Annotated in this window: 53 protein-coding genes (2 of these 53 cut by a window edge); 35 read left to right on the top strand and 18 right to left on the bottom strand. The window is 72.7% G+C overall.

What is annotated here, in order from left to right; translation table 11 throughout:
- Positions 1-614: the 5' portion of an SCO7613 C-terminal domain-containing membrane protein gene (locus tag SM452_RS20285; RefSeq protein WP_463840489.1), read on the bottom strand. The gene continues 4,291 nt to the left of window position 1, outside the view; the window shows 614 of its 4,905 coding nt (coding positions 1-614); the start codon lies at positions 612-614; its stop codon lies off the left edge, out of view.
- A gap of 161 nt (positions 615-775) precedes the next feature.
- Entirely contained in the window at positions 776-2,203 is a 1,428-nt protein-coding gene (locus SM452_RS20280) for a UDP-glucose dehydrogenase family protein (RefSeq protein ID WP_013284143.1), read from the bottom strand.
- Positions 2,204-2,450: 247 nt separating this feature from the next.
- On the opposite strand from SM452_RS20280, the gene SM452_RS20275 reads away from it, so the two are divergent.
- Positions 2,451-3,614, top strand: a complete 1,164-nt coding sequence (locus SM452_RS20275) for an acyl-CoA dehydrogenase family protein (RefSeq protein ID WP_463840488.1) — start codon at positions 2,451-2,453, stop codon at positions 3,612-3,614.
- A 53-nt stretch (positions 3,615-3,667) separates the two neighbouring features.
- Here SM452_RS20275 and SM452_RS20270 read toward each other — a convergent pair whose 3' ends face one another.
- Positions 3,668-4,321 carry a hypothetical protein gene (locus SM452_RS20270; protein ID WP_262012481.1) on the bottom strand — a complete coding sequence of 218 codons (654 nt, stop codon included), beginning with the start codon at positions 4,319-4,321 and terminating at the stop codon, positions 3,668-3,670.
- A gap of 23 nt (positions 4,322-4,344) precedes the next feature.
- On the opposite strand from SM452_RS20270, the gene SM452_RS20265 reads away from it, so the two are divergent.
- Together SM452_RS20265 and SM452_RS20260 are read left to right on the top strand one after the other, a co-directional pair.
- Positions 4,345-4,860 carry an acyl-CoA thioesterase gene (locus tag SM452_RS20265; protein WP_262012480.1) on the top strand — a complete coding sequence of 172 codons (516 nt, stop codon included), beginning with the start codon at positions 4,345-4,347 and terminating at the stop codon, positions 4,858-4,860.
- Positions 4,861-5,013: 153 nt separating this feature from the next.
- On the top strand, positions 5,014-7,005 hold the full coding sequence (locus SM452_RS20260) for an acetoacetate--CoA ligase (protein WP_355506575.1): 1,992 nt from the start codon (positions 5,014-5,016) through the stop codon (positions 7,003-7,005).
- 10 nt (positions 7,006-7,015) lie between these two features.
- On the opposite strand, the gene SM452_RS20255 is transcribed toward SM452_RS20260, so the two are convergent.
- A complete protein-coding gene (locus SM452_RS20255) occupies positions 7,016-7,705 on the bottom strand; it encodes a TIGR03089 family protein (RefSeq protein ID WP_355506573.1) in 690 nt (229 codons plus the stop codon).
- Between the two features lie 150 nt (positions 7,706-7,855).
- Between SM452_RS20255 and SM452_RS20250 the strand changes: the two genes are divergently transcribed.
- Positions 7,856-9,001 (top strand): glycosyltransferase family 4 protein, encoded by a 1,146-nt coding sequence (locus SM452_RS20250; RefSeq protein ID WP_194798512.1) that lies wholly within the window; start codon positions 7,856-7,858, stop codon positions 8,999-9,001.
- Positions 9,002-9,065: 64 nt separating this feature from the next.
- Entirely contained in the window at positions 9,066-10,157 is a 1,092-nt protein-coding gene (locus SM452_RS20245) for a mannose-1-phosphate guanylyltransferase (protein ID WP_262012477.1), read from the top strand.
- 55 nt (positions 10,158-10,212) lie between these two features.
- Here SM452_RS20245 and SM452_RS20240 read toward each other — a convergent pair whose 3' ends face one another.
- On the bottom strand, positions 10,213-10,782 hold the full coding sequence (locus SM452_RS20240; protein ID WP_463840487.1) for an NUDIX hydrolase: 570 nt from the start codon (positions 10,780-10,782) through the stop codon (positions 10,213-10,215).
- A gap of 39 nt (positions 10,783-10,821) precedes the next feature.
- Between SM452_RS20240 and SM452_RS20235 the strand changes: the two genes are divergently transcribed.
- Entirely contained in the window at positions 10,822-11,865 is a 1,044-nt protein-coding gene (locus tag SM452_RS20235; RefSeq protein WP_463840486.1) for a hypothetical protein, read from the top strand.
- Between the two features lie 242 nt (positions 11,866-12,107).
- Positions 12,108-13,097 (top strand): ArsR/SmtB family transcription factor, encoded by a 990-nt coding sequence (locus SM452_RS20230; RefSeq protein ID WP_463840485.1) that lies wholly within the window; start codon positions 12,108-12,110, stop codon positions 13,095-13,097.
- Between the two features lie 15 nt (positions 13,098-13,112).
- Here SM452_RS20230 and SM452_RS20225 read toward each other — a convergent pair whose 3' ends face one another.
- Together SM452_RS20225 and cofD are read right to left on the bottom strand one after the other, a co-directional pair.
- A complete protein-coding gene (locus SM452_RS20225; RefSeq protein ID WP_262012473.1) occupies positions 13,113-14,198 on the bottom strand; it encodes a coenzyme F420-0:L-glutamate ligase in 1,086 nt (361 codons plus the stop codon).
- Positions 14,195-15,142: a 2-phospho-L-lactate transferase gene (cofD, locus tag SM452_RS20220; protein WP_262012472.1), complete on the bottom strand. Its 948-nt coding sequence runs from the start codon at positions 15,140-15,142 to the stop codon at positions 14,195-14,197. The genes SM452_RS20225 and cofD overlap by 4 nt, the downstream gene beginning before the upstream one ends.
- 99 nt (positions 15,143-15,241) lie before the next feature.
- On the opposite strand from cofD, the gene SM452_RS20215 reads away from it, so the two are divergent.
- From SM452_RS20215 to SM452_RS20190, 6 genes are all read left to right on the top strand, one after another.
- Positions 15,242-16,177 (top strand): hypothetical protein, encoded by a 936-nt coding sequence (locus tag SM452_RS20215; protein WP_463840484.1) that lies wholly within the window; start codon positions 15,242-15,244, stop codon positions 16,175-16,177.
- Between the two features lie 169 nt (positions 16,178-16,346).
- Positions 16,347-18,872 carry a bifunctional FO biosynthesis protein CofGH gene (locus tag SM452_RS20210; protein ID WP_463840483.1) on the top strand — a complete coding sequence of 842 codons (2,526 nt, stop codon included), beginning with the start codon at positions 16,347-16,349 and terminating at the stop codon, positions 18,870-18,872.
- Positions 18,873-19,022: 150 nt separating this feature from the next.
- A complete protein-coding gene (locus SM452_RS20205) occupies positions 19,023-19,316 on the top strand; it encodes a hypothetical protein (protein ID WP_262012469.1) in 294 nt (97 codons plus the stop codon).
- Between the two features lie 72 nt (positions 19,317-19,388).
- Entirely contained in the window at positions 19,389-20,786 is a 1,398-nt protein-coding gene (locus SM452_RS20200; protein WP_262012468.1) for a DUF4331 domain-containing protein, read from the top strand.
- Positions 20,787-20,799: 13 nt separating this feature from the next.
- Positions 20,800-21,138 (top strand): hypothetical protein, encoded by a 339-nt coding sequence (locus SM452_RS20195; protein ID WP_013284160.1) that lies wholly within the window; start codon positions 20,800-20,802, stop codon positions 21,136-21,138.
- 460 nt (positions 21,139-21,598) lie between these two features.
- A complete protein-coding gene (locus SM452_RS20190) occupies positions 21,599-21,859 on the top strand; it encodes a WhiB family transcriptional regulator (protein WP_013284161.1) in 261 nt (86 codons plus the stop codon).
- Between the two features lie 99 nt (positions 21,860-21,958).
- On the opposite strand, the gene SM452_RS20185 is transcribed toward SM452_RS20190, so the two are convergent.
- Positions 21,959-22,408 (bottom strand): metallopeptidase family protein, encoded by a 450-nt coding sequence (locus SM452_RS20185; RefSeq protein WP_018787548.1) that lies wholly within the window; start codon positions 22,406-22,408, stop codon positions 21,959-21,961.
- A 153-nt stretch (positions 22,409-22,561) separates the two neighbouring features.
- Here SM452_RS20185 and SM452_RS20180 point away from each other — a divergent pair, with 153 nt between their 5' ends.
- Positions 22,562-22,930: a DUF3499 domain-containing protein gene (locus SM452_RS20180; RefSeq protein WP_013284163.1), complete on the top strand. Its 369-nt coding sequence runs from the start codon at positions 22,562-22,564 to the stop codon at positions 22,928-22,930.
- 298 nt (positions 22,931-23,228) lie between these two features.
- Here SM452_RS20180 and SM452_RS20175 read toward each other — a convergent pair whose 3' ends face one another.
- The 3 genes from SM452_RS20175 to SM452_RS20165 form a co-directional block, all read right to left on the bottom strand.
- Entirely contained in the window at positions 23,229-24,608 is a 1,380-nt protein-coding gene (locus tag SM452_RS20175) for an NAD(P)/FAD-dependent oxidoreductase (RefSeq protein WP_463840482.1), read from the bottom strand.
- 5 nt (positions 24,609-24,613) lie between these two features.
- The gene (locus SM452_RS20170) at positions 24,614-25,960 is read right to left on the bottom strand and encodes an aspartate aminotransferase family protein (RefSeq protein ID WP_194798500.1); all 1,347 of its coding nucleotides are present in this window, start codon (positions 25,958-25,960) and stop codon (positions 24,614-24,616) included.
- Positions 25,961-26,108: 148 nt separating this feature from the next.
- On the bottom strand, positions 26,109-26,621 hold the full coding sequence (locus SM452_RS20165; protein WP_262012466.1) for an Lrp/AsnC family transcriptional regulator: 513 nt from the start codon (positions 26,619-26,621) through the stop codon (positions 26,109-26,111).
- A gap of 205 nt (positions 26,622-26,826) precedes the next feature.
- Between SM452_RS20165 and SM452_RS20160 the strand changes: the two genes are divergently transcribed.
- From SM452_RS20160 to SM452_RS20120, 9 genes are all read left to right on the top strand, one after another.
- Positions 26,827-28,011, top strand: coding sequence for a polyamine ABC transporter substrate-binding protein (locus SM452_RS20160; RefSeq protein ID WP_262012465.1), 1,185 nt, complete (start codon positions 26,827-26,829; stop codon positions 28,009-28,011).
- Positions 28,008-29,165, top strand: a complete 1,158-nt coding sequence (locus SM452_RS20155; protein WP_463840481.1) for an ABC transporter ATP-binding protein — start codon at positions 28,008-28,010, stop codon at positions 29,163-29,165. The genes SM452_RS20160 and SM452_RS20155 overlap by 4 nt, the downstream gene beginning before the upstream one ends.
- A 156-nt stretch (positions 29,166-29,321) precedes the next feature.
- A complete protein-coding gene (locus SM452_RS20150) occupies positions 29,322-30,230 on the top strand; it encodes an ABC transporter permease (protein ID WP_135243417.1) in 909 nt (302 codons plus the stop codon).
- Positions 30,227-31,060, top strand: a complete 834-nt coding sequence (locus tag SM452_RS20145; protein ID WP_463840480.1) for an ABC transporter permease — start codon at positions 30,227-30,229, stop codon at positions 31,058-31,060. Before SM452_RS20150 ends, SM452_RS20145 begins: the two co-directional genes overlap by 4 nt.
- On the top strand, positions 31,057-32,478 hold the full coding sequence (locus SM452_RS20140) for an NAD(P)/FAD-dependent oxidoreductase (protein ID WP_463840479.1): 1,422 nt from the start codon (positions 31,057-31,059) through the stop codon (positions 32,476-32,478). Before SM452_RS20145 ends, SM452_RS20140 begins: the two co-directional genes overlap by 4 nt.
- Complete coding sequence (locus tag SM452_RS20135; RefSeq protein WP_463840478.1) at positions 32,478-33,680, top strand: saccharopine dehydrogenase family protein; 1,203 nt, start codon at positions 32,478-32,480, stop codon at positions 33,678-33,680. Before SM452_RS20140 ends, SM452_RS20135 begins: the two co-directional genes overlap by 1 nt.
- Complete coding sequence (gene speB / locus SM452_RS20130; RefSeq protein WP_357207995.1) at positions 33,677-34,690, top strand: agmatinase; 1,014 nt, start codon at positions 33,677-33,679, stop codon at positions 34,688-34,690. Before SM452_RS20135 ends, speB begins: the two co-directional genes overlap by 4 nt.
- 40 nt (positions 34,691-34,730) lie before the next feature.
- On the top strand, positions 34,731-35,123 hold the full coding sequence (locus SM452_RS20125) for a type II toxin-antitoxin system RelE/ParE family toxin (protein WP_186461666.1): 393 nt from the start codon (positions 34,731-34,733) through the stop codon (positions 35,121-35,123).
- The gene (locus SM452_RS20120) at positions 35,120-35,431 is read left to right on the top strand and encodes a helix-turn-helix domain-containing protein (RefSeq protein ID WP_013284175.1); all 312 of its coding nucleotides are present in this window, start codon (positions 35,120-35,122) and stop codon (positions 35,429-35,431) included. Before SM452_RS20125 ends, SM452_RS20120 begins: the two co-directional genes overlap by 4 nt.
- A gap of 19 nt (positions 35,432-35,450) precedes the next feature.
- Here SM452_RS20120 and SM452_RS20115 read toward each other — a convergent pair whose 3' ends face one another.
- From SM452_RS20115 to SM452_RS20100, 4 genes are all read right to left on the bottom strand, one after another.
- Positions 35,451-35,900, bottom strand: a complete 450-nt coding sequence (locus SM452_RS20115) for a hypothetical protein (protein WP_194798492.1) — start codon at positions 35,898-35,900, stop codon at positions 35,451-35,453.
- A 133-nt stretch (positions 35,901-36,033) separates the two neighbouring features.
- Positions 36,034-36,381 (bottom strand): DUF779 domain-containing protein, encoded by a 348-nt coding sequence (locus tag SM452_RS20110; RefSeq protein ID WP_262012457.1) that lies wholly within the window; start codon positions 36,379-36,381, stop codon positions 36,034-36,036.
- The gene (adh, locus tag SM452_RS20105; RefSeq protein ID WP_463840477.1) at positions 36,381-37,886 is read right to left on the bottom strand and encodes an aldehyde dehydrogenase; all 1,506 of its coding nucleotides are present in this window, start codon (positions 37,884-37,886) and stop codon (positions 36,381-36,383) included. The genes SM452_RS20110 and adh overlap by 1 nt, the downstream gene beginning before the upstream one ends.
- A 40-nt stretch (positions 37,887-37,926) precedes the next feature.
- Positions 37,927-39,207: a sigma-54-dependent transcriptional regulator family protein gene (locus SM452_RS20100; protein ID WP_355506534.1), complete on the bottom strand. Its 1,281-nt coding sequence runs from the start codon at positions 39,205-39,207 to the stop codon at positions 37,927-37,929.
- 236 nt (positions 39,208-39,443) lie between these two features.
- Here SM452_RS20100 and SM452_RS20095 point away from each other — a divergent pair, with 236 nt between their 5' ends.
- The 6 genes from SM452_RS20095 to SM452_RS20070 all read left to right on the top strand — a co-directional run bounded on the left by SM452_RS20095 (position 39,444) and on the right by SM452_RS20070 (position 45,906).
- Positions 39,444-40,109 carry a response regulator transcription factor gene (locus SM452_RS20095; protein ID WP_091418650.1) on the top strand — a complete coding sequence of 222 codons (666 nt, stop codon included), beginning with the start codon at positions 39,444-39,446 and terminating at the stop codon, positions 40,107-40,109.
- Positions 40,106-41,158 (top strand): sensor histidine kinase, encoded by a 1,053-nt coding sequence (locus tag SM452_RS20090; RefSeq protein ID WP_355506528.1) that lies wholly within the window; start codon positions 40,106-40,108, stop codon positions 41,156-41,158. The genes SM452_RS20095 and SM452_RS20090 overlap by 4 nt, the downstream gene beginning before the upstream one ends.
- A 115-nt stretch (positions 41,159-41,273) precedes the next feature.
- Positions 41,274-43,409 carry a pyridoxal-phosphate dependent enzyme gene (locus SM452_RS20085; protein WP_463840476.1) on the top strand — a complete coding sequence of 712 codons (2,136 nt, stop codon included), beginning with the start codon at positions 41,274-41,276 and terminating at the stop codon, positions 43,407-43,409.
- Positions 43,406-44,539: a D-alanine--D-alanine ligase family protein gene (locus SM452_RS20080; RefSeq protein ID WP_463840475.1), complete on the top strand. Its 1,134-nt coding sequence runs from the start codon at positions 43,406-43,408 to the stop codon at positions 44,537-44,539. The genes SM452_RS20085 and SM452_RS20080 overlap by 4 nt, the downstream gene beginning before the upstream one ends.
- A complete protein-coding gene (locus tag SM452_RS20075; RefSeq protein WP_355506519.1) occupies positions 44,536-45,171 on the top strand; it encodes a M15 family metallopeptidase in 636 nt (211 codons plus the stop codon). Before SM452_RS20080 ends, SM452_RS20075 begins: the two co-directional genes overlap by 4 nt.
- Before the next feature lie 75 nt (positions 45,172-45,246).
- A complete protein-coding gene (locus SM452_RS20070) occupies positions 45,247-45,906 on the top strand; it encodes a septal ring lytic transglycosylase RlpA family protein (RefSeq protein WP_262012450.1) in 660 nt (219 codons plus the stop codon).
- A gap of 67 nt (positions 45,907-45,973) precedes the next feature.
- Here the strand turns inward: SM452_RS20070 and gabT are convergent, their stop codons facing one another.
- Positions 45,974-47,245 (bottom strand): 4-aminobutyrate--2-oxoglutarate transaminase, encoded by a 1,272-nt coding sequence (gabT, locus tag SM452_RS20065; protein WP_463840474.1) that lies wholly within the window; start codon positions 47,243-47,245, stop codon positions 45,974-45,976.
- Positions 47,246-47,250: 5 nt separating this feature from the next.
- Positions 47,251-48,687, bottom strand: a complete 1,437-nt coding sequence (locus tag SM452_RS20060; RefSeq protein WP_262012448.1) for a gamma-aminobutyraldehyde dehydrogenase — start codon at positions 48,685-48,687, stop codon at positions 47,251-47,253.
- A 142-nt stretch (positions 48,688-48,829) separates the two neighbouring features.
- On the opposite strand from SM452_RS20060, the gene SM452_RS20055 reads away from it, so the two are divergent.
- Entirely contained in the window at positions 48,830-50,269 is a 1,440-nt protein-coding gene (locus SM452_RS20055; protein WP_463840473.1) for an aldehyde dehydrogenase family protein, read from the top strand.
- Positions 50,270-50,281: 12 nt separating this feature from the next.
- Here SM452_RS20055 and SM452_RS20050 read toward each other — a convergent pair whose 3' ends face one another.
- Positions 50,282-51,517, bottom strand: coding sequence for an SUKH-3 domain-containing protein (locus SM452_RS20050; RefSeq protein ID WP_436798864.1), 1,236 nt, complete (start codon positions 51,515-51,517; stop codon positions 50,282-50,284).
- 78 nt (positions 51,518-51,595) lie between these two features.
- On the opposite strand from SM452_RS20050, the gene SM452_RS20045 reads away from it, so the two are divergent.
- The 5 genes in view from SM452_RS20045 to nfi are tightly spaced (at most 24 nt apart) and all read left to right on the top strand, a layout consistent with a single transcriptional unit that may run on beyond the window.
- Positions 51,596-52,009, top strand: coding sequence for a YbaB/EbfC family nucleoid-associated protein (locus SM452_RS20045; RefSeq protein WP_135243436.1), 414 nt, complete (start codon positions 51,596-51,598; stop codon positions 52,007-52,009).
- 3 nt (positions 52,010-52,012) lie between these two features.
- The gene (locus tag SM452_RS20040; RefSeq protein WP_135243437.1) at positions 52,013-52,369 is read left to right on the top strand and encodes a hypothetical protein; all 357 of its coding nucleotides are present in this window, start codon (positions 52,013-52,015) and stop codon (positions 52,367-52,369) included.
- Between the two features lie 24 nt (positions 52,370-52,393).
- Positions 52,394-56,605: a toxin glutamine deamidase domain-containing protein gene (locus SM452_RS20035; protein WP_463840501.1), complete on the top strand. Its 4,212-nt coding sequence runs from the start codon at positions 52,394-52,396 to the stop codon at positions 56,603-56,605.
- Entirely contained in the window at positions 56,602-57,048 is a 447-nt protein-coding gene (locus tag SM452_RS20030; protein WP_463840472.1) for a hypothetical protein, read from the top strand. The genes SM452_RS20035 and SM452_RS20030 overlap by 4 nt, the downstream gene beginning before the upstream one ends.
- A gap of 17 nt (positions 57,049-57,065) precedes the next feature.
- Positions 57,066-57,496, top strand: the 5' portion of a protein-coding gene (gene nfi, locus SM452_RS20025; RefSeq protein ID WP_355506503.1) for a deoxyribonuclease V. It continues 289 nt past the right edge of the window; 431 of the gene's 720 nt are visible here — the first part of the coding sequence; its start codon is at positions 57,066-57,068; its stop codon lies beyond the right edge, outside the window.

Here is a 57,496-nt window from a genome sequence, read left to right as displayed (position 1 = left end):
GTGAGCCCGCGGCGGGCCAGCACCGGCGGGGCGAGCAGCATCAGCGCCGTCGCCACCAGCAGCACGCCGAGGCGGGCCAGGGCGTCCATCGAGCTGGTGGCGACCGCGGCGAAGACCACGGCGGCGACGCCGAGCAGGAGCGCGCCCAGTCCGAGCGGGATGTTCTGCACCTCGCGCGAGGACGCCTCGGGCGGGTGCTCCGGGTCGTCCGCGTCGAGCCAGCGCGGGCGGCCGCGCGGCGGCGACGGGGGCAGGTCCTCCGGCGGGCCGGGCGGCGTGCCCTGGCGGGGCACCCGGGGCGGCGCGCCGGTGGCCGCGGTGGGCGGGCGGCGGCCGGGCCGGCGGCGCAGCACCCGGCGCGGTCGGGTGGCCTGCCGGATCCGTTCCTCACCGGCGTGCGCCAGTATGTCCCGCTGGAAGAGGGCGGCCTGCATCTTGGCGGCGATCTGCCGCTGTTCCCGGGCGATCTCGGCGTCGCGGGCCTTCATCTCGGCGATCGAGCGCTCGATGTCGGCCAGGTGCTCGGCCCACTGCGGCTGGTGCGCGCCGCAGTGCGGGCAGACGACGGCGGGCTTGATGTCCTGCCCGCACGAGGCGCACCTGAAGCTCTCCACGACAGTCTCCCGTCCGCCCGTGCCCCCGCACTGTGGACCTCCCAGAGGCAGCATGCCTTGAGTGGGCCGGGATTTCGACAGTTGCCGCCGCGTTCCGGACAACAAAAACGGACCGGCCGCCGGGAGACGTTCCCCGGCGGCCGGTCCGCGCGCTCAGCGGATCAGGGGCGGCCCATGCCGCGGTACTCCCAGCCGGCCTGCGTCCACAGTGTGGAGTCGAGGCAGTTGCGCCCGTCGACCACCTTGCGGCCGTTCGCCAGCTCGCCCAGGGCCACCGGGTCGGCGTTGCGGAACTCGGCCCACTCGGTGAGCACGCAGACCAGGTCGGCGCCGCGGACGGCATCGTTCATCGTCTCCTCGTACGTCAGCTCGGGCACCGCCCGGCGCGCGTTCTCGACCCCCTGCGGATCGAACACGTGCACGTCGGCGCCGGCCTTGCCGAGCAGCGAGGCGACCGCGAGTGCCGGCGCGTCGCGTACGTCATCGGTGTTGGGTTTGAACGTGGCGCCGAGCACCGCGACCCGCGTGCCGGACAGGTCCGGGCCGGCCGGCCCGGAGCGGCGGCCGAGCAGCTCGGCGGCGAGCTGCACGACGCGGCTGCGGCGGCGCTGGTTGATCAGGTCGACCTCGTGCAGGAAGCGCAGCGCCTCACCGGCGCCCAGCTCCTGCGCGCGGGCCTGGAACGCGCGGATGTCCTTGGGCAGGCAGGCACCGCCGAAACCGAGCCCGGCCTGGAGGAACCGGTTGCCGATGCGCGGGTCGTAGCCGATCGAGCGGGCGAGCTGGGTGACGTCGCCGCCGGCCGCCTCGCAGACCTCGGCCATCGCGTTGATGAAGGAGATCTTGGTGGCGAGGAACGCGTTCGCGGCGACCTTGACCAGCTCGGCGGTCGCGAAGTCGGTGACCACCAGCGGCACCTCGCGGTCCTCGGTGGCGGCCAGGTCGAAGACGCCCTTGTGGGCGGCGAACAGCATGCCGTTGGCCCACTCGCTCTTGACGCCGACCACGATCCGGTTCGGACGCAGCACGTCGTCGACGGCGAAGCCCTCCTGGAGGAACTCGGGGCTCCACGCCACCTCGACGCCGAGGTCGGCCGGGGTGTGCTTGCCGACGAGCTGCTCCACCCACTCGGCGGTGCCCACCGGCACGGTGGACTTGCCGACGATCAGCGCCTTGCGGGTCAGGTGCTGGGCGAGGCTGGTCACGGACGCCTCGACGTACGACAGGTCGGCGCCCATCCCGTCGGCCCGCTGCGGGGTGCCGACGCAGATGAAGTGGACGTCGCCGAAGTCGGCGGTCTCCTGGATGTCGGTGCTGAACCGCAGCCGGCCGGCGGCGAGGTTGCGCCGCAGCAGCTCGTCGAGGCCCGGCTCGTGGATCGGCACCTCGCCGGCGTTCAGCTTGGCGATCTTGTCGGCGTCCACGTCGAAGCCGAGCACCTCGTAGCCCAGCTCCGCATAGCAGATGGCGTAGGTCGCACCGAGGTAGCCGGTGCCGAGGAAGGTCACCCGCGGGCGGGCGGCGCCGGACGGCGGGGTCACCGCGGCGATGGCGGGCATCGGCTGGGTGTTCGGGTACGGAATCGTCACGCCTGTCTTCTCCGCTCGCACTGGCGGCGCTTCCACGCGTCGCATTCTGCTGGGGCGCCGAGGCCGGGCACCGAGGGAACTGGATGTCTGCTGTGAGGGTAATGGGGTCGGGCGGGCGAGGCTCGGGCGCGAGCCTACCCGCCGGTAAGGTTCGGCCGGGGCCGGTGGCTATCCTTCAGTTTGCGGCAGTCGTCGGCCCCCGGGCGGCACAGACTGCGCATGATAGCGGTGAAAGGGGAGGGCCGACATGGCCGCAGAGCAGTCGTTCGACGTCTACCGGTTGCCGGAGGAGCACGAGGCGATCCGGGAGGCGGTCCGTGAGGTCTGTGCGGCCAAGGTGGCTCCGCACGCCGCCGAGGCGGATGAGACAGGTGAGTTCCCCAAGGCGTCCTACGAGGCCCTGCGCGCCGCCGACTTCCACGCCCCGCACATCCCGGTCGAGTACGGCGGCGCCGGCGCTGATGCCCTGGCCACGGCCATCGTGATCGAGGAGGTGGCCCGGGCCTGCGCGTCGTCCTCGCTGATCCCGGCGGTGAACAAGCTGGGCACCATGCCGCTGCTGCTGGCCGGCTCCGAGGAGCTGAAGCGCAAGTACCTCACCCTGGTCGCGGCCGGGGAGGGCATGTTCTCCTACTGCCTCTCCGAGCCCGAGGCGGGCAGCGACGCCGCCTCGATGACGACGAAGGCGGTACGTGACGGAGACCACTGGGTGCTGAACGGCGTGAAGCGGTGGATCACCAACGCGGGCGTGTCCGAGTACTACACCGTGTTCGCCGTGACCGATCCCACAGCCCGGTCCCGGGGCATCTCCGCGTTCGTGGTGGAGAAGTCCGACCCGGGCGTCAGCTTCGGCGCCCCGGAGAAGAAGCTCGGCATCAAGGGCTCGCCCACCCGCGAGGTCTACTTCGACAACGTCCGGATCCCCGCCGACCGCATGATCGGCGCCGAGGGCACCGGCTTCGCCACCGCGATGAAGACGCTGGACCACACCCGGGTCACCATCGCCGCCCAGGCGGTCGGCATCGCGCAGGGCGCGCTGGACTACGCCAAGGGCTACGTCCAGGAGCGCAAGCAGTTCGGCAAGCCGGTCGCCGACTTCCAGGGCATCCAGTTCATGCTCGCCGACATGGGCATGAAGCTGGAGGCGGCGCGGCAGCTCACGTACGCCGCCGCCGGCAAGTCCGAGCGCGGCGACGCGGACCTGACCTACTTCGGCGCGGCCGCCAAGTGCTTCGCGTCCGACGCCGCCATGGAGATCACCACCGACGCGGTCCAGCTGCTCGGCGGCTACGGGTACACCCGCGACTACCCGGTCGAGCGGATGATGCGGGACGCCAAGATCACCCAGATCTACGAGGGCACCAACCAGGTGCAGCGCATCGTCATGGCGCGTCAGCTGCTCAAGGGCTGACGAGCGACGTTGGGGCGGGCGGGCCGGTCACGTACCGGCCCGCCCGCACTCGTTCAGCGGCTCTCGGTGCCCTCCGGCCGGCCCGCGCCGCGCGGGGGCGCGGACCACGGCGACTCGCCGCCGGTGCGGCGGGGCAGCGGTTCGGTGGGGGACTCGGGGTACGCCAGCGTGAGCGGCGGCGTGTCCGGGTCCTTCGCCGGCGCCGGCGGCCAGTCGGTGAGCGTCGGCTTGTGCTCCACCGGTGTGACGGCCGGGGTCAGCTCCGCCTCGGCCGTCGCGGGTGTGGCGGGACGCCGCCAGCGGCTCGTGCTGAACACGGCCATCAGCAGCAGCACCCCGATGAGGAACAGCGTGCCGTTGTCCAGCGGGTCGCGCAGCGGCAGCGGGTCACCGAGCAGCTTCAGGTCGTCCGGCACCCGGTCCCGCACGCTGAACGGCGCGACGAACAGCCCGACGTACGGGACCGCGAGCAGCAGGCCGGCCGCCAGCGGGCCGAACGGCGAGAAGCGCAACGTGCCGAGCAGGCCGAGCAGGATGCCGGCGACGCCCAGATAGACGGCCGGCTCGATCAGGTTCGGCGTGCTGTACGTCCCGATCTCCACCCAGCGGTCGACGGTCCGCTCAGATCCGTCCTGACCGAGCGTGACGAGCACCCAGGTGACGGGCGCCACCGCCAACCCGGCGAGGAAGCTCCAGAGATGTCGCATCCGCGCACCGTACCGTTTTCGGCATGACAGATCATCCCGCGGTCCCGCCGGGTAAGCCGACCTCGTACTCCCGCGTCACGCTCAGTCGCATCATGACCGCGGTCGATGTCAATCTGTACGGGACCGTGCACGGTGGGGTACTGATGAAATTCGTGGACGACGTTGCCGGAGCGGCCGCGGCGCGGCACAGCGGCGGCACCGCGGTGACCGCGTCCATCGACGAGATCGTCTTCTCCGAGCCGGTCCGGGTGGGCGATCTGGTGCACGCCCACGCCCAGATCAACTGGACCGGCCAGACCTCGATGGAGGTCGGGGTGAAGGTGGTCGCCGAGCGCTGGGACTCGGCCGAGGAGGAGCCGGTCCGGGTCGCCACCGCGTACCTGGTGTTCGTGGGCGTCGACGTGGGTGGCACGCCCCGGCCGGTCCGCCCGGTGCTGCCCGAGACGCCGGACGACGAGCGCCGCTTCCGGGAGGCCGAGATCCGGCGCGCGCACCGGCTCGCCCGGCGCCGCGCGATCCAGGCCCACCGCGCCGGCTGACGGGTGCCCGCCCACACCGGTGCGGGGTGCGGGGTGTGGGCGGGGCACGCCCCGTACGGCGCCCCCGGCGCGGACAATGGCGGCACGAGGTAGGGCAAGATGGCGCCACGGCTCCGGCACACCGTCGTGGCGGGCCCAGGGGAGGGTGGAACAGTGGCTGACGTGCTGTGGACGCCGCCGGCGGACGTGCGGGAGCGGTCCCGGATCGGTGACTACCTGCGCTGGCTGGCCGAGCACCGCGGGCTGGAGTTCGCCGACTACGACGCGCTGTGGCAGTGGTCGGTGACCGACCTGGACGCGTTCTGGCGCTCGATCTGGGACTACTTCGACGTGGTCGCGCACACCCCGCCGACCGCCACCTTCACCGACCGGGCCATGCCGGGCACCCGCTGGTTCCCCGGCGCGAGGCTCAACTACGCCGAGAACGTGCTGCGCATGCCGGGTCTGGGCGACGACGACCCGGCGGTGATCGCGCACGGTCAGACGCGCGCGCCGGAGACGCTCACCGCCGCCGAGCTGCGCGAGCGGGTCCGCCGGGTGGCCGCCGGGCTGCGCCGCCTCGGCGTCGGTCCGGGCGACCGGGTGGCCGCGTACGCGCCGAACATCCCGGAGACGTACGTCCTGCTGCTCGCCACGGCCAGCCTGGGCGCGATCTTCTCCTCCTGCGCGCCCGAGTTCGGCACCCGCAGCGTCACCGACCGGTGGCAGCAGATCGAACCGACGGTCCTGGTCGCCGTGGACGGCTACCGGTACGGCGACAAGCCTGTCGACAGGCGCGCCGAGGTGGCCGCGATCCGGGCCGCGCTGCCGTCGCTGCGGCACACGGTCGCCATCGCGTACCTCGATCCGGACGGCCCGGCCCCCGACGGCGCGCTGCCGTGGGCGGAGCTGGCGGCGCCGACGGACGAGCCGTTGACGTTCACGCCGGTGGCGTTCGACCACCCGCTCTACGTGCTCTACTCCTCCGGCACCACGGGCCTGCCCAAGCCGATCGTGCACGGCCACGGCGGCATCCTGCTGGAACACCTCAAGATGCTGGCGCTGCACCACGACCTGGGTCCGTCCGACCGGTTCCTGTGGTTCACCACGACCGGCTGGATGATGTGGAACTTCCTGGTCTCGGGCCCGGCGGTGGGCGCGGCGATCGTGCTGTTCGACGGCAACCCGGGCCACCCCGACCTGGGCGCGCTGTGGCGGCTGGCCGCCGACACCGGCACCACGTACTTCGGCACGTCCGCGCCGTTCCTGCTGGCCTGCCGCAAGGCCGGCCTGGTGCCGCGCGAGGTCGCCGACCTGTCCGCGGTGCGCGGCCTCGGCTCGACCGGCGCGCCGCTGCCGGCCGAGGGCTTCACCTGGGTGTACGAGAACGTGAGCGACCGCCTCCAGCTCCAGTCGCTGTCCGGCGGCACCGATGTGTGCACCGGGTTCGTCGGCGGCGTGCCGCTGCTGCCGGTGTACGCGGGGGAGATCGCCTGCCGGGCGCTGGGCGCGAAGGTGGAGGCCCGCTCGGCCGACGGCAGCGCGGTGATCGGGCAGCTCGGCGAGCTGGTGATCACCGAGCCGATGCCGAGCATGCCGGTCGGGTTCTGGAACGACCCGGACGGCGCGCGCTACCGGGAGGCGTACTTCGAGGTCTATCCCGGGGTGTGGCGGCACGGCGACTGGATCACGGTGAACGAGCGCGGCGGGTGCGTGATCACCGGCCGGTCCGACGCCACGCTCAACCGGGGCGGCGTACGCCTCGGCACCGCCGAGTTCTACTCCGTGGTCGAGGGGCTGGACGAGGTGGTCGACTCGGTGGTCGTGCACCTGGAGGACGACGAGGGCGGCGCGGGTGAGCTGCTGCTGTTCGTGGTGCTGGCCGAGGGCCTGGAACTCGACGACGACATGCGCAGGAAGATCTGCCGGGAGCTGCGTACGGCGCTGTCGCCGCGGCACGTGCCGGACGAGATCCACCAGGTCCGGGCCGTGCCCCGCACGCTGAGCGCGAAGAAGCTGGAGGTGCCGGTCAAGAAGATCCTGACGGGTACCCCGGTGGACAGCGCCGCGGCCAAGGGCGCCCTGGCCAACCCCGAGTCCCTGACGGCGTTCGCCGCCCTGGCCCAGCGCCGAGCCACCACCGACAGCCCTGTCTCCCCTCGCTGACGCTGGAGGGTCAGCGCAGGGTGTGGGTGGTCTTCTCGGTTTCGGCGCGGGAAGGCAGGCGGGCCGGGTCGGGGTGGGCGCACGCGACCACGCTCGCGCCTGCCGTGAGCGGGGTGAGCAGCCAGTCGACCGGGTCGGGGTGGGTGGTCACGTCTACCAGGAGGCGGTCGCCCTGGGTCAGGCCCAGCTCGATCCCGCGCGCCCGCGCGCGGGCCAGCAGCGCCGCGTCCCCGTCCCCGTCGGCCGGGTACGGCGTGAAGTGGTCACCGTGCCCGCGTACCGCCCCGACGAAGTCGGTGCAGCCCGCCGGCACCTGCCGCATCGGCAGCGCGAACGGGTCGAGCGCCAGCGCGTACCGCTCGCCGGCCGGCCACCCGGCCGCCTCGTCGACCCGGTCGACGGCCACGAACAGCGCCTCCACCGGCCCCGGCGTGCCGGTCACCGTCAGCTTCGCCGACCAGCAGCCGAGCAGCACTGCGGCGGTCTGCCAGTGCGGCGGCAGCAGCACCCCGGCCGTGTCGCCGGGCGCGGCGCCCACCTCGTCGGTGAGCAGGTTCGCGGTCTTCGCCACCCAGTTCGCGAGCGTCGCCCCGGAGAGTTCGGTGCGCTCGCCGGTGGCGTCGTCGTACCAGGTCAGCAGCGGTCGGGTGGGGTCGGTCGCGATCGCGTCGGCGAACACCCGGGCAATGTTGTCGGCCATCGGCGCGAACGATACGCGCCCCGCGTGCGTACTCGATGACAACGACAAGTCGGCGTACCGTCGGGTCGCGGTCAGCGCCTTCCGCCGGGCCCGGCGTAGGCTTGCCGAGAGTGTTCTTCCCCACAACTGCGCCACCTGAGGAGTCGCCCCGTGACCGCCGGTCGCCCGCCCCGCGTTCTCATCGACGCCACGAGTGTCCCCGCCGACCGTGGCGGCGTCGGTAGATACGTCGACGGACTGCTCGGCGCGCTGGGCCGGGTCTGCGGCACCAGCGTCGACCTGGCCGTGGTCAGCCTCCGCACCGACCTGGAGCGCTACACCCGGATGCTGCCCGGCGCGGAGGTGATCCCCGCCCCGGCGGCGGTCGCGCACCGGCCGGCGCGCCTGGCCTGGGAGCAGACCGGCCTGCCGCTGCTGGCCCAGCAGGTCGGCGCCGAGGTGCTGCACTCGCCGTTCTACACCTGCCCGCTGCGCGCCGGCTGCCCGGTGACTGTGACCGTGCACGACGCGACCTTCTTCACCGAGCCGGAGCACTACGACAAGTCGCGCCGGACGTTCTTCCGCAGCGCGATCAAGACGTCGCTGCGCCGGGCCGGCCGGGTGATCGTGCCGAGCAAGGCGACCCGCGACGAGCTGATCCGGCTGCTGGACGCCGACCCGACCCGGATCGACGTCGCCTACCACGGCGTCGACCAGGACGCGTTCCACGCGCCCGGTGACGAGGAGAAGGCACGTGTCCGGGCCCGCCTGGGCCTCGGCGACAGCAGCTACATCGCGTTCCTCGGGGCGAAGGAGCCGCGCAAGAACGTACCCAACCTGATCCGCGGCTGGGCCCGGGCGGTGGCCGACCGGCCGAACCCGCCCGCGCTGGTGGTGGCCGGCGGCCAGGGCCACGACGACGACATCGACCGCGCGGTGGCCGAGGTCCCGTCGCACCTGCGGCTGCTGCGCCCGGGTTACCTGCGCTACGCCGACCTGCCCGGCTTCCTCGGCGGCGCGCTGGTGGCGGCCTACCCCTCGTACGGCGAGGGCTTCGGCCTGCCGATCCTGGAGGCGATGGCGTGCGCCGCCCCGGTGCTCACCACGCCGCGCCTGTCCCTGCCCGAGGTGGGCGGCGACGCGGTGGCCTACACCAGCGAGGACCCGGACCAGATCGCCACCGACCTGGCCGCCCTGCTGGACGACGAGCAGCGGCGGCTGTCCCTGGCCAAGGCCGGTTTCGACAGGGCCAAGGAGTTCACCTGGGAGTCCAGTGCCGAGGTCCACATCGCGGCGTGGCGACGGGCCCGGTCCTGAGCGCCGGCTGCCGGTTCCGGGCGACCGACCGTGACGGCTCGCCCGCTTCGGGCATGATGTGCTGATGTTCTACGCCGTCATCCCGGCGGGCGGCAGCGGCACGAGGTTGTGGCCGTTGTCCCGTGCCGGCCATCCCAAATTCCTCCACCCGCTGACCGGCACCGCCGCCTCGCTGTTGCAGGCCACCGTCGACCGGTTGTCGCCGTTGACCACTCCGGAGCGCACGCTCGTGGTCACCGGTGCCGCGCACGCCGCGGCGGTGGCTCGGCAACTGGCTGGCCTGCCGGAGGAGAACATCCTGGTCGAGCCGTCGCCGCGGGACTCCTGCGCCGCGATCGCGCTGGCCGCGGCGGTGATCGCCACCCGGACCCCGGACGCGGTGATGGGCTCGTTCGCCGCCGACCACCTGATCGGCGACCCGGCCCGGCTGGCCGAGGTGGTACGGCAGGCCATCCGGGGCGCGGAGCAGGGGCTGCTGATGACTGTGGGCATCACCCCGACGCGTCCGGAGACCGGCTACGGCTACCTGGAGACCGGTGAGCCGGTGGGTGACGGCACGCTGCGCCCGGTACGCGAGTTCAAGGAGAAGCCGGCCGCCGAGGTGGCCGAGGTGTACGTCCGTTCCGGGCGGCACCTCTGGAACGCCAGCATGTTCGTCTGGCGGGTGGACGTCTTCCTGTCCGAGTTGGCCCGCCAGCAGCCGGAGCTGCACGCCGGGATCACCGCCATCGCGGCGGCCTGGGGCACCCCGGAGCAGGACGACGTGCTCGGCCGGATCTGGCCGACGCTGCCCCGGATCTCGGTCGACTACGCGGTGATGGAGGGCGCGGCGACTGCGGGCCGGGTGGGTACGGTGCCCGGCGACTTCGGCTGGAACGACGTGGGTGACTTCCACACGCTCGGCGAGGTGCTGCCCGCCGACGGCGCCGGCAACGTGGTGCTGGGCGGGGACGCCAAGCCGGGCGTGCTGCTGCACGACACCACAGGCACCGTGGTGGTGCCGCACTCCGGCCGGCTTGTGGCGACCGTCGGGGTGCACGACCTGATCGTCGTGGACACCCCGGACGCGCTGCTGGTCTGCCCGCGCGACCGCGCGCAGGACGTGAAGAAGATCGTGGACGAGCTGAAGGAACGCGGCGAGGAGGGCCTGGTCTGATCCGCCGGGCCGCCGGAGGAGGCACGCGTCCGGCGGCGCGGCGCGGTACCGGCGCTCAGCCGCCGGCGCGGCGGGCCAGCACCGCGAGCGCCGGCGGCACGAGCTGGGCGGTGGCGTGGGCGAGCGGCTCGGGCAGCCGGTCCGGCGGGAACCAGCCGAGCGCCTCGGATTCCGCGCTGACCCGCTCGACCGCGCCCGCCGGGGCCAGGGCGGCGTACCGGACGTCGTAGTGGAACGACCCGCCCTGGCAGGTGACCTCGTGGATGTCCACGTCGATGGGCTCCGGCTCGACGGTCAGGCCGGTGATGCCGGACTCCTCGGTGGCCTCGCGCAGAGCGGCGGCCGCGAGCGTCCGGTCGCCGGGCTCGCAGTGCCCGCCGAGCTGCATCCACCTGCGGATCTTGCCGTGCAGGCAGAGCAGCACCCGGCCGTCCGGGTCGAGCACCAGCGCGCTCGCCGTGACGTGCCCGGCGCGGTGCGTCCGGCTCATCGCGACCGGCCCGTCGGCCAGCAGCGCCAGCGTGCGGTCCCGGGCGGCGCCCGCGGCGGGGCTGGTCGCCGTCCAGCGGCTCAGCGTCGCGACGGCGTCGGCGTGCAGTTCGGTGTACGAGGTGAGGTCGGGCACCCGGACACTCTACGAGCGCCGCCTCCGTACCCTGGCGCGGTGACCCTGCGACTCGTCGAGTTCCTGGTGGCCGGCAACGAGGCAAGCGACCTCCTGCCGGTGCGGTCGGCCGCGCTGCTGCGGGCGCACGGCGCGCGCCGCGGCTTCTGGACCGTGCTGGACGAGGGGCCGGTCGAGCAGTGCCTGGCGCTGCTGCTGGAACGCGACGACGGCCACTGGGAGGCGCACCACGTGGCCGCCGACGCGGGCCCGGAGAACGGCCGCACCGAGGACGGCGAGGCGCTGGCCCACCACGACGGCTGGGTGTACGTCTTCGGCTCGCACTTCGGGTCCAAGCGCGGCCCGCTGCGGCCCCGGCGCGCGTTCGTGGCCCGGTTCCGGGAGGACGACGCGGTGGCCGGGCCGCTGCCGGTGCACGTGGTGCGCAACCGCTTCCGGCTGCACCGGGCGGTGAACGACGCGCTCGCCGCGGCCCCGCTGACGCTGCTGCCGGCCGGTGACCGGGTCCGGGAGCGGTTCATCGTGGAGACGCTGGCCCGGGGTACCGCCCGCGCCAAGAGCTGGGTGACCCGGCTGGCCGCCGACGACCTGCCGGTCAACGTGGAGGCGGCGGCGTTCACCCCGGCCGGTACGGCGCTGCTGGGCCTGCGGTTCCCGGTGACCGCCGCGGGGGAGCCGGTCTACGTCGAGCTGGCCGGCGTACCGGAGATGTTCGACGACTCGGAGCACTCGGGTGACCTGCGGGCGCTCGGGGCGTACGCGCTGACCGGGGTGACGCCGCCCGGCGCGCTCGCCGGCTTCCGTGCGATCACGCCGACCGGCGACGGCGGATATGCGGCGGTGACCGGGTCGATCGACGCGCTGGGCAAGGGTTCGGTGCTGCTTGACGACCACCCGCACGGCGGTGAGGTGACCTCCCGGCACGTGCGGTTCCGGCACGACGCGGGCGGGGACGCGCTGGTGGCGGGGGAGGTGGTCGCGGAGCTGGCGCCGTTCCACCACGTGGAGGGGCTGGCCGAGCTGGCGGGACGCTGCTATTACGTCACCGACGAGGACCATCGGGTGGCGCTCTGGATCGGATGAGCGAGGGCCGGGCGGCACCCCTGCGACTGAAGTCGCAGACCCTCGTGGTGCCACCCGGCCACGCCCGTCAGCCGGCGTCCGGGTCGATGTTGCGCCCCGGCGTCGGCAGGCAACAGAGAGTTTGCCCAACCCGCCCACCCGCCGTCGAGGTTTTTCACCTGACGCTTAAAGATGGAGATTAGTGCCGGCGGGTACAGTGCGAAGTGTGGCTGGCACCCCCGCCGTCCGCACGGGAGCAATCCATGTTGAAGATCATTTTCTCGGGCGAGGACGTCCTGCGGACCCGGGTCGCACCGGCCGCGGACCCGCTCTGGGAGCTGGTCCTCAGCCTGCACCTGCTCCAGGGGCGCAGCCGGGACCCGATGATGACCACGTGGCGGCGCACCGTGGCGCACGGACTGCGGACCGACACCGACGCCGAGCAGTACCGGCTGCTGCTCGCGCTCAACCCGCCGCGCGGCTACTTCCCCGACTTCCTCACCCCGTCCGCCAGCCGGGAGGGCATCGAGGCCGGGCTGGACGCCGTCCGGGGCACCCCTGTGGACATGCTGCGCCGCGACCTGACGCGGCTGGCCGGGGAGACAGCGCTGCCGTCGTCGGCCACCGCGCTCGCCCGCGGCGAACCGGAGACGCTGCACCACCTCACCGACGCCATGGCCCGCTACCAGTCGCTGGCGGTCACGCCCTACTGGGCCCGGGTGCAGGCGGCGGTCGAGGCGGACCGGGCCCGCCGTGCGCGCGCCATGCTCGACGGCGGCGCCGAAGGGCTGCTGGCCAGCCTGCGGCCGAACATGCGCTGGGTCTCGGGCGTGCTGGAGGTGCTCGACTACCCGGACACGCGGGAACTGCACCTGGACGGCCGGGGGCTGCTGCTCGTGCCGTCGTTCTTCTGCTCGCGTACGCCGGTGGCGCTCGTCGACCCGACGCTGCCGCCGGTGCTGGTCTACCCGGTCGACCGGCTCGCCGGCCTGACGCCCGCGTCCGGCCCGGCCGCGTCACCGCAGGGCGAGGCGCTCGCCGCCCTGCTCGGCCGTACCCGCTCCCGGGTGCTCCAGGCCGCCGACGAGGGCTGCACCACCGGCGAGATGGCCCGCCGGCTGCGCATCTCCGCCGCCGCGGCCAGCCAGCACACCACGGTGCTGCGCAACGCGGGACTGCTGGTCAGCCAGCGTGACCGCAACACCGTCCTGCACACGCTCACCCCGCTGGGCCGGGCCGTCCTCGACGCCTGAGCACGCCCGCCGGGGTCAGAGCGCCAGCGTGGCGCTCGCGGCGCTGCCGGACGGGGGCGGGAGCAACGTCGAGTCGATCCCCTCCGCGGCCAGCGCGGCGCGCAGGCGTTGCAAATCCGCGCCGAACCGGACCAGGTCCGCCCGGTCGACAGGGGTGGGCGCCGCGCCGAGCAGCAGGCCGGTGGCCGAGGCGGGCCAGCCGGGCACCGTCGCGGCCAGTCCGTCGCGTACCTCGTCGTCGGTGACGTGGGTGAAGACGGTGCCCGGCGCGACCACGTCGGCCACCGCCTCGATCGCCCGCCGCACCGCGTCCGCATCGGCGGGCTCGGGGCCGACCCGGTCCGCGAGCGTCGCCGCCGCCCGCAGACCGGCGGCGCGCGCCTCGGCCGTGCCGAGCGAGAACAGGTCCATCGAGGCGTCGCGCACCAGCGTGCGGGCGCCCTCGTCGTCGTCCCGGGTCGCGGCGAGGTAACCCCGCACCACGGCGACCGGCACCTGGTCGCACTTGCCCTTGATCAGCTCACCGGCCGCTGCCAGCTCGTCGACCACCGCCATCTGGGTGACGAACAGCTCGTTGCCGTACGGGTCGACCTCGCCCCGGTGGTCGCGGATCGCCGGCATGCCGGCGACCCCGAGCGCCACGTCGGTCAGTCCGTTGCGCCACGGCCGGCCCATCGTGTCGCTGACGATCACCGCCACGTCGAGGCCGTACCTGTCGCGCAGCGCGGCGCGCAGCGCCCGGGCGGACGCGTCCGGGTCGACGGGCAGCAGGACCAGCCGGGTCTTGTCCACGTTCGAGGCGTCGATGCCGGCGGTAGCCATCACGAACCCGTGGTGGGTCTGCACGATCCGGGTCGCGCCCCGCGTCGCCACCACCCGGGCGGTCTCCCCGGCCAGGATGCGGTCCCGCTCGGCGAGCCGTTCCGGGCCGTCGGCCGGCACGTCGACCAGCCGGCCCTCCGCCTTCGACACGATCTTGCTGGTGACCACCAGGACGTCGTGGTCGCGCAGCCAGGGCGCCGCACCGGTGATCAGCGCCGCCAGGTCGTCGCCCTCGGTCACGTCGCCGATGCCCTGCACCGGCAGGATCTCCAGCCTCACATCAACTCCAGCGCGGCGCGCACCATCGCGGCGGTCGCCGCCTCGTCGGTCATCCGCAGCGGCGCGGCGCGGACGGTCACGTCCGGCACCACGGTGCCCTCGTCCTCCGGCGCGACCAGCCAGCCGTCGAGCAGGCCGCCCGCCGGCCGGGCGCCGTAGAGGCCGCCCACGCCGGCCGCGCTGCACTCCACGCCGAGCACGGCGAGGCAGCGGTCGGCCATGCCGCGTACCGGCGCGCCGCCGATGATCGGCGACACCCCGATCACCGGGGCCGGCCCGCCGGTCACCGCGTCGCGCAGACCGGGCACCGCCAGCACCGGCGCGATGCTCACCACCGGGTTGCTCGGCGCGATCAGCACCACGTCCGCGGCGGCGATCGCCTCGACCACGCCGGGCGCGGGCTTCGCCGCGTCGGCACCGACGAAGACGAACCGGTCGGTGGGTACGCCTGCTCGATGGCGAACCCACCACTCCTGGAAGTGGATCGCCCGGCGGCCCTGCTCGTCGGTGACGACGGCGTGCGTCTCCAGGCGGTCGTCGGTGGCGGGCAGCAGCCGTACGCCCGGCTGCCAGCGGGCCGCCAGCGCCTCGGTCACCTGGGACAGCGGGTAGCCGGCGTTGATCATCTGGGTGCGCACCAGGTGGGTGGCGACGTCCTTGTCGCCGAGGCCGAACCAGCTCGGCTCCGCGCCGTACGCGGCCAGCTCGTTCTTCACCGTCCAGGTCTCGCCCGCCCGGCCCCAGCCGCGCTCCGGGTCGGCGCCGCCGCCGAGCGTGTAGAGCACGCTGTCCAGGTCGGGGCAGACCTTCAGCCCGTGCAGCAGCAGATCGTCGCCGACGTTCACCACGGCGGTCACCTCGGCGCCCACCTCGCGGGCGTACGCCCGCACGCCGAGCAGGAAACGGGCGCCCCCGATGCCGCCGGTCAGTACCACGATGCGCATGGCGTCCATCCTTCCGCACGCGCCGCCATCGATCGTCCGGTGGCGGGAGAGACTACGCTCACTTCGGCAACTGTCCGCTTTCGTCCCCTGGGGGAGTCCGTGACCAGCCCCGCCGAGCCCGCGTCCGGCGACGCCGCGCAGGCCAGCCAGTTGATCAAGCCGTTGCGCGAACTCGCAGCGCTCGTCCTTCTCGGCGCCAACGCCGTGCTTCTCTTCGTCGGCCTGGTGCGCCTGCTGCCGATCGACGACTACAGCACGGCCAGCGGCCGGGCCGGGAGCACGTATTTCACCTTCGTCGGCCTGGAGTCGACGGTCCTGCCGCTGCTCGCCGTCCTGATCGCCACCGCGATCCTCCCGGTCGTACCAAAGGCCAAGCTGATCACGCAGGTGGCGCTCGTCGAGTACGCCGTGTCCGTCGTGTTCGGCGCGCTGACGTTCCTGATCTGGCTGGTCGGCCGGCTCGCCGACGGTGAGGTGCTGGACGCGTTCCTCGGTCTGCTCACCCGCGTGGCGTGGCTGGCGATCTTCGGGGTCGCCGCGTTCGTGGTGTTCAAGATCTGGCGCACGCTCTACTACGTGCCGAAGCCCAAGCCGCAGCCGGGCGTGTACGGCCAGGCCCAGCCCGGCTGGCCGCAGCAGCCGGGTCAGCCCGGCGGCTACCCCGGTCCGGGCGGCTACCCGCAGCAGCCCGGCCCGGGCTTCCCGCAGGCCGGCTCGCCGCCGCCCGGCTGGCCGCAGCAGCCCGGTCCGTACGGCCAGCCGCAGTCGGCGCCGCCGTTCAACACCGCCCCGCCGCATGCGCCGCAGTCCGGCCCGCCGTCCGCCGACCCGCAGGCCGGTGTCCCGTACGGCGGTCCGCAGCAGGCGCCGCAGTACGGCTCGTCGCAGTCGGCGCCGCCGTTCGGCCAGCCGCCGTCGGCCGACCCGACGCAGGCGATCCCGCGCCAGTCCGCCGAGCCGGGCACGCCGTCGGCCGCCGCCGACGACGAGCGCACCCAGCGGTTCGACCGCGAGGACCCGAACCAGCCCCGCTGAGGTCCGGGCGGCGGGCGACGGAGCATCCTCGCCCGCCGCCACCTCGGGCCCGCCACCAGCCCGCACCGTCCCGCCCGCCGCTGTGCGGGGGACCACCCGGTTCGTCCCGCTGCCCGGATCGCGACCGGGGGCGGGCATCCGGCCGTGCGGCAGCGCCTAGGCTGGGCGGATGGTTGATCGCAGCGACCCCGAACCGACCGAGGCCAGCATCCGGCGGGCACTGGGGCGGGCCGCCACCGGCTGGGCGCTCGACGCCGGCGAGGCGAGCGCGCTGCTGGCCGCTCGCGGGCCGATGCTCGACGACCTGCTCCGGATCGCCGGCGACATCCGCGACGCCGGGCTGCGCGACGCCGGGCGGCCGGGCGTGGTCACGTACTCGAAGAAGGTCTTCATCCCGCTGACCCGGCTCTGCCGGGACCGCTGCCACTACTGCACGTTCGCCACCGTGCCGCACCGGCTGCCCGCCGCCTACCTGGAACGCGACGAGGTGCTGGCGATCGCCCGCGAGGGCGCCGCGCAGGGCTGCAAGGAGGCGCTGTTCACGCTCGGCGACCGGCCCGAGGAGCGGTGGCCGGCGGCCCGCCGTTGGCTGGACGAGCGGGGGTACGACTCGACGCTGGACTACCTGCGCGCCTGCGCGGTGGCGGTGCTGGAGGAGACCGGCCTGCTGCCGCACCTGAACCCGGGCGTGCTCACCTGGTCGGAGCTGCAGCGACTCAAGCCGGTCGCGCCGAGCATGGGCATGATGCTGGAGACCACGGCCACCCGGCTCTGGTCCGAGCCCGGCGGCCCGCACTACGGCTCGCCGGACAAGGAACCCGCGGTACGCCTGCGGGTGCTCGACGACGCCGGCCGGGTCGGAGTGCCGTTCACCACGGGCATCCTGATCGGCATCGGCGAGGACCGCGCCGAGCGGGTCGACGCGATCTTCGCGATCCGCCGGGCGATGCGGGAGTACGGCCACCTCCAGGAGGTGATCGTGCAGAACTTCCGCGCCAAGCCGGACACCGCGATGCGCGGCATGCCCGACGCGGAGCTGCACGACCTGGCCGCCACGGTGGCGGTGGCCCGGGTGCTGCTCGGCCCGAAGGCCCGCATCCAGGCCCCGCCGAACCTCATCGCGGGCGAGTACGACCTGCTGCTGCGCGCCGGCATCGACGATTGGGGTGGCGTCTCCCCGGTCACGCCCGACCACGTCAACCCGGAGCGGCCCTGGCCGCACCTGGACGAGCTGGCGGCGCGTACCGCGAGTGCCGGGTTCACGCTGCGCGAGCGGCTGACCGTCTACCCGGAGTACGTCCGGGCGGGCGAGCCGTGGCTCGATCCGCGCCTGCTGCCGCACGTGAGCGCGCTCGCCGACCCGGCCACCGGGCTCGCGGTCGAGGCGGCCCGCCCGGAGGGACGGCCCTGGCAGGAGCCGGAGGAGGTGTACGGCGGCCGCACCGACCTGCACGTCACCATCGACGTCACCGGCCGTACCGACGACCGGCGGGGCGACTTCGACAGCGTGTACGGCGACTGGGCCGAGGTGGCCGGCAAGGTGGCGCCGGAGGCGCGCGCCGGCGTACCAGTGGGTGGTGGCGCGGACGCCGACCTGCGCGCGGGCCTGCGGCTGGCGGCTGACGACCCGGCGGCGCTGCTGACGCCGGCGCACGAGGCCGAGGCGCTGGCGCTGTTCGGCGCGGACGGCCCGGCGCTGGACGAGCTGTGCCGGCTCGCAGACGACGCGCGCCGGGACGCGGTCGGCGACGACGTGACCTACGTGGTCAACCGCAACATCAATTTCACGAACGTCTGCTACGTGGGCTGCCGGTTCTGCGCGTTCGCCCAGCGGGAGAGCGACGCCGACGCGTTCCGGCTCTCGCTGGAGCAGGTCGCCGACCGGGCCGAGGAGGCGTGGACGGCCGGCGCGACCGAGGTCTGCCTCCAGGGCGGCATCGACCCGAAGATGCCGGTCACCGGTTACGCCGACATCGTCCGCGCGATCAAGGCGCGGGTGCCGGACATGCACGTGCACGCGTTCTCCCCGATGGAGATCGTCACCGCCGCCGCGAAGGCCGGCGTGCCGGTGCGGGAGTGGCTGCTCCAGCTCCGCGAGGCCGGGCTGGACACCATCCCGGGCACCGCCGCCGAGATCCTCGACGACGACGTGCGCTGGGTGCTCACCAAGGGCAAACTGCCGGCCTCCGCCTGGGTCGAGGTGGTGAGCACGGCCCACGAGCTGGGCATCCGGTCCAGCTCCACGATGATGTACGGCCACGTGGACCACCCGGGCCAGTGGCTGGCCCACTTCCGGGTGCTGGCCGGCGTGCAGGACCGTACCGGCGGGTTCACCGAGTTCGTGGCCCTGCCGTTCGTGCACACGAACGCGCCGATCTACCTGGCCGGCATCGCCCGCCCGGGCCCGACCTGGCGGGAGAACCGGGTGGTGCACGCGATGGCCCGGCTGCTGCTGCACGGCCGGATCGACAACATCCAGTGCTCCTGGGTGAAGCTCGGCGACGCGGGCACCGTGGAGATGCTGCGCGGCGGCTGCAACGACCTGGGCGGCACGTTGATGGAGGAGACGATCTCCCGGATGGCCGGCTCGGGCAACGGGTCGGCCCGTACCGAGGAGCAGTTGCGCGCCATCGCGACCGCCGCGGGGCGGCCGTTCCGCAAGCGGACGACCGCGTACGGTCACGCCCGCGCCTGAGGTCGAACCTTTCCCCGCCGCGGCCCGTACCTGTGGATGCCGGCGGCGGTTTCGGCGAGGACCGCCGCCGGTGACCCCGAACCGGGGCCCGGCGGTGTCCGGGCGCCCGGCCCGCTGCGGCGCTGCGGCGCCGGTCCGGAAAGGTTGCCGATGAGCACTGACGAGACCACCGAGGCGCCGAAACGGCGGACCTGGCCGCGGTTGACCCGCAGGCAGACGCTCACCGCCGCGGCGAGCGCGACACTGGGCGCCGCCGCCCTCACCGTGCCGGGCCTGTCCGCCGCGCAGAACGCCCCCACGGCGAGCCGGCGCGACGAGCCGATCGTGGTCCATCTCCGCGACGCCGCGGCCGGCGTCATGGACGTCTTCGTCGGCGCCAACCGGGTCGAGGTACGCGACCGCGGCCTGGCCGACCGCCTGGTGCGCGCCGCCGGCCGGCGCTGATCCCACCCTCCGCCGGCGCGGGCTCCCGGCGCCGGTTCCGACTTCCGTTCCCCCGACGAAGGTGCGTCCGCCATGTCCTCTCACCGCGAGGCCCCGGAGATCGCCAAGGATCCGGTCGCCGACAGTTCCGACCTGTACGCGTTCGTCACGCCGAGCCAGCCGGACACGGTCACGTTGATCGCCAACTACGTGCCGGTGCAGCTTCCCTCCGGCGGCCCGAACTTCTTCGAGTTCGGTGACGACGTCCGGTACGAGATTCACATCGACAACGACGGGGACGGTTATCCGGACGTCACCTATCGTTTCGAATTCACTACCGAGATCACGAACCAGAACAGTTTTCTCTACAACACCGGGCCGATCGAGTCGCTGGAGAGCAAGAACTGGAACCGGCGCCAGTTCTACCGGCTGACCCGGATCGCGGACGGCCGTGCCCGTGTGCTGGCGCACAAACTGCCCTGCCCGCCGTGCAACGTCGGCCCGCTGTCCACGCCGAACTACCAGAACCTGGTCCGGCAGGCGACGTTCAAGCTGTCCACCGGCGAGAAGGTGTTCGCCGGGCAACGCGCCGACGGTTTCTTCGTCGACCTGGGCGCGGTGTTCGACCTGGGCACGCTGCGGCCGTTCCAGCAGTTGCACGTCGCCGGCAAGAAGCTGTTCCGGACCGAGGGCGAGCCGGTGAACGCGCTGGACCGGCTCAACGTGCACAGCCTCGCCGTGCAGGTGCCGCTGCGCCAGGTACGCCGCAAGGCGTCCCGCTACGGCTACGCCGACCGTGCCTCGACGATCGGGGTCTGGACCAGCGCGTCCCGCCAACAGGTGCGGGTGCTGGGGGACCGGGTCGCCGCCGACACCGCCGCCGGGCCCTTCACGCAGGTGTCGCGACTCGGTAACCCGTTGTTCAACGAGGTCATCGTGCCGATGTCCAGGAAGGACGTCTGGAACACGCTGCCGCCGTCGGAGGACAAGCGGTTCGCCGGGTTCGTGGAGCGGCCCGAGCTGGCCGGGCTGCTGCCGGCGCTCTACCCGGGCGTGTTCCCCAATCTGGACGCGCTGAACAAGTCCAAGAAGCCGCGTGCCGACCTGGTGGCGATCCTGCTCACCGGCGTCCCGGCCGGACTGATCGACGGCTTCGCCAACACCACAGGTGACGTGCAGGCGGACATGCTGCGGCTGAACACGGCGATCCGGCCCAGCCGTACCCCGGACCGGTTCGGTGTGCTCGGCGGCGACCTGGCCGGCTTCCCCAACGGCCGCCGTCCCGCCGACGACGTGGTGACGATCGCGCTGCGCGCCATCGCCGGGTTGACCGTGCCGCTGGTCGACAAGACGTTCCGGCCGGACGCCGCCGCGGCGGCGGTGACACCGGGCCTGAGCGCGGCCGACGTGACAGCGCCGTTCCTGGCCGACTTCCCGTTCCTCGGCACGCCGTACGACGGGTTCGGCAACCCGCAGGCGAAGAAGTCCTGACGGGAGCCGGCGAATGTCACACCATCACGATCTCGGCCCGTCGGAGGTCGGCAGCGTCGTGCTCGACCTCGGCGGGGACCGGGGCGCGCTGATCATCCACACCGGGCGGGACCTGCACGGCCGGGAGATCGAGATCAGCCGCGTGGACCTCGACGGCCCGCGGACCCACTCCGCCGTACGCGAGCGGCACGTCCGGGACGGGGTGTTCCACAGTGCGGTCTACCCGGATCTGGAGGCGGGTGTGTATACCGTCTGGTGGGACGAGAGTACGTCCGCCGGCGCGATCTCGGTCACCGGTGGGTCGATCGCCGAATTCGTTTGGCCCACCAGCTCACCAGCCCGCTTGGACTGATCCGTCAGTCGCGCCGGGACCCGCGCCCCGTCCACATGATGGACGGGGCGCGGTCGGCGTTGGACGGCTCGACGGGCGGTACCGCGGGAAGCGGGTTACCCTTTGCCCCACCAATTCTGATCTTGGTACGAGCGGCCGGCGGGGGCGTCCGGCCGGCCTGTCGGCGATGCGCCACGGCAGAAAACTTCCGGCAACTCGCCGGGGAGGGCGTTACTCGTCCGGGGTCTGAATCGATAGGGCAGGTTGCGAGGCTACGGGCGACCGGGGCGGTCGTCACGGACGTGTCGGGAGGGCGACTCCATTATCAAGTTTGGCTTGACGGCGCACGCATTACACGCGTGTAATTTGAATGGGGTTGTTCGCACGGAACGCAACAAATGGTGACCGTACGGACAGGCACGCCTTTCGCGTGGGGGGTTGCAGCGGCGAATGACGCCGGTGCGCGACAAGGAGGCAATCGATGGACGGCCAGCTCGAGGTGGCCGACCTGCTCGGGAACGCGCCGGAGTGGCAGGAGCGAGCGCTCTGCTCGCAGACCGACCCGGAGGCGTTCTTTCCCGAGAAGGGCGGCTCGACCCGCGAGGCGAAGCGCATCTGCTCGCGGTGCGAAGTGAAGACGGAATGCCTGGAGTACGCGCTCGGCCACGACGAGCGGTTCGGAATCTGGGGTGGCCTCTCCGAGCGGGAGCGGCGCAAGCTCAAGCGGCGGGTCGCCGCCTGATCCACGTACGGGTCCACGGGCGGTGGGGGCCGCCCGGACCCGGGTCGTCGTCCGGCCGGCGCGTCCGGCCGGGTGGCGGCGCCTGTCCGGCCGACCCGGTCAGGCCAGCTCGTCCGGATCGACGCCGAGCAGATTCGCCACCTGCTCGATGATCACGTCGTGCACCAGGTCGGCGAGGTCCTCGCGGTCCATCGCGCGGAACTCCAGCGGCCGCCGGTAGAGCACGATCCGCGGCGGCACCTCCTGGCGGCCGGGCCGCCCCGGCAGCAGCCGGGCCAGCGGCACCTCGCCGTCCTCCAGCACGTCCGAGTCGTAGACGTTAAGATCCGGCGGGACGTCCTCGACCGCGAACTCCACCCCGGCCAGCTCCTTGGCGAACCGGCGTTCGAGCGTCTCCACCGTGTCGAGCACCAGATCGTCGAAGACCTCGGCCTTCGTCCGCGCCAGCGGCACCGTGGCCGGCACCAGCCGCCCGCGCAGCCCGCGACCGTGCCGGTCACGGTGGGTGCGCCGGCCGGAGCCGGGGCGGCGGTTCTGGGGGCTCGTCATGACGGACAGGGTAGCCCGGGCCGGCGGTCCACCCGCCGTCGCGCGGCCGACCGGCGCGCCGGTGTGCCGATCGGCGGAATTGTGATCACCATGACGGGCGTGTCGTAACGCGAAGCGGTGCGCCGGACCCGGTAATGGGGATACCCTGCCGCCGTGAGGTCACCACGGCGCTGCTCCCGTAACGGCTGCCCCCGGCAAGCGGTCGCCACATTGACCTATGTCTACAACGAGTCGACGGCGGTGGTGGGCCCGCTCGCGGCGTTCGCCGAACCGCACACGTACGACCTGTGTGAGCCGCACGCCCGCAGCCTGACCGCCCCGCGTGGCTGGGACGTGGTGCGGCACGAGGGCGAGTTCGAGCCGCCGCCGCCCACCACCGACGACCTGGTGGCGCTGGCCGAGGCGGTACGCGAGGCCGCCCGCCCGGCCCCGCCCCGTCCCCCGGAGGACGAGCCAGCCAAGCCCCAGACCCCCCAGCAGGGCCGCCGGGGCCACCTCCGGGTCATCCCGCCCCACCACTGAACGACCCCGCCCCGGACCCTCCATCGGTCGATCATGAAGGTCCCGCTGGTCGGCCAAGTGCACGGACCAACGGGCGCCCGCCGGCCGGTCTCGGCCAGGTCGTCCGGGGTGGCGGGCGGGAGGCCCAGGATCGGGCTGACCGGCCCGGCGACGTCCGCGCCACCCTCGGCCGGCGCGACCGCCGTGGCCCGGCCAGACCAAGGTCAACACCAGTACGGGGAAGTGGCGCCATCCAGGCCACCCGGACCCCACCGCCACCCCGAACTGGTGTCGATCATGAAATCCGGGCGCACCGGGGTCAGTGGCCCAGGAAGCGGGTGAAGAGATCGGCTCGGCGGGACGGGCGGGACGTGCGGTGCTCGCTCTTGTCGGCTGAGGACATGATCTTCAGGCCGGCGTTCACCGCCAGCCAGCGCAGCGGCTCCGGTTCCCAGTGGGGGGAGCGGTGGCCCACCCAGGGCAGCGCCGTGAGGTCGCTGTCCACGCCCCGGATCAGGTCGGCCAGCGTACGGCCGGCGAGGTTGCTGGTGCCGACGCCGTCACCGACGTAGCCGCCGGCCCAGGCCAGACCGGTACGGCGGTCCAGCCCCACCGACGCGGCCCAGTCCCGGGCCACGCCGAGCGGTCCGCCCCAGGCGTGCGTCACCGGCACGTCCGGCCCGAGTACGGGGAACAGTTCCCCGAGCGCCCGGCGCAGCGCCGCGAACACCCGGGGCTCCCGGTCGAAGCCCTGCCGGACCCGGGAGGCGTAGTGGTAGGGCGCGCCCCGCCCGCCGAACGCGAGCCGGCCGTCGGCGGTGCGCTGGCCGTACACGATGACGTGCCGGTAGTCGGAGAACGTCTCCCGCTGCGCCAGCCCGATCCGTGCCCAGGTCTCCTCGGGCAGCGGCGGGGTGGCCACCATCAGCGAGTAGACGGGCGCCACTGTGCGCCGCTGGCCTGGTAGCCCCGGCGTGTAGCCCTCCGTCGCACGCACCACCACGGGCGCCCGGACCACGCCCGCCGCTGTCACCGCCACGCCCGGCCGCAGCGCGGTCACCGTTGTGCGCTCGTGGATGCGTACGCCCCGGCGCTCCACCGCCCGGGCCAGACCCCGGACCAGCTTCGCCGGGTGCACGGCGGCGCAGTGCGGGGTGTACGTGCCGCCGCGTACCCCCTCGGCGTTGCACCGCGCGGCGGCCTCGCCGGCGTCGAGCAGCCTCAGGTCGTCGTCGGTCAGCCCGTGCGCGTGGGCCTGGGCGACCTCGGCGCGGGCCCGCTGGAGCTGGGCCTCGCCGCGGGCGAGCATCACCGTGCCGCCGGCCTGCCAGTCGCAGTCGATGCCCTCGGCGGCGGCGACCCGCCCCACCTCGGCGACCGTGTCGTGCATGGCCCGCTGCATGGCCAGTGCCCGGTCCCGGCCGTGCCGCCGGGCCAGCGCCGGCAGCGACGTGGGGAACAGCGCGGAGCACCAGCCGCCGTTGCGCCCCGACGCGCCGTACCCGGCGATCTCCCGCTCCAGCACGACGACGCGCAACGTGGGATCGGCCTGGGCCAGGTAGTACGCCGTCCACAGCCCGGTGTACCCGGCGCCCACGATCGCCACGTCGGCGTCCGTGTCGCCGGGCAACCCGGGTCGCGGTGTCAGCGGTTCGTCCAGGCCGGACAGCCAGTACGACAGCTGCTGGTATCCCGTCATCGGCGTCAGAGCCGCGACCACGCCTCGGTCAGCACCGCGCGCAGGATCTGCTCGATCTCGTCGAAGTGCTGCTGGTCGGCGATCAGCGGCGGGGCGAGCTGCACCACCGGGTCGCCCCGGTCGTCCGCCCGGCAGTAGAGCCCGGCGTCGAACAGCGCGGTGGACAGGAAGCCGCGCAGCAGCCGCTCGGACTCGGCCTCGTCGAACGTCTCCCGGGTCGTCTTGTCCTTGACCAGTTCGATGCCGTAGAAGTAGCCGTCGCCCCGGACGTCGCCGACGATCGGCAGGTCGTGCAGCTTCTCCAGGGTGGACCGGAAGGCGCCCTCGTTCGCCCGGACGTGCCCGATCAGGTCCTCCCGGGCGAACACCTCCAGGTTGGCCAGCGCGACCGCGCAGGAGACCGGGTGGCCGCCGAACGTCACGCCGTGCGCGAACATGCCGGTCTCGGTGAGGAACGGCTCCATCAGCCGCTCGCTGGCGATCATCGCGCCGAGCGGGGCGTAGCCGGAGGTGATGCCCTTGGCGGTGGTGATGATGTCCGGCTGGTAGCCGTAGCGGACGGCGCCGAAGTACTCGCCGAGCCGGCCCCAGGAGCAGATCACCTCGTCGCTGACGAGCAGCACGTCGTACGCGTCGCAGATCTCACGTACCCGCTCGAAGTAGCCGGGCGGCGGCGGGAAGCAACCGCCGGAGTTCTGCACCGGCTCCAGGAAGACGGCGGCTACCGTCTCCGGCCCCTCCCGCTCGATCGCCCGGCCGATCTCCTCGGCGGCCCAGCGGCCGAACGCCTCGGCGTCGTCGCCGTGCTCGGGGGCCCGGTAGAAGTTGGTGTTCGGCACCTTGATGCCACCCGGCACCAGCGGCTCGAAGTCGGTCTTGATGCCGGGCAGGCCGGTGATCGACAGCGCGCCCATCGAGGTGCCGTGGTAGGCGATGTAGCGGCTGACCACCTTGTGCTTGGTGGGCTTGCCGGTGCGCTTGAAGTAGGCCCGGGCCAGCTTCCACGCCGCCTCGACGGCCTCGGAGCCGCCGGTGGTGAAGAAGACCCGGTTCAGGTCGCCGGGGGTGAGCGTGGCGATCTTCTCGGCCAGCTCGACGGCCTTCGGGTGGGCGTACGACCAGAGCGGGAAGTAGGCCAGCTCGCCGGCCTGCTTGGCGGCGGCCTCGGCCAGCTCGGCGCGGCCGTGACCGGCGTTCACCACGAACAGCCCGGCCAGCCCGTCCAGGTAGCGGCGGCCCTGCGCGTCCCAGACGTACGCGCCCTCGCCCCGGACGATTGTCGGAACCTCGCCGGCGGGGTAGCTCGCCATGCGGGTGAAGTGCATCCAGAGATGGTCGGTGGCGTTGGCCATGTCAGCCCCATCGGGTCTCGGGCCGGTCAGGGGTGACACCGGCCGCTCTGCCCACGGTTATCCCACAGGCGATGCCGATAAGGCAAGCGAACAAGCTTCAGCGCGACGGATTCAGCGCCATATCACTGTGCTGTCAACGGAATCCGCATCAGGCGGTGCCCCAGCTGTAGGTCTGCTTGCGCAGCTTCAGGTAGACGAACGCCTCGGTGGAGAGCACCCCGGGCACGCCGCGCAGCTTCTGCAGGATCTCCAGCAGGTGTGCGTCGTTGCGGCAGACCACCTCGGCCAGCAGGTCGAACGAGCCGGCGGTGATCACCACGTAGTCGATCTCCTCGAACTCGGCCAGCCGGTCGGCGACGGGTTCCAGGTCGCCGTCGGTACGCAGCCCGATCATGGCCTGGCGGGGGAAGCCGAGCTGGAGTGGATCGGTGACCGCGACGATCTGCATGACGCCCGCGTCGAGCAGCCGCTGCACCCGCTGGCGTACCGCCGCCTCGGAGAGGCCGACCGCCTTGCCGATGCTCGCGTACGGGCGGCGTCCGTCCTCCTGGAGCTGCTCGATGATCTGCTTGGCCACGTCGTCGAGCAGAGCGTGGTTGGCGCCGTCACGCACAGTGACCCGACGGGCGCCGTTTCCGTTCTCCTGGTGCCGGTTGACCATCGACGCTCCTCGTGTCCAGTTCTCCGTGTTGAGCGTAGTGCCCCGCGCAGTCTGGCGTATTTCGTGGCGACTGGCTATTCCGGCAACGGAATCCCTTGTGAGAGAGGTTTTCTCATGTCAGGATCAGTCGTCCATCGCCACTGACCCTCCCGCCGGCGCGCCGCCCCCGTCCCGCCGCCGACGATGCCCCCCAAGGAGTCGTCACATGCGTAGTCCCCTCCGGCCCCTCACCCGGCGTGGTCTGCTCACCGGGACCCTCGGCTCGGCCGCGCTGCTCGCCACCGCGGGCACCCTGGCCGGCTGCGGGACCAAGGGCGCCCAGCAGACCGAAGCCGGATGCAAGAGCGAGGATCTGTCCGCCACCGAGAAGAAGGTCGCCTTCTCGAACTGGCCGCAGTACATGGACACCGACGAGAAGGACGAGTCCAAGCGCCCCACGCTCGACGCGTTCGTCGCCGCCACCGGCATCCAGGTGACGTACACCGAGGACGTCAACGACAACAACGAGTTCTTCGGCAAGGTACGCAACCAGCTCGCCGGGTGTCAGAGCACCGGCCGGGACATCATGGTGCTCACCGACTGGATGGCCGCCCGGGTGATCCGCCTCGGCTGGGTCCAGAAGCTGGACAAGTCGAAGATGCCGAACGTCGAGGCGAACCTGCTGCAGTCGCTGCGCGGTCGCTCCTTCGACGCCGAGACCCAGCTCGCCGTCCCGTGGCAGTCCGGCCTGGCCGGGCTCGCGTACAACGCGAAGGTCACCAAGGAGATCCGCACCGTCGACGAGCTGCTCACCCGTCCCGATCTCAAGGGCAAGGTGACTGTGCTGTCGGAGATGCGCGACACCATCGGCCTGCTGCTCCAGTCGCTCGGCCACGACCCGGCCAAGTTCACGTCGGCCCAGTTCGACGACGCGCTGAACAAACTGAAGAAGGCCGTGGACAGCAAGCAGATCCGGCGGTTCACCGGTAACGACTACGCACCCGACCTGGCCAAGGGCGACATCGCCGCGTGCATCGGCTGGTCCGGCGACGTGGTCCAGCTCGGCTTCGACGACGAGAAGATCAAGTTCGTGGTGCCCGAGTCCGGCGTGATGCTCTGGTCGGACAACATGCTGGTGCCGAACAAGGCCACCCACAAGGCCAACGCCGAGGCGTTGATGAACCACTACTACGACCCGGCGGTGGCGGCGAAGCTGGCCGCGTACGTCAACTACATCTGCCCCGTGCAGGGCGCGCAGGCCGAGATGGAGAAGATCGACCCGGACCTGGCGAACAACCCGCTGATCTTCCCGGACGACACGATGCTGTCCAAGGCCAAGGTCTTCATGGCGCTCGACGAGGCGCAGGAGAAGGAGTACGAGACCAAGTTCCAGCAGGTGATCGGCGCGTGAAGGGGCAGCAGACCCCGGCCGGTGACCTGCGACTGGTCGACCTGACCAAGCGGTTCGGCGTCTTCACCGCCGTCGACGACCTCACCCTCACCATCCCGCAGGGCTCGTTCTTCGCCCTGCTCGGCGCGTCCGGCTGCGGCAAGACCACCACGCTGCGGATGATCGCCGGGCTGGAGCAGCCGACGAGCGGACAGGTGCTGCTCGGCGAGCAGGACATCGCCGGGCTGCGGCCGTACAAGCGGCCGGTGAACACCGTCTTCCAGAGCTACGCCCTCTTCCCGCACCTGGACATCCACGAGAACGTGGCGTTCGGGCTGCGCCGCCGCGGCATCCGCAACGTGGGCGACCAGGTGGAGCGCATGCTCGCGCTGGTGCAGCTCGAAGGGTACGGCCGGCGCCGCCCGGCCCAGCTCTCCGGCGGCCAGCAGCAGCGCGTCGCGCTGGCCCGGGCGCTCATCAACCACCCGCAGGTGCTGCTGCTCGACGAACCACTCGGCGCGCTCGACCTCAAGCTGCGCCGGCAGATGCAGATCGAGCTGAAGCGGATCCAGACCGAGGTCGGCATCACGTTCGTGCACGTCACCCACGACCAGGAGGAGGCCATGACGATGGCCGACACGGTCGCGGTGATGAACGCCGGCCGGATCGAGCAACTCGGCGCGCCCGCCGACATCTACGAGTACCCGGCCACCGCGTTCGTGGCGAACTTCCTCGGCCAGTCCAATCTGCTCGCCGCCGAAGCCGGCGGTCGCGCCGCCGACGACGTGCTGGTCACGGCGCACGGCTCGCGCTTCTCGGTGCCCGCCGGCCGGGCCCGGCTCACCGACGGTCCGGCCTTCCTCGGCGTACGTCCGGAGAAGCTGCACCTGGTCGACGGCCCGGACCGGGTGCCGGTCGGACACCAGCACGTCGGTGGCGTGGTCACCGACGCCTCCTACGTCGGGGTGAGCACCCAGTACCTGGTGCGCACCGCGTGGGGCAGCGAACTGTCCGCGTTCGCCGCGAACAGCGGGCTGGGCGGTCAACTGGCGGTCGCCACGGCGGTGACCGCCCACTGGGATCCGCGGCACGCGTTCCTGCTGCCCCGGGCCGCCGGTGAGGACGACCAGACCGCGCCGCTGCTCGACGAGCCGCCGGTGGGTGCGCTGCCATGAGCGAGCGCAGCGAGCGAATCGGCTGGCTCAGCGCGAAGGTGCCTCATGACGGCACGGAGCGAAGCGGAGTGGCGGCATGAGCGAGCGCAGCGAGCGAATCGGCAGGCTCAGCGCGAGGGTGCCTCATGGCGGCGCGGAGCGAAGCGGAGTGGCGGCATGAGCGCGCTTGCCCACGTACCGACCTCCGCCGGGAAGCCGGTGCCGCCGCCGGTGCGGCGCGGGCGCAGCCGGCTCCTGCCGTACCTGTTGCTGCTGCCCGGCGCGGTCTGGCTGCTCGTCTTCTTCGCGCTGCCGCTGGTGCAACTCGCCTCCGCCAGCCTCTACGACCCGGCCGGGTCGCTCTCCACCGGGTACGCGATGACCTGGGCGTTCGGCAACTACCCGGACGCGCTGCAGGCGTACTGGCCGCAGTTCTCCCGGTCGTTCCTCTACTCGGCGATCGCGCTGGTGCTCGCGCTGCTGATGGGCTACCCGCTGGCGTACGCGATCGCGCAGAAGGCCGGACGGTGGAAGAACCTGCTGCTGGTGGCCGTGGTCGCGCCGATGTTCACCAGCTTCCTGGTGCGCACGCTGGCCTGGAAGACCATCCTGTCGGACAACGGCGCGCTGGTCGGGCTGCTGCGCGACGTGCACCTGCTCGGCCCGGACGGCCGGCTGCTCGCCACCCCGATCGCCGTGGTGCTCGGTCTGACGTACAACTTCCTGCCGTTCCTGGTGCTGCCGCTGTACGCGAGCCTGGAGCGGCTCGATCCCCGGCTGCTGGAAGCGGCGAGCGACCTGTACGCGAGCCCGCTGCGCGCGTTCGCCAAGGTCACGCTGCCGCTGTCGATGCCCGGCCTGATCGCCGGCACGCTGCTGTTCTTCATCCCGGCCACCGGTGACTACATCAACGCCGAGCTGCTCGGTACGCCGAACGAGTACATGATCGGCAACGTCATCGACTCGGCGTTCCTGGTCCGGCTGGACTATCCGCAGGGCGCGGCGCTGTCGTTCCTGCTGATGGCCGCGATCCTGGCGATCGTCTTCGTCTACCTGCGTAAGGCCGGCACGGAGGAGGTGCTGTGAGCAGACTGAGGCGCTGGCTCGCCGACCGGTGGGTAATGGGCGTGGCCCTGCTCGTCCTCGGCTATCTGACGCTGCCGATCATGGTGGTCGCCGGTCTGTCCTTCAACCGGCCCTCCAGCCGGCTCTCCTACGACTTCAACGAGTTCACGCTCGACAACTGGAAGCAGCCCTGCGCCACCTCGGACATGTGCGACGCCGTGGTGCGCAGCATGCAGATCGGCCTCATCGCCACAGTCGTCTCCACGCTCCTCGGCACGCTGATGGCGTTCGCGCTGGTCCGGCACAGCTTCCGCGGCCGCTCCGGGCTCAACGGGCTGATCTTCCTGCCGATGGCCACCCCGGAACTGGTGATGGGCACCTCGCTGCTCGCCCTCTTCGTCGCCGCCGGGGTGCCGCAGGGCTTCTGGACCATCGTCATCGCGCACGTCATGTTCTGCGTGTCGTTCGTCGTGGTCACCGTGAAGGCCCGGCTCTCCGGCATGGACCGGCGGCTGGAGGAAGCCGCGATGGACCTGTACGCCAGCGAATGGCAGACGTTCCGCCGGATCACGTTGCCGCTCGTGCTACCCGGCATCGTGGCCGCCGCGCTGCTGGCGTTCTCGCTCAGCTTCGACGACTTCATCATCACGAACTTCAACGCCGGCACCACTGTCACGTTCCCCATGTACGTCTGGGGCGCCTCCCAGCGCGGCATCCCGCCGCAGGTGAACGTGATCGGCACGGCCATGTTCGTGATCGCGTTGCTGCTCGTCGGGGCCACCTCGCTGCGCGGCCGGCGGGCGCGCCGGGCCGCCCTCGCGGTGGTCGCCACACCGGCGGGCAAGCCATGACACTCCCGCATACCGGCCGGGCGCTGGCCGACGCCGCGCCCGTGTCGTACTGGCTGGACCGCCCGGTTCGCCCCGACCCGCTGCCGCCGCTGACCGGGACGCACACCGCCGACCTGCTCGTGGTCGGCGGCGGGTACGCCGGGCTGTGGACCGCGCTGCTCGCAAAGGAGGCCGACCCGGACCGCGACGTGCTGCTCGTCGACGCGGGCACATGCGGCTGGGCGGCGTCCGGGCGCAACGGCGGGTTCTGCGCCGCGTCGCTCACCCACGGGCTCGCCAACGGCGTCGAGCGGTTCCCCGGCGAGATCGGCGAGCTGGAACGGCTGGGCCGGGAGAACCTGGACGCCATCGCCGCCACCGTGGCGAAGTACGACATCGACTGCGACTTCGAACGCACCGGCGAACTGGCGGTGGCCGTCGAGCCGTACCAGCTCGACGGGCTCGCCGCCGACGCCGAGCTGGCCCGCCGGTACGGCCACGACGTGCGGCTGCTCGACCGCGACGAGGTACGCGCCGAGGTGTCGTCGCCGACGTACCTGGGCGGGATGTGGGATCGCGATCGGGTGGCCCTGCTCGACCCGGCGAAGCTCGCCTGGGGACTGCGCCGCGCGGCGCTCGACCTGGGCGTACGCGTGCACGAGCACACCCGCGTCACCGGCCTGGCCGGCGACGGCGCCGCGCTGCGGGCCACCACTGCGGGCGGCGCGGAAGCGGCGCCCGGCACGGTACGGGCGCGGCAGGTCGTGCTGGCCACGAACGCGTTCCCGCCGCTGCTGCGCCGGCTGCGCTCCTGGATCGTGCCGGTCTACGACTACGCGCTGATGACCGAGCCGCTGACCGAGGCGCAGCGCGACGCGATCGGCTGGCGGCACCGGCAGGGGCTCGCCGACACCGGCAACCAGTTCCACTACTACCGGCTCACCGCCGACAACCGGATCCTGTTCGGCGGCTACGACGCGATCTACCACTACGGCAACCGGGTGGCGCCCGCGCTGGAGCAGCGCGAGGCCACCTTCACCACGCTCGCCTCGCACTTCTTCACGACGTTCCCGCAGCTCGCCGATGTGCGCTTCAGTCACCGCTGGGGTGGCGTCATCGACACCTGCACCCGGTTCTGCGCGTTCTTCGGCACCGCGTACTCCGGGCGCCTGGCGTACGCGGCCGGGTTCACCGGGCTCGGCGTCGGCGCGACCCGGTTCGGCGCCCGCGTGACGCTCGACCTGCTCTCCGGCACCGACACCCCGCTGACCCGGCTCGACCTGGTGCGCCGTAAGCCGCTGCCGTTCCCGCCGGAACCGGCCCGGTCCGTGGGCATCAACCTCACCCGCTGGTCGCTCGCCCGCGCCGACGCGCGCGACGGACGGCGCAACCTCTGGCTCCGTACTCTCGACCGTCTTGGACTGGGGTTCGACTCCTGATGCGTATCCTCCTCGTCGGCGCCGGTGGCGTCGGCTCCGCCGCCGTATCCATCGCCGCCCGCCGTACCTTCTTCGAGACCATGGTGGTCGCCGACCACGACCCGGCGCGTGCGGCGCGGGCCGTCGCCGGGCACGGCGACCGGTTCGTCGCCGCCACAGTCGACGCGTCCTCCGCCGACGCGGTGGCCGCGCTGTGCCGGGAACACCGGATCACCCACGTCCTCAACGCGGTCGACCCGCGCTTCGTCATGCCGATCTTCGACGGCGCGTTCGCCGCCGGGGCCGACTACCTGGACATGGCGATGTCGCTGTCCCGGCCGCACCCCGAGCGCCCCTACGCCGAGACCGGGGTCAAGCTCGGCGACGAGCAGTTCGCCGTCGCGCAGCGGTGGGCCGCCGCCGGGCGGCTCGCGCTGTGCGGCATCGGCGTCGAGCCGGGCCTGTCCGACGTCTTCGCCCGCTACGCCGCCGACGAACTCTTCGCCGAGATCGACGAGATCGGGGTACGCGACGGCGCGAACCTGACAGTCGCCGGGTACGAGTTCGCGCCGTCGTTCTCCATCTGGACCACCATCGAGGAGTGCCTCAACCCGCCGGTGATCTGGGAGGCCGGGCGCGGCTGGTTCACCACCGAACCGTTCAGCGAGCCGGAGGTGTTCGACTTCCCGGCCGGGATCGGCCCGGTCGAGTGCGTCAACGTCGAGCACGAGGAGGTGCTGCTCATCCCGCGCTGGGTGCCGGCGAAGCGGGTCACCTTCAAGTACGGCCTCGGCGCCGAGTTCATCGAGGTGCTTCGCACGCTGCACAAGCTCGGACTGGACTCGACCCAGCCGGTGCGCGTACGCGGGGTCGAGGTGTCGCCGCGCGACCTGGTGGCCGCCGCGCTGCCCGACCCGGCCACGCTCGGCGACCGGATGAGCGGCAAGACGTGCGCCGGCACGTACGTCACCGGCACCGGCCCGGACGGCCGCCCGCGCCGCGTCTATCTCTACCACGTGGTCGACAACGAGTGGTCGATGGCCGAGTACGGCCACCAGGCGGTGGTCTGGCAGACCGCCGTCAACCCGGTCGTCGCGCTGGAACTGCTCGCCACCGGTGCCTGGTCCGGCACGGGCGTGCTCGGCCCGGAGGCGTTCCCGCCGACCCCCTTCCTCGACCTGCTCACCGGCTACGGTTCGCCGTGGGGGATGGAGGAACGATGACCCGGTACGGCCCGATGTACGGCCCCGACATCACGTTCCTCGGCGTGCCGCCGTGCACCGTCGAGGAGCCGGTCACGTACGCCGACGCGGATGTGGTGATCATCGGGGCGCCGTTCGACGGCGGCACCTCGCACCGGCCGGGCACCCGGTTCGGGCCGTCCGCCATCCGGCAGGCCTGCTACCTGCCGCACGACGGCTCCCGCCCGTCGCTGGCGCTGCGCGTGGACGCGCTGAAGGATCTGTGCGTCTACGACGCCGGCGACGTGGAGATGTTCGGCGGCGACATCGAGCGTTCGCTCGCCGCGCTGGAGACCGCCGTGCACGCGGTAGCCGCCGCCGGGGCGATCCCGGTAGTCCTCGGCGGGGACCACTCCATCGCGCTGCCCGACGCCACAGGTGTGGCCCGGCACCACGGGCTCGGCCGGGTGTCGCTCGTGCACTTCGACGCGCACGCTGACACCGGCGACGTCGAGTTCGGCTCGCTGCACGGTCACGGCCAGCCGATGCGTCGGCTCATCGAGTCCGGTGCGGTACGCGGCGACCGCTTCCTGCAGATCGGGCTGCGCGGCTACTGGCCCGGCCCGGACACGCTGGCGTGGATGGCGGAACAGCGGATGCGCTCGTACGAGATGACCGAGATCGTGGCGCGCGGGCTGGACACCTGTCTGACCGAGGCGTTCGGCATCGCGACCGACGAGTGCGAGGGCGTGTTCCTCTCGGTCGACGTGGACGTGGTCGACCCGGGCATGGCACCCGGCACCGGCACACCCGAGCCGGGCGGGTTCACCTCCCGGCAGTTGCTCGACGCGGTGCGCCGGGTCTGTTACGAGCTGCCTGTGGTCGGGCTGGACGTGGTCGAGGTCGCCCCGCCGTACGACCACGCCGACATCACCGCGTACCTGGGCAACCGGGTGGTGCTGGAGGCGCTGTCCGCGATAGCCCGCCGCCGCCACGACGCCGAGACCGGAACCCCGTGGAACCCCAACCAGCCGCTCCTGGATGGTCGCTGACTGGTAGTCCGGGATGTTTAGCTCGGGCTATGGTTGGAGCATGGGTGCGGACGGGAAGCGCTGGTCGGTCCGGGTCACCGGAGAGGTCCGGCACTGGCTGCGCGACCTGCGGGACCACGACCCGGCGTCGTATGAGAGCGTCCGGGTGGCGGTGGACAAGCTGGCCGAGGTGGGGCCGGGGCTAGGTCGCCCGCTCGTGGACACGCTGCGTGGAAGCAGTCTCCGTAATCTGAAGGAGCTGCGGCCCCGCTCCGGTCGGGACGTGGCTATCCGGGTGCTGTTCGTCTTCGATCCCTGGTCGCAGGCGGTCCTCCTGGTCGCCGGCAACAAGGCGGGCAACTGGACCCGCTGGTACCGGCAGCACATTCCGGCGGCGGAGGTTGCCTACAAGGCTTGGCTCGACAGCGAGCGCGAGCGAAGGGGGGAGTCGTGACGGAGTTCTATCACTGGGACGAGGTCCGCGCCGAACTCGGCGGTGACGACGAGGCGTACGAGGCGGAGCGCGCCCGGACCGACGCGTGGGTGAGCGCGTTCCACCTTGCCGAGGAGCGCAAGCGGCTGGGGCTCACCCAGCGGCAGGTAGCCGAGATCATGGGGGTCACGCCGGGCCGGGTCAGCCAGATCGAGAACGGCGACCTCGACGTCAACGAGGTGGCCACGCTGAGCCGGTACGCCAACGCCCTCGGCGCCCGGCTGCGGATCATCTTCGACTACGGCGACGACCTCCGGCAGATCGCCTGACCGGAGGCCGCCGACGCGGTCAGGGGTGGGCGCAGCGGGGGCGCAGGCGTACGGGCTCGGTGGTTTCGGTGATCGAGTTGGGCTCGATCACCAGGCGGGCGATCGTCGTTGCCCGGCCGGGACGGAATCTGCCCTGGTCGGCGGGGATGGTTGCGGTCCAGGTGCCGGCGGTGCGCTCGTCGGTGCACGCGCCGATCACGCCGAACCCGAAGCCGGTGACCGAGCCGCGCCGTACCCGCTGGTCGAGGTGCACCTCGATGTACGCGAGGCCGCGCTCCGCGCCGCAGTCGAACCGGCCACCGACCGTGGCGGTGTGCGCCCGCGCGTCGGCCGTGCCGAACCAGTTGACGGAGATGCTGGGGGAGGCCGCCGGGGCGGCGACGGCGGCGCCGGGTGCGAGCCCGAGCGTGGCGGCGGTGGCCAGGGCGGTGAGGCCGGCGGCGAGCACTGGCTGTCGGACCGGGTGCATGGGCGGTCTCCTGTCGGGCGGTGGCGGACGCGACCCGGTAGCGACTCGAGCGGTGGTGGGACGCGTTCTCCGAAGTGGACGGCGTCAGCATCCCACCGCCGCGATGCCCGCGAGCTGCAAGATCTCGGACAGATCAGCGGTTCAGGTGGGACCGGATGAGGAAGCGGACGCCCTCCGGGGCCTCCAGGGAGAAGCCGCTGCCCCGGCCGGGCACCACGTCGACGGTGAGCCGGGTGTGCTGCCACAGCTCCCACTGGGCCTTCGACATCCAGAACTCCACCGGCTCGGGCACGCCGTCGACAGCCAGCGAGGCGAGCAGCACGTCCGAGCCGCCGGTGCGGAACTCACCGGCCGGGTAGCACATGGGAGCGCTGCCGTCGCAGCAGCCGCCGGACTGGTGGAACATCAGCGGGCCGTGCTGCCCCCGCAGCGACCGGATCAGGTCGGCCGCCGCGGGGGTCACTGTCACGGTGTCGCCCATCAGAAGAAGCCCAGCTTCTTCGGCGAGTAGCTGACCAGCAGGTTCTTGGTCTGCTGGTAGTGCTCAAGCATCATCTTGTGGTTCTCCCGGCCGATGCCGGACTGCTTGTAGCCGCCGAACGCGGCGTGCGCCGGGTAGGCGTGGTAGCAGTTCGTCCACACCCGACCGGCCTGGATCGCCCGCCCGGCCCGATACGCGGTGTTCAGGTCCCGGGTCCACACGCCCGCGCCGAGCCCGTACAGCGTGTCGTTGGCGATCTTCACGGCGTCGTCCAGGTCGGCGAAGGAGGTCACCGACACCACCGGGCCGAAGATCTCCTCCTGGAAGATCCGCATCGAGTTGTCGCCCTCGAAGATGGTCAGCTGGACGTAGTAGCCGCCGGACAGCTCGCCGCCGAGGTCGGCGCGCTCGCCGCCGGTGAGGACGCGAGCGCCCTCCTGCCGCCCGATGTCCAGGTAGGACAGGATCTTCTCCAGCTGGTCGTTCGACGCCTGCGCGCCGACCATCGTGTCGGTGTCCAGCGGGTGCCCCTGCTTGACCGCCTTCGTCCGCTCGACGGCGGCGGCGAGGAAGTCGGAGTAGTGGCCCTGCTGGATGAGCGCCCGGGACGGGCAGGTGCACACCTCGCCCTGGTTGAGCGCGAACATGGTGAAGCCTTCCAGGGCCTTGTCCCGGAAGTCGTCGGACGCGGCGCTGACGTCGTCGAAGAAGATGTTCGGGCTCTTGCCACCCAGCTCCAGCGTGACCGGCTTGATGTTCTCGCTGGCGTACTGCATGATCAGCCGCCCGGTGGTGGTCTCGCCGGTGAACGCCACCTTCGCCACCCGCGGCGAGGACGCGAGCGGCTTGCCCGCCTCGACGCCGAAGCCGTTGACCACGTTGAGCACGCCGGGCGGCAGCAGGTCGCCGATCAGCGAGAGCAGGTAGTGGATCGAGGCGGGCGTCTGCTCGGCCGGCTTGAGCACCACCGCGTTGCCGGCGGCGAGTGCCGGGGCGAGCTTCCACACCGCCATGAGGATCGGGAAGTTCCACGGGATGATCTGCCCGACCACGCCCAGCGGCTCGTGGAAGTGGTAGGCCACGGTGTCGTCGTCGATTTCGCCGAGCGAGCCCTCCTGCGCCCGGATCGCCCCGGCGAAGTAGCGGAAGTGGTCGATCGCGAGCGGGATGTCGGCGGCGAGCGTCTCGCGTACCGGCTTGCCGTTCTCCCACGTCTCGGCGATCGCCAGGGACTCCAGGTTGTCCTGCATCCGGTCGGCGATTCGGTTGAGGATCAGCGAGCGTTCGGCGACCGACGTGCGGCCCCACGCGTCGGCCGCGCCGTGCGCCGCGTCGAGCGCCTTCTCCACGTCCTCGGCGGTGCCCCGGGCCACCTCGCAGAAGGTCTGCCCGGTCACCGGCGTCGGGTTCTCGAAGTACTTCCCACCGTGCGGCTTCACGTACTCGCCGCCGATGTAGTGGTCGTAACGGGACTGCCAGTGGGTGGGGGCGTCGTAGCGCGTCATGGGTACCTCCGCCGTCCGTCTGGGGTGGATGGCGGGCAGGCTAGTTTCCGGGACGTTGCAGGAACGTTGCGCGCGGCAGCGCGTACTCCTCGGCGAGCTGGCGGGCCCGCGCGAGCGCGAGTGGCCGGCGGGGCGCGCCCGGCGGCAGGGCCCGGGCCAGGGCCTGCCAGGCGGCCAGGTCGTCGGTCCCGGCCGCCGTCGCGGTCCAGGCCGCGAGCAGCCCCGGGTCGGCGCCGGCCAGCACGGCGGCGCGCAACTGGCCGTCGACCAGGCGGCGCAGTCGCGCGACTCCCGGCGCGTCCGACCCGGGCAGCAGGGGCCCGGGGTACGCGCGCAGCGCCGCCGCCGGATCGCCACGTTCCAGCAGTTCGGTGACGGTACGGAAGTCGGCGCGCACGGCCGGCCGCAGCCGGTACGGGCGGGAGTCGAGCAGTTCCTCGCCGAGCACGCGGCGCAGCCGGGACAGTTCGGCGCGCAGCGTGACCGGGTGCCGCCTGTCGTCGCCGTAGAGCTCGAGGCCGAGCTGTTCCCCGGTTCGTCCCTCGGGATGGTCGACGAGCAGCACCAGCAGTTCGCTGTGCCGCCGGCCGAGCCGGATGCGCCGGCCGCCGACGCGCAGCTCCGCCTCGTCGCGCCCGAGCGCCGACACGTACGCCACGTCCGGCGCGGCGGGCGCGACGCCGGCCAGGAACGCCTCGGCGGCGCGGGCGGTGGCCCGGACCAGCGCGAGGCTCTGCGGGTTGGCCAGGTGGTCCCCGCCGGTGATGTCGACGGCCCCGAGCAGCGCGCCGCTGGCCGGGTCGTGGATCGGCGCGGCGGCGCAGGTCCAGCGCTGCACCGGCCGGACGAAGTGCTCGGTGGCGAAGATCTGCACGCCGTGGTCGACGGCGAGGGCGGTGCCGGGGGCGTTCGTGCCGGCGTGCGCCTCGTCCCAGCGGGCGCCCGGCACGAAGTTCATCCGCTCGGCGTGCCGCAGCACCCCCGGGTGGCCCTCCACCCAGAGCAGCCGGCCGGCGGCGTCGCAGACCGCCATCAGGTGCGCGCCGTCCTGCGCGATGCCGCCGAGCAGGTCGCGGAACAGCGGCATCACCCGGGCCAGCGGGTGCGCGGCGCGGTAGCTCTCCAGCGCGTCGTCGGTGAGGTCGACCGGCGCGGTGGCCTCCGGGTCGAGCAGCGCGGACCGCTCCCACGAACGGGCCACCACCTCCCGGACGCCACCGGTGGTGCCCCTGGCGAGGAACGCCTCGTGGGCGGCACCGATCTGCGCGATCCGCTCCGCCGGATCCGCGCCGAACTCCAGGGCGAGCCACGGGTCAGCCACCAGCGCCTCCTTCCACCCATCGTGACCCACCTCACCCCGGAGCGCCAATGCGTGATCCGAGTCACTTGAGCGGTGCTCGGGCCGCCGGCGGACCGGACGAACGGCCCAGACGGCCCTACGCCGGTTGTCGCAGCGTGGCCCGCGTGGAGGATGGCTGCTGCGGACGCTTACGGAACCCTTAACTCCGGCCTGCGAAGGTGTGCCGGACGACGAGGAAGACACGGGGGAGCGCAACGGTGCGGGTGCTGGTGGCGGACGACGAGCGGCTCTTGGCGGACACGGTCGCCGAGGGGTTGCGACGGTTCTCCATGGCTGTCGACGTCTGCTACGACGGGGACGGCGCGCTGGAACGGATCGGGGTCAACCGGTACGACGTGGCGGTGCTGGACCGGGACATGCCCGGCGCCACCGGCGACGAGGTGTGCCGGAGCCTGGCCGGGTCCGACGCCGGCACCCGCGTGCTGCTGCTCACCGCCGCCGCCGGCATCCGGGACCGGGTCGCCGGCCTCGGGCTGGGCGCCGACGACTACCTGACCAAGCCGTTCGCGTTCGCCGAGCTGGTGGCGCGGGTGCAGGCTCTGGGCCGCCGGTCCACCCCGGCGCTGCCGCCGGTGCTGGAACGGCACGGCGTGGTGCTCGACGTGGCCCGGCACACCGCTACCCGGGACGGCAGCCCGCTCGGGCTGAGCCCGAAGGAGTTCGCCGTCCTGCACGTGCTGATGCGGGCCGGCGGCCGGGTGGTCAGCGCCGAGGAGCTGCTGGAACAGGCGTGGGACGAGTTCGCCGACCCGTTCACCAACGCGGTCCGGGTGACGGTGATGACGCTGCGCAAGAAGCTCGGCCAGCCGTCGGTCATCCACACCGTGCCGAAGGCCGGCTACCGGATCGGCGAGCCGGAGTGAGCCCGCGTCGCCGCATCCTGCTGGTCGGGGTGCTCGCCCTGCTGGCCGGGTTCATGCTGCCCAACCTGGTCAAGTCGCTGCTCGGACTGGTGTGGGGGCGGGCCGAGCAGTTCTGCGGCCTGGCCACGATCGGCGCGGTGTGCGAGCCGGGCCGCCCGTTCGTCCCGCTGCTGCCCACGCTGATCGAACTGCTGGTGCTGGCGGCCATCGGGTTCGCGGTGTGGGGCGCTGCCCGCTGGTGCCTGCGCCCGGTGCACGACCTGGCCGCCCCGATCGCGAACCTGGGGCCGCAGAACCTCGGCTACCGGATCCGGCGCGGCGGCCGGGACGAGCTGGCCGGGCTCGGCCGCGCCATCGACGACATGCTGGACCGGGTCACCGCCGGTTACGAGGGACAGCGACGGTTCGCCGCGAACGCCTCGCACGAACTGCGCACGCCGCTCGCGGTGCAGCGGACTCTGATCGAGGTCGGCATGGCCCAGTCGCTGACCGGCGAGCAACTGGAACTGCTGACCGCACAACTGCTCGCCACGAACGAACGCAACGAGCGGCTGATCGAAGGGCTGCTCGCGCTCAGCGAGAGCGACCAGGGCCTGCGGTCCTCCACCCCGCAACGCCTCGAACAGATCGTCAGCGGCGTGCTCGCCGCGTACGCCGACCGGGCCGCCGAAGCCGGCGTGACGGTCGAGTCCCGGCTGTCGCCCCGGATCGTGACCGGTGAGCGGGTGCTGCTGGAACGCCTTGTCACGAACCTGGTGGAGAACGGCGTCAAGTACAACCGCGAGGGCGGACGGCTCGTCGTCACGGTCGGCGGTGACCCCGCGCTGACCGTCACCAACAGCGGGCAGGCCGTCCCCGCCGAGGCGGTCGACGGGCTGTTCGAACCGTTCCGGCGCCTCGCCCGGGACCGGACCAACCAGGGCGGCGGCGCCGGGCTCGGCCTGGCCATCGCCCGCTCCATCACCCAGGCGCACGGCGGCATCATCGCCGCCCGTCCAGGTGCGGACGGCGGCCTGCGGGTCGACGTCCACCTGCCCCCCGTGGGCTGACCACCCCACACACGACTCCGGGAGCCGCCGTCGCGGCGTCCCGCGATGACACCTGCCCGAGGACGGGACCGGCGCCGCCGCCTCCCACCCGCAGACGGCCGGAGAGGAGACCGCAGTGCCGACCCGTATCGAGGGGAACGCGCCGTCCGACGGCCGGGTGGTCTGGGCCGACGTGGCGAAGGGCGCCTGCATCGTGCTCGTGGTGCTCTGGCACGTCGTCGTCAAGGACTACCTGCGTGTCGACTGGCGGGTCGGCCTGCCGGTGCCGGGCGCGTGGGGGCTGCTCGGCGAGCAGTTGCTGCCGCTGCGGATGCCGTTGTTCTTCGCCATCTCCGGCGTGTTCGCAGCGAACGCGGTGGCCCGCTCGTGGCGGGTGGCCGGGCGGCCCCGGATCGCACGGAACCTCTACCTCTATGCCATCTGGCTGCTCATCCACACCGCGCTGCTGGCGCCGGCGCCCGGATTCCCGACCGACCGGGCCACCGACAGCGGTGAGCTGCTGGCCCAGCTCACCGTGACGCCGTCGAACCTGTGGTACCTGTACGCGCTGGCGCTCTACTTCGCGATCGCGAAGGCGCTGCGCCGGGTCCATCCGGCGGTGCTGCTGGCCGCTGCGGGCGCGCTGTCCGCGGTCGCCGCCACCGGGCTGCTGGACAGCCCCGGCAACCGGGGGCAGGTCTACCAGAATCTGGTGTTCTTCCTGGCCGGGGTGCACCTGAAGCCGTACCTGACGCGGTGGGCGGACGGCACCAGCACCCGCCGGCTCGCCGGCACCGGCCTCGCGTACGCGATCGGGCTGGCCGCCATGGCGCTCGCCGGCGCGCAGAGGTGGCCCGGCGTGTACCTGCTCGTCTCCGTGATCGCTGTGGCGTTCGGGCTGACCGCCGCCGCCCGGCTGGCCCGGCACCGCCTGGCCGGTCCGGCACTGGCCCGGCTCGGCCGCCGCACCCTCCCCGTCTACGTGATCCACATGCCGGTGCTTGCGCTGCTGGACCGGCTCCTCGCCGCACCGGTGGCCGGCCTGCCCGGGCCGGCCCGGGCGCTGCTGGTGACCGTCTACCCGGTCCTGCTCACCGCACTCGTACTGGCACTGAGCCTCGCCGCGCACCGCGGCCTCACCGCGCTCGGCGCGCACTGGCTGTTCGACCTGCCGCGCCGCCGCGCCCACTCGAATCCCGAAGGAGAGACCATGCCCCGAATCGACGCGCCGGTACTGCCGGACCGAACACATGTCGAGGAGGCCGCCCGCGTGCTGTCCGGCCGGGTGGTGCGTACCCCGGTGCTGCACAGCCCGGCGATCGACCGCCTGGCCGGCGCCCGCATCCTGCTCAAGGCGGAGAACCTGCAGGACGGCGGCTCGTACAAGATGCGCGGCGCGATGCTGGCGGTGGGCCGGCTCGCCGCCGCCGGGCACACCGGCGTGGTCGCGCAGAGCACCGGCAACCACGCCGTCGCGGTGGCGCTCGCCGCGCGCCGGCACGGGCTGGCCGCGACCGTCGTGCTGCCGGAGGACGCCGCGCCGGTCAAGGTGGACCGGGCGCGGGCGGCGGGCGCCCGGGTGGTCCGGGCCGGCACCACAGTCGAGGAGCGCCTCGCAGTCGCCCGGCGGATCGCCGAGGTGGAGGGCCACCCGCTCGTCGACGCGTACGACCACCCGGACGTGGTGGCCGGGCAGGGCAGCGCGAGCCTGGAACTGATCGAGGAGGCGGCGCGGCGCGGCACACCGCTGGACGCGCTCGTGGTGCCGGTGGGCGGGGGCGGCGGCATCGCCGGTGCCTGCCTGGCAGCGGCCGGAACGCCGATCGAGGTGTACGGCGTGGAGCCGGTCGGGTGCGACTCGCTCGCGCGCAGCCTGGCCGCCGGACGGCCCACACCCGTCGCCCCGGCGCCGAGCCTGGCCGACGGACTCCGTCCCGGCTGCGTCGGTGACCTGCCGTTCGCGGTGGCCCGCAACCACGTACGCGGGGTGGTCCGGGTCGACGACGACGCGATCGCCGAGGCGTTCCGGCTGCTCCTGCTGGACCTGAAGGTGCTCGTCGAGCCGTCCGGCGCGGCCGCGCTGGCCGGCGCGCTGCGGCTGGGCGAGGTGGCCGGCGCGGGCGGCGTCGTCCGTCCCGGGGACGGGGCGCCGTGGCCGCCCGAGGGCAGGCGGCGGATGACTGTCGGCGTGGTGCTGACCGGCGGAAACGTGGAAGCGGACCTGGTGGCCCGGCTGGCGGGCGACCGGATGACTGTGGGAGTGGCGGCATGAGGGCGACAGTGCGGATCGGTGTCCTGTTCGGAGGCCCGTCGGCGGAACACGAGGTCTCCTGCGCCTCGGCGCTCGGCGTGGCCCGGGCCCTGGCCGAGCAGGGGCACCGGGTGGTGGCGCTCGGAATCACCCGTACCGGCGGGATCCGGCTGCTGCCCGAACCGGTGCTGGCGCAGCACCTCGGCACCGTGGCCGCCGGGCGGGCGATCGACGACCGACTGCCGGTCACCGGCCCGGCGGTCGAGCTGCGACGCGGAACGACAGCCGGCACCGTCGCGGTCGGCGCGGCCGACGCCCCCGCGACTGTGCACGCCGAGCTGGACGTGGTGTTCCCGGTGCTGCACGGCCCGTACGGCGAGGACGGCGTGGTGCAGGGGCTGCTGGAATCGCTGGGCGTGCCGTACGTCGGGTGCGGCATCCTCGCCTCCGCAGTCGGCATGGACAAGGTGGCGATGAAGCGGGCGCTGCGGGCCGAGGACGTGCCGACCACGCCGTACGTCTGGTTCGACGAGCCGACCTGGCGGGCCGCGTCCGACCCGGAGAAGCTGGTGGTCGGGCTGCGCGGGCCGCTGTTCGTCAAGCCGGCCCGGATGGGCTCCTCGATCGGGATCTCCCGGGTCGCAGACGGCGACGACCTGGTGGCCGCCGTGGAGGAGGCGTTCCGGCACGACCACGTGGTGCTCGTCGAGCAGGGCGTGACCGGCCGGGAGCTGGAGTGCGGCGTGCTCGGCGGCTGGCAGCCGGAGGCGTCGGCGGTCGGCGAGGTCCGGGTCGCAGGCGGCTGGTTCGACTACCGGCAGAAGTACTTCGGCGACGCCGACCCGATGATCGTCCCGGCGCCGCTGCCGGACGAGGTCACCGAGCGGATCCGCGAGCTGTCGGTGCGGGCGTTCACCGCGATCGGCGGCTGGGGCCTGGCCCGTGTCGACTTCCTCTACGACGAGGCCACCGGTGACCTGTTCGTCAACGAGCTGAACACGCTGCCCGGCTTCACCGCGCACTCGATGTACCCGAAGGTGTGGGCCGAATCGGGCGTCGCGTACCCCGAGGTGGTGGACCGGCTCGTCGCGCTCGCCTTCACCAGGCACGCGGCCCGGCCGTCGCGCGAACACCCCGGGGGTACGCCGTGATCCTGCTCTCCGACCCCCGGGTCGCCGCGGTGTCCAGCCGCGACGACGGCGAACCCCTGGTGGACCTGCGCGACGTGCCCGGGCTGCGGGTGGACGGGCGGGCCGCCGACCCCGCCGGGGCGTACGCCCGGGTGCGGCGCGGTGTCGCGGACCGGTTGCTGGCCGCGCAGCGTGCGCTGCCGGCCGGGCTGCGCCTGCTCGTGGTCGAGGGATACCGGCCGTACCGGGCGCAGCTCGACATCTTCACCGGCTACCGGGACGAACTGCGGCGGCGCCACCCGGACTGGCCGGCGGACCGGCTGCACCGGGAGACCACCAAGTTCGTCTCGCCGGTCGCTGTGGCCCCGCACAGCACCGGCGGAGCAGTCGACCTCACCCTGTGTGACGCCGACGGGGCGGAGTTGGACATGGGCACCGCGCTCGACGCCACCCCGGAGGAGAGCGCCGACGCCTGCTTCACCGCGGCCCGGCACATCCCGGTCAGCGCGTGGCGCAACCGGAACGTACTGGTGGCGGCGCTGAGCGGTGCGGGGCTGGTGAACTACCCGACGGAGTGGTGGCACTGGTCCTACGGCGACAGGTACTGGGCGCTGATGACCGGAGCGCCGCACACCCGTTACGGTCCGTTGTAGTTCATCAGTCCAGGTGAACGTTCCGGCCCTCCCGTCCGTACCACGCGTCGAACGACAGCGACGACGGGAGAGAACGTGAGGGTGCAGCGCAAGCACGTGCTGGCGGCGACTGTGGCGGTGACCGCCACGGTGGCGGTCTCGGTGGGCACCGGACTCGGTTTCGCGGACACCGCGCCGGCCGCGCGATCGGTCTGCGCCGGGTCGGTGACCTTCTCGGCCGAGGGCGGACCGCCGGCCGCGACGAGCGACAGGTTCCCGGTGGGCACCCGGCTGCGGGTGACGAACCTGGACAACCGCAAGGTGGCCACGGTGACGGTGACCGGGCCGTCCGGGAGCTGCGTGCTGCTGAACGCCGCCGCCATGGACCTGGTACGCGAGCCGGGCAAGAACGTCATCCGCCGCAACGTGGTGGAACGCCTCGACGGCGGCGGCGCCCCGGCGCCCGGCGTGCAGCCGGGTGAGACCCGGCCGGGCGCGGCGCAGCCGATCGGCGGCAGCGTCTGCTCCGGCGCGCTCACGTTCTTCGCCGAGGGCGGGGCGCCGGCCGCCACCAGCGGTCAGTTCCCGCTCGGCACCCGGCTGCGGGTGACGAACCTGGACAACGACAAGGTGGTGACCGTGACGGTGACCGGGCCGTCCGGTAGTTGCGTGCTGCTGAACACGGCGGCCATGGACGCGATCCGGGAACCCGGCAAGAACCTGGTCCGGCGCAACACCGTGGAACTGCTCCGCTGATCCTCCGGGCGGAACACCATGGGCCGGTCCTGGGGGAGATCGGGCCCATGGTGTTCCGCGTCCGGGTTCAGGCGAAGGCGGCCGCCAGGATGTCCAGTCCCCGGCCCAGCTCGTCGTCGGAGATGACGAGCGGAGGCAGGAACCGCAGCACGTTGCCGTAGGTGCCGCAGGTCAGCGTGAGTAGCCCGGCCGCGTGGCAGGCCGCCGAGATCGCCGCCGTGGCGGCCGGGTCCGGGGTCAGCGTGCCCGGCTGCACGATCTCCACGGCGAGCATCGCGCCCCGGCCGCGTACCTCCGCCACGCGCGGGTCACCGGCGGCGATCGCGCGCAGCCGCTCACCCATCACCGCGCCGATCCGGCGCGCGGCGGCGGCCAGATCCAGCTCCCGCATCGTCTCGATCGACGCGAGCGCGGCGGCGCAGGCGATCGGGTTGCCGCCGTACGTGCCGCCGAGACCACCGACGTGCACCGCGTCCATCAGCTCCGCCCGGCCGGTCACCGCCGCCAGCGGCAGGCCGCCCGCGATGCCCTTGGCCAGCGTGACCAGGTCCGGCTCGACGCCCTCGTGCTCGCAGGCGAACCAGTCGCCGGTGCGGCAGAAACCGGTCTGGATCTCGTCGGCGACGAACACCACCCCGGCCGCCGTCGCCCACTCGCGCAGCGCCGGCAGGAAACCCTCAGCGGGTACGACGAAACCACCCTCGCCCTGGATCGGCTCGATCAGCAGCGCGGCCACGTTCTCCGCGCCCACCTGCTTCTCGATCATCTCGATCGACCGGGCCGCCGCGGTGGCGCCGTCGAGCCCGCCGTCGCGCAGCGGGTACGACATCGGCACCCGGTAGACCTCACCGGCGAACGGCCCGAACCGGTGCTTGTACGGCATGTTCTTCGCGGTCAGCGCCATGGTCAGGTTGGTCCGGCCGTGGTACGCGTGGTCGAACACCACCACCGCGGGCCGCCCGGTCGCGTGGCGGGCGATCTTCACCGCGTTCTCCACCGCCTCGGCGCCGGAGTTGAACAGCGCCGAGCGCTTCTCGAAGCCACCCGGGGTGAGCGCGTTGAGCTGCTCGCAGACCGCCACGTACGACTCGTACGGCGCGACCATGAAGCAGGTGTGGGTGAACCGTTCGACCTGCGCGCGTACCGCCTCGACCACGCGCGGCGCGGAGTTGCCCACGTTGGTGACCGCGATGCCGGCCGCGAAGTCGATCCACTCCCGGCCGTCCACGTCGGTGATCGTGCCGCCGCCCGCCCGGTCCACGTACGCGGGGATCGTGCTGCCCACGCCCCGCGCCACCGCCTCGACCCGGCGCTTGTGCAGCTCATCGCTGGTGGTCATGGGGATCAGCCCTCGATGTTGTGCATGACGTGCTTGACCCGGGTGTAGTCCTCCAGGCTGTAGACCGACAGGTCCTTGCCGTGGCCGGAGTGCTTGAAGCCGCCGTGCGGCATCTCCGAGACGAACGGGATGTGCGTGTTCACCCAGACGCAGCCGAAGTCCAGCCGACGCGTCATCCGCATGGCCCGGCCGTGGTCGCGCGTCCACACCGAGGCGGACAGGCCGTAGTCCACGCCGTTGGCCCAGCGCACCGCCTCGTCCTCGTCGGAGAAGCGCTGCACGGTGATGACCGGCCCGAACACCTCGTCCTGGATGATCTCGTCGGTCTGGCGTACGCCCGAGACCACCGTCGGGGCGTAGAAGAAGCCGCGCTCGCCGACCCGGGCGCCGCCGGTGGTGACGTTCGCGTGGTCCGGCAGCCGGTCCACGAAGCCGCTCACCCGGGCGAGCTGGTTGGCGTTGTTCAGCGGACCGTAGAGCACGTCGGCGTCGTCCGGCGCGCCGGTGCGGGTGTTACGGGCCTGCTCGGTCAGCGCGGCCACGAAGTCCTCGTGGATGCCCGGACCGGTGAGCACGCGGGTCGCCGCCGTGCAGTCCTGACCGGCGTTGAAGTAGCCGCCCATCGCGATCGCCTCGGCCGCCGCCGCCACGTCCGCGTCGTCGAAGATCACCACCGGGGCCTTGCCGCCCAGCTCCAGGTGCGTCCGCTTCAGGTCCGGCGCCGCCGCGGCGGCGACCTCCATGCCCGCGCGGGTCGAGCCGGTGATCGACACGAGCTGCGGGGTCGGGTGGGACACCAGCGTACGGCCGGTGTCGCGGTCGCCGCAGACCACGTTGAACACACCAGGGGGCAGGTGCTCGGCGGCGATCTCGGCCAGCAGCAGCGTCGACACCGGCGTGGTGTCCGACGGCTTCAGCACCACCGCGTTACCCGCCGCCAGCGCCGGGGCGATCTTCCAGACCGCCATCATCAGCGGGTAGTTCCAGGGCGTCACCTGGGCGCAGACGCCGATCGGCTCGCGCCGCACGTACGAGGTGTGCCCGGCCATGTACTCACCGGCCGAGCGCCCCTCCAGCAGGCGGGCCGCCCCGGCGAAGAAGCGCAGCTCGTCCACCGCGGGCGGCAGCTCCTCGTCGGCGGTGAGCTGCCGGGGCTTGCCGGTGTTGCGGACCTCCGCGTCGACCAGCTCGGCGGCCCGCGACTCCACCGCGTCGGCGAACTTCAGCAGCGCCCGCTGCCGCTCGGCCGGCGTGGCGTCCCGCCAGGTCTCGAACGCGGCGGAGGCGGCCTTCATCGCCGCGTCCACGTCCGCCGTGCCGGAGACCGGGGCCTGGGCGAAGACCTCGCCGGTGCACGGGTCGATCAGGTCGGCGTAGCCGCCGTCCACCGGGTCGACGTACTCGCCGTTGACGAAGTTGCGCAGCTGCTGCTGGTCGCTCATCAGAAGTCTCCGAGAAGGTGGCCGGGAGGAGGGTCAGCGGAGGTTATCGCAATCTGACTGCCATCTTGGCTACTAAATCCGAGGCAGACAAGGGTTTGAGCAACTGTTTCCGCGTGGGCACCTGTGGTCTAGGCTGCCGGTCGTGGAGCCGAGAGCCTTCTACGTCGCCGGTCGCCCCGCCCACGGCGAGGACGAGCTGACAGTCACCCACCCGTACGACGGACAGCCGGTGGGGCGTACCACGCTCGCCACGGCCGACCAGGTCGAAGCCGCCGTCGCGGGCGCCGCCCGGGTGGCGGCGGAGGCCGCGGCCCTGCCCGCGCACGCCCGCGCTGCGGCCCTGGACCACGTCTCCCGCCGGCTTGCCGAGCGGGCCGACGAGGTCGCCGCGCTGATCACCGCCGAGAACGGCAAGCCGGTCAAATGGGCGAAGGCCGAGGTGGGACGCGCGATCTCCACCTTCCGCTGGGCCGCCGAGGAGGCCCGCCGCTTCTCCGGCGAACTGCAACGACTCGACACCGACCCCGCCGCCACCGGCCGGATCGCCCTGGTCCGGCGCGTGCCGCGCGGCCCGGTGCTCGGCATCACCCCGTTCAACTTCCCGCTCAACCTGGTCGCCCACAAGGTCGCCCCGGCGCTCGCCGTCGGCACCCCGATCGTGGTCAAGCCCGCACCGGCCACCCCGCTCACCGCGCTGCTGCTCGGCGAGATCCTGGCCGAGACCGACCTGCCCGAGGGCATGTTCTCGGTGCTGCCGCTGCCGAACGAGCGCGCCGCCGAACTGGTCACCGACCCGCGGCTGCCGGTGGTGTCGTTCACCGGCTCCGGACCGGTCGGCGCGGCCATCCGCCGGGCCGCCCCGGACAAGCACGTCACGCTGGAACTCGGAGGCAACGCCGCGGCGGTCATCTGCGAGGACTGGGCGGCGGACGAGGACCTGACCTTCGCCGCGCACCGCATCGCCACGTTCTCCAACTACCAGGCCGGGCAGTCGTGCATCGCGGTGCAGCGGGTCTACGTGCACGAATGGCTCTACGACGGCTTCCTGCCCCGGCTCGTCGCGGCGGTGCAGGCGCTGCGCACCGGCGACCCGCGATCCGAGCTGACCGACGTCGGCCCGCTGGTGTCGGTCGAGGCGGCGCAGCGCGTCGAGACCTGGGTGGACGAGGCGGTCGCCGCCGGCGCCGTCATCGAGACCGGCGGGCGGCGCGACGGCGCCACCTACCCGCCCACAGTGCTCAGTGGCGTGCCGGCCGACGCGAAGGTGTGCGCCGAGGAGGTGTTCGGACCGGTGCTGGTGGTCGCTCCGGTCGCGAACGACCGGGCCGCGTTCGCCGCCGTCAACGACTCGGCGTACGGGCTCCAGGCCGGCGTCTTCACCCACCGGCTCGACGTGGCGTTCGACGCCGCCCGCACGCTTGAGGTCGGCGGCGTGATCGTCGGGGACGTGCCGTCGTACCGGGCCGACCAGATGCCGTACGGCGGTATGAAGGGCTCCGGAGTCGGGCGGGAAGGGCTGCGCAGCGCGATGGACGACTACACCGAGCCGCGCGTCACGGTGCTGACCGGCGTGGCCCTCTGATCGCCCGCACGCTCACCAGGTGCCGTCGTCGCGGACCCGGGCGGGGGCGCGGCCGAGCAGCAGGGTGGTGAGGGCGGCGTCGATGTCGGCGCCGAGGAACCACTCGCCGGCCTGGTCGAGGGCGAAGACGCGGCCGTGCTCGTCGACCGCGAGGATGCTCTCCTGACGCTCGCTGCCGAGCGGGAACAGACGGGCGCCCAGGACGGCGGCGAAGTCGGCGAGGGAGTCCGCGGTGTGCGCCACCTTCCGTGGTCGCACCTCGAAGCGCGAGATCCAGACCGCTTCACCGGGGCCCTGGCGCGCGGTGACCAGCCCGGGAAAGGCCGTGAGCGTCGCCAGCGCGGCCGGGAAGGTCGCGTGGGCGTGCTGCGCGCCCCGGACCTCGCTGACCTTGCGGACCGAGGTGGCGGCGGACACCTCGTCGCCGAAGTGCGGCCGCCAACCGGCGATCACGAGCGCGTTCGCCACCTCGGCGGGAAACCGGCCGGGCTCGGGAGGCGTCTGGGGCTCGGACTGCCACTCCTCGGCGAGGGCCAGCTCCGGCCAGGGCAGCACGTTGACGTGCACGAGGAACCTGATGCACGACTCGCAGCGCAACTCGGCCGGGCCGCCCGAGGGGTCGCCGGGTTCGCGGACGCGGAAGCTCTCGATCCGGCTGCTGCCGAGCAGGTCGCGCGTGTCCTCGATGGACAGCGGCGGCAGACCTTCGGCGGCGCGACGGTGGTCGTGCTCGTAGAGCGCGTCCGAGACGACGATCATCTCGGCGTGCCGCTCCCCGCCGCGTACCAGTTGCCCCGCGGGTAGTTCGTCCAGATAGGACTGCACCAGCGGGTGGTGGCGTACCTCGATCTCGCCCTTCGCGCCTTGCGCGACGTGCTGCCGGCCGTCGACGGTGAGGTGCGCCGCCGCGCCGGGCGTGGGCAGGCGGGTCAGCTCACGCAGCAGTTGGGCGGCCGGATCGACGGTACGCGGCGGGCGCGGTTCGGCCGGACGTCGCTGCCGGTACATCCGCTCGACCGCCGCGGCCGGCACCCGCGGCCACGTGGACACCTCGCCGGTCTCCTTGTCGATGACAGTGGTCGGCAGGTCGCCGGGGAGCGCCCGGGCCTCGGTGGACACGATGGAACTCACCACGTAGCCCAGGTCGAACTCCTCGACCTCCGGCGTGCAGGGAAAACCGAGGCGGTCGGAGTCCCGCCGGGCCCACACCGAGGCGATCTGCTCGGCCTGCTGTCGCTCGATCACCACCTGAAATTACCGGACCCCACGGATTTCGTGGCACCCGGTATGGTCGGCCCTACCCACGGTGACGGAAGGGGAGCGACGGTGGCCGAGAGTGCGGACCGGGATGCGAACCGTGCACTACGAGCGCGATTCGACGAGGTGTACGGCCAATACCAGCGCTTGCGGTCCGGTCTGGACGAACTCCAGACCAAGCTGGCCGACCTGCGGGTCACCGAACGCTCCGACGACGGTCAGGTGACCGCGATCGTCGGCGCGCGAGGCGAGCTGATCAGCGTCGAGGTGAGCCCGGCGGCGTTCCACGACCGGGACGCCCGGGCGCTGAGCCGGAAGATCACCGAAACCGTGCTGCGTGCCTCCACCGCGGCTACCACCGCCACCCGCGAGCTTGTCGCCGGCTACCTGCCGCCGGGCTCGCCGTCGGTCGAGTTCCTGCGCACCCACGACTTCGGCGCGCTGCTCGGCCGGGCCGACTCCGTGCTGGCCCGCGGCGAGTGACAGGTGGCCGGGGGAGAGATCTGGCTGGACCCGGACCGGGCCCGCCGCGGCGGCGCCGACCTGGCGCTGTCAGGGCGGGCGGTGAGTGCGGCCCGGCGGGAGACCGGCGAGCCGATCGCCGCCGCGAGCGCCCAGCGGCCCTGGGGCCGCGACGACATCGGCGCCGCGTTCGACAAGCACTACCAGGGCTACGCCGAGACGCTGCTGCGCGCGTGGGAGCTTCTCGGCCGGTCACTGGAGGTGCTCGGGTCGGACGTCGTCCGCTCGGTCACGGCCACAGTGGAGACGGACCTCAGCAACGCCCGTGACCTCGGGACGATCCCGCAGCAAGGGCACAACCCCCATCGGCCCCGGCGCTGACCACCGGAGGACCCGCGCGTGAGCATGCTGCCCAGCCCGATCCCGCACCCGCTCGACTTCTGCCCGTGGGACCTGCCCGGCTGGATCTACGAGGCGCTCGACTGGGTGGTCGGCGTCGAATGGCCGGAGGGCGACGAGCGCGCCGTCTGGGACCTGGCCGACCAGTGGTACGGCGTGGCAGGCGTCGTGACCCGTCCGCGCGACGACGCGATCACCGCCGCCGGCGAGGTGAAGAGCGGGTACGGGGGAGTCGGCCTGGTCGCCGGCGCGTTCGACACGGCGTGGCACAAGCTCGCCGAAGGTGAGGACGCGCCGCTGCACGTCCTGGTCGCGGCGACCGATGAGCTGGCGCGTCTGGTCGACTCCTGCGGCTGCGACATCGAGGGCGCGAAGCTGGAAGCCTGGATCGAGCTGGGCATCCTGGTCATCGAGTTGCTGTCCCTGGCCGTCGCGACGGTGCTCACCCTGGGCGCCGCCTCACCGGCGGCGGCCGCCGCGATCACCGCCACGCGGGTCGTGGTGCAGCAGATCTTCAAGCGGCTGGTGGCTCAGCTCGCCCGCAAGGCGGTCAAGCAGGGCCTCAAGGAGGCGGGCGAACGGGCCGCGAAAGAGGCGGCCAAGTCCGGTGCCCGCAAGCTGGCCCGCCGGGCCGCGATCGGCGGTCTGCTGGAGGCCGGTCAGGAAGCGGGCACAAGCCTCGGCACGCAGGCGTACCAGAACTCCACCGGCCGGAGGGACGGCCTCGACCTGACCGACGTGAGCACGTCGGCTCTCGGCGGATTCGCCGGCGGTGCGGTCGCGCCGCTGGCCGGGCTGGGCCGGCACGCCAACGGGCCGTTCGCGGAGATCGCCGAGCGGTTCGGGCGGGAGATGGGCGGGGAGACGCTCGCCGAGACCGCTGCGGGTCTGGCGACCGGCCAAGGGCCGTCGCTGGAGGATCTGGCGCGCGCCGCCGCCTCCGGCGCAAGCGGGTCCGCCACGAACCAGGCGGACTCGGCACTGCAACGCCGCCTCGACGGGCAGCTGAGCGGGTTGACGGTGTCCCCGGTCGGCCTGGACGTGCCGGTCGCCGCCGATCCCGTCGGGCTGATCCCGGCCCAGCGGGTCGCCGAGCCGATCGTCCAGGGCAGCGGCACGATCGCCGGCGCCGTTCCCGCGACACCCTCACACGTCACGCCCCAAGCCGCCGGTCCGCACCCGCTCGCCGTGGACCTGCCCCGCCCGGCGCCGGATCCCACGACGCCGCCGCACAGCGATGTCGTCCCGCACGACGAGGCACGTCCGGCGGTCACCACGAGCCCCACGTTGTCCTCGGTGATCACGGACGCGCCCGTCGCCACGCCCCCGCCGATCGCGTCCGGAGTCCACAACGGCGTAGGTCCGGTGACGGCGCCGATCGACAACGCCCCGCCACCGTCGACCCCCGTACAGGCGGGAGCGGCACCGGCCACGCTCTCCCCGTCCACCACTGACCATGCGCATGTGGCGGCGCCGCCGTTGTCGGACCGGACCGGCCCCGGCCATGGACCTTCGATGCCGGTGTCCACGCCGTCACCGCAACCGCATGCGGCACCGTTCCCAGGCCTGCCCGGCCCGGATCCGCGCCCGATTCCGAACCCCCGCTTCCCCCTGCTGGAGTCCCTGGCACCGCCCCGGCCGTCCGCGGACTTTCCAGGTCCCGACCCGAGCCGGCTCGACCCACCGCCTCCCGACCTGCGAACGATCCGCGAGCGCGCCGCACGGCTGGTAGCCGACAGGGAGTCGTTCGACAGACGCCGCTACCACGGTCACCTGCAGTCCCAGCGGACCTGGTTCGAGGACCGTCGACGTGAGACCAGAGCCGACTGGCTGCATGAGCGCGCCACGTACCACGAGGAACGGGCCAGTGACTGGGCCGCGCAGGCCGTGGAGCTGCGACGAGCCGGCCGGACCTTGGCGGCCGAACGATGGCACCGGGAGTCGCACGAGGCCGCCCTGGAGGCAGCCGACCTGCGCGAGGAGGCGCGGCACGTCCTGGCCGGCAGGCTCGTTCCGCAGGAGGTGATGGTCGAGGACGACCTCGACTTCTACCGCATCAACGACGACGTGGCGGACCTGGCCGTCGGCGCGGTGGAGACGGCCGACCACTCCGCGCTCACCGGTCACGGGCACCCCGAGCCGATCGACAGGTCCCGGCCCTACGGCCGCCGGGGAGGGCTCCGGCCTCCGCTGGCGCTGCACCAGACCGACCTCGAACGGCAGATGCCCCGCAACCCCGACGGCAGCGTGACCCGTACCGCCGATCCCCGGCGCGGCAGATGGTTCCGCCTCGCGAACGACGGCGGACCGGCGGCCGACGCGACCCGGGGGATCAACTGCCTCGACTGCACGCTGTCGCTGTTCGAGACCTGGGTTCACGGACGGCCGCGCGTCGCGGCGCCGCGTACGTTCGACGGCTACCTGAACGGCGACGTGAACCGGCCGGTGGGCGGGGAGGCGGACGGACCGCTTCGCGTCGAGCAGACGACCGGCGGCCGGTTCCAGAACCTCTGCCCGCCGGACCGGCCCGGTGTCACCGGCCGGGAGCGGCAGCTGTTGGTGGACGGCGGTTACCGGGACCTGTACGCGCAGCTGGCGTCGGGCGGCCACGGCAGTTACGCGTTCCTCATCACCAGCTTCGAGGGCGGCGGATCGCACGCGTGGGTGGCGTTGAACCAGAACGGCACGATCCTCTTCCTCGACCCGCAGACGGGCGAGGTGGCGGACCGGCCGATCTACCACCACAGCGGCCGTCCGGCCCGCGGCAACGTGGTCGGCGTCGACGCTCTGGTGCTCGGCCCGGACGGCCGGCCGATGCCGCTCGTCGGCCGCCCACCCGGCACCTACAACGTCCTGCCCGAGCCGCTGCCCCGCCCGGCGCCGCCACGGCCGCCGGCCCCGCCGCCGATCGCCGACGGACCCGTCCCGGACTTCAACCACGTCCACCTGCTCGGCGAGTCCACGACCATCCACCGCCGCGCCGACGGACCGATGCCGGGCGGCGCGCCGCCCGTCGAGCCGGAACCCGACCGGGTACGCGAGGATCACCGGCGGGCACACGCCGACCGGATCGCGGCCGGGCTCTACGTGCGCGACGCGCTGGCGGAGAGCGGGAACCTCGACGCCGCCTTCGCCGCCGGCGTGACGCCCGTCGAGTTGGCCCAGCACGCCGACGTGTCGACGTTGCGCCGGCTCGTACCGGGGCTGGACGAGAGCGGTGCGGCCGACCTCACCCGCTTGTTCGCCGACCCGCGCGTGCAGCGGATGCTCGACCAGAGCTGGGAGGCGCCGCCGCGACGCGAGGAGTTGCTGGCCGAGAGGTTGGTGCGGCAGCTCGCTGAGCGGCCCGACCTGGTCCGGATGATCCTGGCGACACCGGAACTCGCCAACTCGCTCACCGCCCGGCCGCTGACCCTGCATCACCTGGCCAGCCACCAGCAGGCCATCGACGTGTTGAATGACGTGCTGGTGGAGATACGACACCGCGGCCCCGAGGCCGCTGCCATGGCACCCACACCTTCGATCGAGCCGACCCCGCTAAGTCTGCACCAGATACAGGTGAGCAGTCGCTTCGACGGCGAACGCCCGGTGGCTGTCCAGCCGAGCTTTGACAAATCACGCTCCGGCGATCTCGCGTATCGCAAGCAGTATCTGGATCACCTGTACCAGGAGGCGGTGACCGCTCAGCGCGAACTTGACTCGCTAGGGCGTGAGCTGGCCGGTCTGTCGGCAAACGGGGCAGAGTACAAGCCACGACCCGGACCGAAGGATCGCGTTCGAGCTGAGGACAAGATCGAACGGAATGGCGGCAACGCTGCTCGCCTCCGCGACCTTGCTGCAGGGAGGGTCGCCTACCAGACGCTTGACGACCTGTATGCCGGGCTGGCCGAACTGAGCAACAACCCTCGTTTCCAGGTGGCGGAATTCAGCGATCGCTTTCGGGAGCCTCAGGACAGCGGATACCGAGATATTCAGTTCATGGTGCAGACCTCGACTGGGCACATCGGTGAGTTCCGTCTTCATCTGGCGGCGCTTGATGCGGTGGCGGAGTGGGAGCACTCGTTGTTTGAAGTCTGGCGTGACCTGGAGGCAGTTCCCAGGAGCGAGACCCGTAGCCTGTCTGCCACGGAGGTAGCGATCCGGAAGGGCATCGTCCGTCGGCAGCGTGAATACTTCTGGGCCGCGCTTCAAACGACCTTGAACGGTGAGCGGCAGTGACGGATGCAGTGGCTGGACTCGGCCTCGCGGGCTACTACGACTACTACGACAATCCGGTGAAATTCGTTCCGACGGCCGACGGCGGCCTGGCCGCGTGGCGGCTCGACCGAACCACGGGCGGCTGGCGACCCGCGAACGACATCATCGACGAGATCCTCTTCGCCAGGGAGCAGGAAATTTTTGTGCTCTCGCCTGAGCGGTTCGTGCAGCGGGTCGAAGAAGAGCGCGGGCTGAGCTTGAGCGGAGAGGGGCCGGTCTTTGCGCTCTACGAGACGGTCCGGGCGCTCGAGGCTCCCGCCGTCGCGGAGAGACGACCGTTCACCGCGGAGGAAGCCGCGCTGATCAAGGGGATCCGGCGGCGGACCTTCGTGATGTTCGAGGAGCAGCTCCAGCAGGCCGGTGACGCCGCCGCCGACCCCACCATCGCCTCCATCGCCTCCTGACAGCGACCGGGAACGCCATGCCCTCCACCGACGGCCCACCCGTGCCCTACGTGCCGCCCGCCGACGTGGCGGAGGCGCGACGCGTACAGGAGGAGTTGCGGTCCCGGGTGGACCTGGTCGGGCCCGGTCCTGCCGCGCCCGCGACGGTGGCCGGCTTGGACGTGGCGTACGCGCAGGACGGTGACCTGCTCGCGGCGGCCGTCACGGTCCTCGACGGGGCTACCCTCGACGTGGTGGACGAGGCGGTGTGCGTGGGGCGGCCCGCCTTCCCGTACGTGCCGGGGCTGTTCGCGTTCCGCGAGATGCCGGCGCTGCTCGCCGCGCTGGACCGGCTCACGGTCCGTCCCGAGCTGCTGGTCTGTGACGGGCACGGCCTGGCGCACCCGCGCCGGTTCGGGCTGGCCTGCCACGTGGGCCTGGTGACCGGGCTGCCGACGATCGGGGTGGG

Source organism: Micromonospora sp. SYSU B005 (assembly GCF_055362685.1).
The sequence above is the reverse complement of the archived record's forward strand: the minus strand, read 5'-3'. Positions and strand labels throughout refer to the sequence as shown.

Coding starts and splice junctions, on each gene's coding strand:
- SM452_RS20200 (WP_262012468.1), top strand. CDS start 19,389: ATGTCCTCTCACCGCGAGGCCCCGGAGATCGCCAAGGATCCGGTCGCC.
- SM452_RS20140 (WP_463840479.1), top strand. CDS start 31,057: ATGACACTCCCGCATACCGGCCGGGCGCTGGCCGACGCCGCGCCCGTG.
- SM452_RS20165 (WP_262012466.1), bottom strand. CDS start 26,621: ATGGTCAACCGGCACCAGGAGAACGGAAACGGCGCCCGTCGGGTCACT.
- SM452_RS20135 (WP_463840478.1), top strand. CDS start 32,478: ATGCGTATCCTCCTCGTCGGCGCCGGTGGCGTCGGCTCCGCCGCCGTA.
- SM452_RS20270 (WP_262012481.1), bottom strand. CDS start 4,321: ATGCGACATCTCTGGAGCTTCCTCGCCGGGTTGGCGGTGGCGCCCGTC.
- SM452_RS20150 (WP_135243417.1), top strand. CDS start 29,322: ATGAGCGCGCTTGCCCACGTACCGACCTCCGCCGGGAAGCCGGTGCCG.
- SM452_RS20245 (WP_262012477.1), top strand. CDS start 9,066: ATGTTCTACGCCGTCATCCCGGCGGGCGGCAGCGGCACGAGGTTGTGG.
- SM452_RS20035 (WP_463840501.1), top strand. CDS start 52,394: ATGCTGCCCAGCCCGATCCCGCACCCGCTCGACTTCTGCCCGTGGGAC.
- SM452_RS20185 (WP_018787548.1), bottom strand. CDS start 22,408: ATGACGAGCCCCCAGAACCGCCGCCCCGGCTCCGGCCGGCGCACCCAC.
- SM452_RS20115 (WP_194798492.1), bottom strand. CDS start 35,900: ATGCACCCGGTCCGACAGCCAGTGCTCGCCGCCGGCCTCACCGCCCTG.
- SM452_RS20110 (WP_262012457.1), bottom strand. CDS start 36,381: ATGGGCGACACCGTGACAGTGACCCCCGCGGCGGCCGACCTGATCCGG.
- SM452_RS20205 (WP_262012469.1), top strand. CDS start 19,023: ATGAGCACTGACGAGACCACCGAGGCGCCGAAACGGCGGACCTGGCCG.
- SM452_RS20160 (WP_262012465.1), top strand. CDS start 26,827: ATGCGTAGTCCCCTCCGGCCCCTCACCCGGCGTGGTCTGCTCACCGGG.
- cofD (WP_262012472.1), bottom strand. CDS start 15,142: ATGCGCATCGTGGTACTGACCGGCGGCATCGGGGGCGCCCGTTTCCTG.
- adh (WP_463840477.1), bottom strand. CDS start 37,886: ATGACGCGCTACGACGCCCCCACCCACTGGCAGTCCCGTTACGACCAC.
- SM452_RS20230 (WP_463840485.1), top strand. CDS start 12,108: ATGTTGAAGATCATTTTCTCGGGCGAGGACGTCCTGCGGACCCGGGTC.
- SM452_RS20210 (WP_463840483.1), top strand. CDS start 16,347: ATGGTTGATCGCAGCGACCCCGAACCGACCGAGGCCAGCATCCGGCGG.
- SM452_RS20060 (WP_262012448.1), bottom strand. CDS start 48,687: ATGAGCGACCAGCAGCAGCTGCGCAACTTCGTCAACGGCGAGTACGTC.
- SM452_RS20175 (WP_463840482.1), bottom strand. CDS start 24,608: ATGACGGGATACCAGCAGCTGTCGTACTGGCTGTCCGGCCTGGACGAA.
- speB (WP_357207995.1), top strand. CDS start 33,677: ATGACCCGGTACGGCCCGATGTACGGCCCCGACATCACGTTCCTCGGC.
- SM452_RS20080 (WP_463840475.1), top strand. CDS start 43,406: ATGAGGGCGACAGTGCGGATCGGTGTCCTGTTCGGAGGCCCGTCGGCG.
- SM452_RS20255 (WP_355506573.1), bottom strand. CDS start 7,705: ATGGCCGACAACATTGCCCGGGTGTTCGCCGACGCGATCGCGACCGAC.
- gabT (WP_463840474.1), bottom strand. CDS start 47,245: ATGACCACCAGCGATGAGCTGCACAAGCGCCGGGTCGAGGCGGTGGCG.
- SM452_RS20125 (WP_186461666.1), top strand. CDS start 34,731: ATGGGTGCGGACGGGAAGCGCTGGTCGGTCCGGGTCACCGGAGAGGTC.
- SM452_RS20275 (WP_463840488.1), top strand. CDS start 2,451: ATGGCCGCAGAGCAGTCGTTCGACGTCTACCGGTTGCCGGAGGAGCAC.
- SM452_RS20195 (WP_013284160.1), top strand. CDS start 20,800: ATGTCACACCATCACGATCTCGGCCCGTCGGAGGTCGGCAGCGTCGTG.
- SM452_RS20265 (WP_262012480.1), top strand. CDS start 4,345: ATGACAGATCATCCCGCGGTCCCGCCGGGTAAGCCGACCTCGTACTCC.
- SM452_RS20190 (WP_013284161.1), top strand. CDS start 21,599: ATGGACGGCCAGCTCGAGGTGGCCGACCTGCTCGGGAACGCGCCGGAG.
- SM452_RS20170 (WP_194798500.1), bottom strand. CDS start 25,960: ATGGCCAACGCCACCGACCATCTCTGGATGCACTTCACCCGCATGGCG.